Genomic DNA, 45,248 nt, shown 5'->3' on the forward strand with positions numbered 1-45,248 from the left:
ATGAAGCCGGCCCTGAAGGGTACGAACCCGGTGCCATCAAGGGTCATCTGACGCCAGATGACCCCGCCCCACGAGCTCACAATCATCACCCGACGGATGATCCGCCGCTCTCGCATCGACTAAATCAACAATATCGGCGCATAGGCGACAGCCATTCTCGATCGCCGTATCTTTAAAGACGAAGGCTTGGTGACCGTCTTCACTGAAGCGGTTTCCGAAGGCACCTTCCGAATACGCCCATCAACACCGGCTCATGAAAACAATGCCTCTTAAAGAATCCGATGGCGTCTCGAAAACAGTCCCCATTTATTGGTCGTCGACCAAGACGGCAGCGGGAGATACCTGTTGACGCGGACAGAACGCTGGACAGGATCACTTACCATTGGGGACGGATGGGCAAGCCTTGAGGGCGTCACCGGCGGAAATGCGCCGCATGCACACCTCGCGCATCAGATGACGGCGGCAATCGACCGTTCCCTCGAAGTCGAATGCGCTGGCAAGGTACACCTGGTTCCGTCCGGCCAGTATGCCATCATCCCTTCCGGCCTCGCGCACTCGATCGGCCCCTCCGGAACACGTATCCGCAGTTTCTATTTCGACCTGGCAAGATTTGAAGTTGCAACGAAGGTAAGCACACGAAGCTTTGAAATTGCTGATCCGCACCTATCGGCCGCGCTAGACGTGTATGATGACACCGGTGTCTTTCCTGGCGAAATTCTCAGCCAATCCATACCTGATCGTCGACGGAATTTGCCGGGCCACGCTCTAGTGGAACTACTTGAGTCTGCCGCACCCGCGGTCACGCCACGGTGGGTAGCACAGTCCCTCGGCGTGTCTTCAAGCCGCCTGCGTCAAATATCACACTCTACCTTTGGGGTTCCGATCTCATACGTATTGCAATGGCGTCAATTGCAGTGCGCAGCCCGCGCACTATCAGAATCGGCAAGTCTGGCTGATGCTGCAGACGCCGGTGGATTTTCCGACCAGGCGCATTTCACCCGCCGTATGCGCCGCTGGTTCGGCGTTGCTCCGGGCGCTGGCCTGTCAGGCCTCGATATCCGGGTCTCTTCATCTGCATCCGGCTGCTGAATCGTTCAAGACGGCGTCGATGCGCGGGGTTACCGATCCATTCGCGAGGCTGTCTGCCCTCACGCGCCGGATGATTGGAGGCCCGATGAACGCGCTTAAATGGATTACCCGCTGGACCTACGCACCTCTGATCCTGGTGGGCTTCAACGCCGCCGCGATGATGATTGTCATATCGGATGTCCCGAAGTGGACGCTCGGTTGGTTGTTGGCCGCAGCGATCGGCGTTTCGTTTCTGATTGAAGGTTTCATTCCATATCAGAAAGACTGGAACCGTCCGCAGGGTGACAGGTCTAGAGATCTCATGCACTTCCTGGTCAATGAAGCGTCCATCGCTGGATCCGTAATGCTGATACCGGTTGCTGCTGTCTTGATGCCATTTCCCCGGCTATGGCCCGATGCCTTGCCGCTGTGGGCGCAACTCATCCTAGCCATCCTTGTGGCCGATGCCGGCATCACGCTTGCCCACTGGGCGAGCCACCGGAACAATATCCTCTGGCGCTTTCACGCCGTCCACCACAGCGTCCGTCGGATGTACGGATTCAACGGTTTGATGAAACATCCGCTCCATCAGGCGATCGAACTCACGGCCGGGACCGCCCCACTTGTCCTCGCGGGTATGCCGCTGGAGGTGGCCCTTCTGCTCGCTTTCGCGGTGGCAGTGCAGCTGCTCCTTCAACATTCGAACGCCGATATGCGGATTGGGCCCCTGCGCTATGTCCTCGCTCTTGCGCCCGTGCACCGCTTTCATCATCTGAAGTCAGCCGAAGAGGGCGACGTGAATTTCGGTCTTTTCACAACGCTCTGGGATCGGTTACTTGGAACGGCCGCGTTTGACCCGGATAAAAGGTTCACTTCCGCCGATCTCGGCATTGGCGATATGCCAGACTATCCGCGCACGTATCTGCGCCAGCTGATCCAACCGTTTCGCCAATAGACCCACGCCATGCTCGTCGCGCCGCTACAGTTTGCAACTCGCCAATATCGAACGGCGCCAAACTTTCCAAGTACCCGTGGCTCTTTTTTCTGCCGTCGTTCAAATTAGACGGCTGACAGTACGCTGTTCCTCACAAGCTTGTGTTTTGGATTATATGAAAAGCGTAAGCCAGCCGTAGCAAGCTCTTACATGATCGCTTGGGCACTCATTTGCGATCCGGCCCTTGACAATCTCATGCCGTGGACGATCGCGTAGATCGCCGGGATCACGACGAGGGTGAGGATGGTGGAGGACACCATGCCGCCGATCATCGGCACGGCGATGCGCTGCATCACCTCGGCGCCGGTGCCGGTGGCCCAGAGGATCGGCAAGAGGCCCGCCATGATGGTGATGACGGTCATCATTTTCGGCCGCACGCGCCCGACGGCGCCCTCCATGATGGCGCCGTTGAGGTCGGCGCGGGTGAAGGCACGGCCCTCGGCCGTGGCGAGCGCCTTCGCGTCGCGAAGCGCGTGGTCGAGATAGAGCAGCATCACGACGCCGGTTTCGGCCGCGACGCCCGCCAGTGCGATGAAGCCGACGGTGGCCGCGACGCTCATGTTGAAATCGAGCGCCGCCATCAGCCAGAGCCCGCCGACCAGCGCGAAAGGCAGCGACAGCATCACGATGAAGGTTTCGGTGAGGCCCTTGAAGTTGAGATAGAGCAGCAGGAAAATCACCAGGAGCGTCACCGGGATGACGACAGCCATTCGCTGCTGCGCGCGCGCCAGATATTCGAACTGGCCGCTCCAGGCGACCGTGTAGCCGGGCGGCAGCGCGACTTCACCGGCGACCACGCGCCGCGCCTCGCCGACATAGCCGCCGAGATCGCGGTCGCGGATATCGACAAAGACATAGACGACCGGCTGGCCGCTTTCGGTGCGCACCATGGTGGGGCCGCGTGCCCGCGTGATGTCGGCGATCTCGCCGAGCGGAACGGCGGCGCCGGCCGGCGTCGTAACGAAAACTTCGCGCGCGATCGCCTCCGGATCGGCGCGGGAGGCCTGCGGATAGCGCATCACCACGTCATAGCGCTCGCGCCCCTCGACCGTGGCGGTGAGGGCTTTGGCGCCGAGCGCCATCGCAATCGTCTCCTGCACCGTCTCCATCGAGAGGCCGTGCCGGGCGATGCGGTCGCGGTCGGGCTTGATGTCGAGAAAATAGCCGCCATTGACGCGTTCGGCATAGGCCGACGAGGTGCCGGGAACGGCGCGCAAGGCGGTTTCGACCTCGCGGGCGATCCGTTCGAGCTCGACCAGATCGGGGCCGAATATCTTGACGCCGACCGGTGTGCGGATGCCGGTCGAGAGCATGTCGATGCGAGCCTTGATGGGCATCGTCCAGGCATTGGAGACGCCGGGGAACTGCAGCGCGGCGTCCATTTCGGCAATCAGCTTGTCGAGGTTCATGCCCCGCCGCCAGTCGCTTTCGGGTTTCAGGTTGATGACGGTCTCGAACATTTCCATCGGCGCGGGATCGGTCGCGCTGTCGGCGCGGCCGGCCTTGCCCCAGACAGAGGCGACCTCGGGAAAGCCGACGATGATCCGGTTCTGCGTCTGCAGAAGTTCGGCCGCCTTCGTCACCGAAAGGCCCGGCAGCGTGGTCGGCATATAGAAGAGCGTCCCCTCGTTGAGGTTCGGCATGAATTCCGAGCCGATGCGGCTGAGGGGCGCCACCGTGACGGCGAGCACGATGACGGCTGCGAGGATGGTGGCGCCCCGGGCGCGCAGCACCAGCGCAATGACGGGCCGGTAGAGCCAGATCAGCGCCCTGTTGAGCGGATTTTTCGCCTCCGGCACGATCCGGCCGCGAATGAAGATCGTCATCAGCACCGGCACCAGCGTGATCGAAAGAAGGGCGGCGGCGGCCATCGCAAAGGTCTTGGTGGCGGCAAGCGGCTTGAAGAGGCGGCCTTCCTGCGCTTCCAGCGTGAAAATCGGCAGGAAGGAGACGGTGATGATCAGCAGGCTGAAAAAGAGCGCCGGGCCCACTTCCTGCGCCGCTTCGATGACGACGGCGCTGCGCGAGGCGCCGGGCGGCGCATGCTCGAGCCGCTTGTGGGCGTTTTCGATCATCACGATCGCCGCATCGACCATGGCGCCGATCGCGATCGCGATGCCGCCAAGGCTCATGATGTTGGAAGGGATGCCGAGTGCATGGGTGGCGGCCAACGCCATCAGAATACCGACCGGCAGCGTGACGACGGCGACAAGCGCGCTGCGCGCATGCCAAAGAAAGAGGAAACAGACCAGCGCCACAACGATGCTTTCCTCGACGAGCGTGCGCACCAGCGTGTCGATGGCGCGGCGGATGAGCTCGGAGCGGTCATAGACCTCGACGATTTCGGTGTTGCCCGGCAGGCTCGGTGCGACCGCCGCAAGCTCGCGCTTGACGTTTTCGATGACGTCGAGCGCATTGGCGCCATGGCGCTGCAGGGCGATGCCGGAGACCGCCTCGCCCTCGCCGCCCAGTTCGGCGACGCCGCGCCGTTCGTCGGGCGCGAGCTCGACACGCGCCACATCGCGCAGCAGCAGCGGCGTGCCGCCCTCGGCGCGAAGCACGATCCTTTCGATGTCCTCGATGCCGGCGAGATAACCGCGGCCGCGGATCATGAATTCGGTTTCGGCAAGTTCGATGGTGCGACCGCCGACATCCATGTTGCTGGCGCGCACCGCACCGGCGATATCGGCAAGCGAGAGCCCCGTGCTTTTCAGCAGGAGCGGATCGACGATGATCGCATATTGCCGGACGAAGCCGCCCACCGTCGCGACTTCAGCGACGCCCTCGGCTCGCGAAACGGCGAAGCGGACCTGCCAGTCCTGCAGCGAGCGCAGTTCGGCGAGGTTCAGCTCCGAGGATTTCAGCGCATATTGATAGACCCAGCCGACACCGGTCGCGTCCGGCCCGAGCGAGGGCGTCACGCCGTCGGGCAGGCGGTCGGCACCCGCGCTCAGATATTCGAGGACGCGGCTTCGCGCCCAGTAGAGGTCGGTACCGTCCTCGAAGACGACATAGACGAAGGAAACGCCGAAGAAGGAAAAGCCGCGCACGACGCGGGAGCGCGGCACGTTGAGCATCGCTGTCGTGAGCGGAAAGGTCACCTGATCCTCGACGACCTGCGGCGCCTGTCCCGGAAAGTCGGTGACGATGATGACCTGCGTGTCCGACAGGTCCGGTATCGCGTCGAGCGGAATGCGCGCGACCGAATAGATGCCGGCGACGATCGCAAAGAGCGCGCCGATCAGTACCAGAACGCTGTTGCGCGCCGACCAGCCGATGATGCCCGCGATCATGGCGCCACCGGTTCGGCGGTGAAGGCCGAAAGCGCCGTCTGGAGATTGCTCTCGGCGTCGATCAGGAAGATGCCGGAGGTGACAATCTCCTCGCCGGCGGTCAGGCCCTCCCTGATCTCGACATCGGCGCCGGCGCGGGCGCCGAGGCGAACGTCGCGCGGTTCGAAAAGCCCCTCGCCGCGCGCAACGAAGACGATCTGGCGCGCGCCGTCGTCGATGACCGAAGCGGCCGGCACAGCGAGCGCCGGTCTGTCGCCGACCGGCGCGGCGATATCGACGCGCACAAAATGACCGAGCTTGAGGCGCCCGTCTTCGTTCGGCACGACGAGCCGGACCCGGCCCGAGCGGGTCGTCCTGTCGAGATCGGGATAGACGAAATCGACAATGGCTTCGCGCGTTTCGCCGGGCATGGCCGGCATCGACAATTGCGCGGTCTGGCCGGGCCTGACGAGCGCGAGATCCTGTTCAGCGATTTCGGCCATCACCCAGAGCGCCGAGAGATCGGCGATCTTGAAGAGCGTGTCGCCGGCCGCAAAGCGCATGCCGTCGAGCGAGGGCTTTTCGATGACGGTGCCGCCAAGCGGCGCCTCGAAAGTCACCACGCGTGCCGGCGCGCGCGTGCGCGCCATTTCGGCGATGGTGGCGTTCGAAATGCCGAAGAGGCGGAGGTTCTGCGCGGCGCGTTCGACATCGCGGCCGCCGCGCGCGAGTGCCGAGAGATAGTCAGCCTGTTTGCGCAACAGCGTGTCGCTCTCGATCCAGGCCGTCATCAGCGGCGCGCCGGCCGCCACCATGCCGCCGGTCGTACGGACATCGAGACGTTCGACAAAGCCGTCGAAGCGCGCCGTCACCAGCGCGACGCGGGCCTCGTCCGCCGTCACGGTGCCGGCACCGCGGACCGAGCGGACGAGATCGCGGCGTTCGACCGCCACGGTCCGAACACCGGCGCGCTGCGTCTTTTCCGGGCTGATACGGACGGTCCCCCCGGGGCCTGCCAGCTCGTCCTCATAGACGGGGATGTAGTCCATCCCCATCGAGTCCTTTTTCGGCACCGGCGATATATCGGGCAGACCCATCGGGTTGCGGTAGTAGCGTATCTTGCGCTCCCCTGCCGCTGGCGCGGCAGGGGTTGCATCGGCTTTTTTCTCGACGGCTGTGTAGATGACGACGCCCTTGACGGGCTCCGGCACGCCGTCGATTTCCGCTTCGATCGTGAGCGCCCATCGACCCGCCATCACGATCTTCGTTTCGAAAGCGATGACATCCGGCGCGTCGGCCGGGACCGGCGTCAGCGGTGTGTCCATCATCGCCATGCCGTCGGGGCCCATGTCGAGCCGCGTCGAGACGATGTCGATATTCCCCGCCGGCACAGGCGTGCCGCTCGGGTCAAGCAGCCGGACCTCGATCCGGACGCTCTCGCCGACCGGTATTTCATCCGATACGGCGTCGAATTTGTAGGTCTGAGGTTGGGCGCCGGCGATGCTCCATATGCCGGCTATCGCCATGACGGCGACAAGCACAGCAATCGCGGACACTCTGGGCAAGCGAACCATAGGACTCTCCTGAAACTGATGTGACGGTTGGCGCGCAACGGGAATGCCGCGCGCCGGTGCGTCACACCGCTCTGGGAGGCCGTCGCAAGGGAGAGGGAGAAAGGTCGGCCCGGCCAATGTCCGGCGCGCGAACCGCTTTGATGGCGCGTTCGGCCAGGGCAAATCCGGGCGCAACAGCAAGCTGAAGCGGCAGCTTGCCGCAGGCGGTCATGCAGAGGGCCGAGCTGTCGCAGGTTGCCGTGTCAGCGTGGTCGCAATCGTCGCAGCAGGGCCCCGCCATCTCGCCCGCGCCATGTGCCATATGCGTCGTGGCGCCCTCATCGGCCATCGCGTAAGCCGAGGCCATCATATCGAGACCGGTCACCGGCGCCGCAACCGTTGTCAGAAGAAACGCAACCGCCAGCGCCGCCGCAAGCCAGTGACGACGGCGTTTTATGCTTCGGCACCTGATGGACGTCCTCTTCATGACAGCAGGCTAACACAGACATCTATACGGAGAGCTACACAAAAAAGTCATCGAAAACGCCCCTCCCAACCTCCGTCGGACGACGGGGGAAGTTACACGGGCGTTCCACCACATCGGCGTGTCGAAGCCGACGATTCAAAGTCTTCTTTTGGTTCGGAAGCAGATTCCAAGACATCGAATATAGCCAACCTACGATCTCATCACCGTTCAGTTTGATGGCATTTTCAAAGCAACTGGTGTGCCGGGCGAAAACAAGTCAACTACATCGACGAAGAAGCATCAGCGTTTCTTCATCCGCCTCCCCAGCCACCAGAAAATCAATCCCGGCAAAACAATCCACTGGGCGACCGGCGAAAGGCCGGCGTCGAGGATGGGGATGACCGGCATCAGGTCGCGATAGGCCCAGGAGGCGCGGATGACGATGTTGAGCCATTCGCTGAAGAGGGTATAGGCGAGGCCGATCGCGATGGTGGCGGCGGCGACGCGGCCGTAAGCCTGCGCCGGCCAGTGGCCGTTGCCGAAAAGGAGGAGCGCCGCCATCAGGGCGGCCAGCGCGATCAGGATGTCGCCGCCGGTGCAATGGAGCGCGGCGAAGACAATCTCGCCTCGCGTTCCGGTCTCCCAGAGTGTGTAGAGCGGCATATGCGCGAATTCCCAGGCAAGATTGCCGAGCGCCATCAGGGCGATGTAGCGCCGCAGGAAAGGGAGCCAGTCGTTGCGGCCGTTGTTCAACATCGGCATTCCCTCACAGCGTGAAGACCTGGTCCTGGCGCGGAACGGCGACGTTCCAGCCGAGCTCGCGGTCGATGCGGACGCGCAGGGCTTCCGAGGCATCGGGTTCGCCATGAACGACAAAAGCCTGTTGCGGCGGGCGGCGGAGGGCCGAGAGCCAGCGCATGATCTCGTCGCCATCGGCATGGGCCGAGAGCATCGGCAGATCGGCGATCTCGGCGCGGACCGGCACCCACTGGCCATGAATCTTCGTTTCGCGCGCACCCTGCAGCATGGCGCGGCCGCGCGTGCCGGCGGCCTGAAAACCGGAAAAGAGGATCGTGTGCTTGCGGTCCGTCGCGAAGGACTTCATGTGATGCAGGACGCGGCCGCCGGTCGCCATGCCGCTCGCCGAAATGACGATCTTCGGGTAGGCGTTGGCGGTGACCTCCTTCGAGTCGTCGACCTCGCGCACATAGGTCGCGATATCGCAGACCTGCTTGCAAACAGGCGGCGTCAGGCGGTGATCGTCGCGATGGGCGCAGAGGAGTTCGCTCGCATTGATCGCCATCGGGCTGTCGAGATAGACCGGCACGTCGCGGAGGCGCCCGGCCTGTTTCAGCGCCCAGATGTAATAAAGAAGCGACTGGGCGCGGCCGACCGCAAAGGCCGGGATCACCACCGTGCCGCCGCGCGCCACCGTGTTCTCGATGACGGCGCCGAGCTGTTCGACCGGATCGGATTCGTTATGGCTGCGATTTCCATAGGTCGATTCAACGACGACATAATCGGCCTCCGGCACCGGCTCGGGATCGACCATCACCGGGTCGCCATAGCGGCCGAGATCGCCGGAGAAGAGGATCTTCTTCCCACCCCAGCCGATTTCGACCGTGGCGGCGCCGAGAATGTGGCCGGCATGGCGGAAGGTCAGCGTGGCGCCGCCGGGCAGCGAAACGGATTTGTGATACGGAACGGCGGTGAAGGCCTCGATTGCGCGCTCGGCATCGCGGATGCCGTAGAGCGGCAGCGCCGGCTTGTGCTTCGAATAAGCCTTGCGGTTGGCGTATTCGGCGTCCTTCTCCTGAATATGGCCGCTGTCCTTCAGAATGAGGGATGCCACTTCGCGCGTCGCGTCGGTCGCAAAGATGCGGCCGCGAAAGCCGTCGCGCACGATCTTCGGCAGATAGCCCGAATGATCGAGATGGGCGTGGGTGAGCACGATGGCGTCGATCGAGCCGGGATCGACCGGGAACGGCGCCCAGTTGAGCTCGCGCAGGTTCTTCAGCCCCTGGAAGAGGCCGCAATCGACGAGGATGCGGTGGCCGTCCAGCGTCAGCAGATGCTTGGAACCGGTGACGGTGCCCGCGCCGCCCAGCGAAGTCAGAGTGAACATGTGACGCCTTCTCTTGTTGGCGGCAGGCCCGAATGCCGGCCGCGTTTCCCTGTCCGGCTTGCGCCGGCATTCTCGCGTTCCCTACGCACCGTCTTCAACGGATGACGCGCTCGGCAACCGCCGTGCCCTCTTCCACCCGGTCGCTCGGATGCAGCACAACCCGGTCGCCGGCTTCGAGGCCGCTCCGCACCTCGGCGACGCGATTGTTCCGCCGGCCGATGTCGACGGGCGTCAGGCGCGCACGGCCGTCGCGGACCGCGTAGACCGCCCAGTTGTCGCCCTTGCGAAAGAGCGCCGCGACCGGAACGGTGACGGCCTCTTCGGCGCTCCATGCCGTCACGTGAACGACGACGTGGAAGTCGTGCCCGAGCCGCGACCAGGCTTCCGGCGGATCGACAAAGTCGATGACCGTGCGGACCCGCTGTTCCTCGATGCCCAGCGTCGAAATCTTGGTGAAGCCCGCAGGGTCGATGCGCGCCACCCTGCCCCGAACCGGCGTGCCGCCCCAGCCGTCGATGCGCACCGCGGCGCCCGGTTCGATCTGCACGGCATCGGTGGAGAGAAGGTCCGCCACCACTTCAAGATCGGCCGGGTCGCCGATCTCGATCAGGGGCGTGCCGGCCTGGACGACCGCCTCGCTTTCCTGAACGATCCGCAAGACGCGGCCACTAACCGGCGCGCGCAATTCGATGCGCCAATCGGAGTCATCCGACGCCGCGACCGCCAACGGGTCGCCCAAGCGCACCATCACGCTTGTCCGCTCGCTGCGTCTCACATCGAGTTGCGCCTTTGCGCTGGAGAGCGCGGCATTGCCGGTCTCGGCATCGAAGCGGGCCTTGTCCAGAGTCTTGGCCGAGATCACGCCCCTGCGCGCCAGTTCCTCGGCGCGGCGAAGCTCGTTTTGAGCGAAATCATGTGCAGCCTCGATACGGTGGATTTCGTGTTCGGCGAGCTCGATGGCGGCCTCCGCGGCGACAAGCGCGGCCTGAAGCTCGTCACGCGTGCGCGCATCGAGGAAGGCCGGCGCCATGGGCTGCATCGCCGCCACGATCGTTTCATCGGCCGCGACTTCGTCCCCGACATAACGCGGCGTCCGCAAGACCTTGCCGGCGATGGGTGCCGAAACGGTGTAGACGTGGCGCACGCGGGTGCGGCCGGTGTCCTCGACCGTGACCTCCATGGGCCCCCGGACAATTTCCGCCATGTCGACTGCGACCGGTTGCGGCCAGGCGAACCAGATGAGGAATGCGAAGGCCACCGCGACCGCAAGACCCGCCATTATTCTCTTCAGCCCAATCGTCTGCATGATTCAATCCCGCGTTTTGAGAACGGCCACAAGGTCCAGCCTGTCGATCCGGCGGCGCATGGCCAGCGCCGAGAGCGTGGCCGCGGCGAGCACGACCAGACTGGCAAAAACATAAGTCGTATTTTCGATGTTCAGCGGCGTGCGCATCAGCTCGCCAGCCATGTTGGCATTGAGGAGCCGGGCGAGGCCGTAGCCGATCGCCCATCCCGGCGGCTGGGCGATGAGAACGATCAGCGCCAGTTCAAGCAGCAGAAAGCGCAAGGCCTCGGCGCGCGAAAAGCCCAGGACGCGAAGACTGGCGAGTTCGCGGGCCCGCTCCGAAAGCGATATCCGGGCGCTGTTGTAGACGACGCCGAAGGCGATGACGGCCGCGAGCCCGGTGTAGATCGCCGCCATGGTCGTCACGATGGTGACCATGGCCTGGCGGAAATTCGCCAGCGACACGCGCTGCAGGGCGACGCCGCTGACGGCCGGCATGATCTTCAGCGCATCGTAGAGCGTGCCGAGCATGGTTGCGTCGAGGCTCAGATGGACACCGTTCACCGTCGGCGCCTCGCGCATCAGGCGCGACAGCGCATCGGCGTCCATCATGCCGCTGATGCCGAAATAATCCTCGACCCGCGCCGCGACCGGCAGCGAGACGGTTCGGCGCTGCCCTTCCAGAATGTCGATCTCGACAAAATCGCCGACACCGACACCGAGGACGGTGGCCAGCCAGTCCGAAATCGCCAACCCCGTTTCGGGCAGAACGACCGGGCGCAGATCGACGTCGATGATGCGGCTCAGATCGGCGCTGCGCGTGCGGCCGCCGATCATCACGCGGCGTTCGATGCTGCCGTTGCGGATGCGCACGGGGACGCCGCGATAGGGCTCGGCATCGAGAACGCCCGGCAGGCGTGCCATCTGGAGGACGGCGTTGCGGGGCCGTTTCTCGACGAAGCTGACCGTTGCGTCCTGCCGGTCGGCCATGAAATAGGTGACGTCGATCAACTCATCCATGGCGTCGTTGATGAAGAGCGAGACGATGAGGATGCCGGTGCTGAACGCCATGCCGAGCACCGTCAGCGCGGCGCGCACCGGATGCCGGGTCACGTTGCGCAGCATCATCACGGAGGGTTGCGAGAGGACACCGCGAAAGGGAACGCCTTGCGGCAGCAGACGCCGGAAGCGCGGCGGCGACGGCGGCTGCATCGCGACCGCGGGCGCCAACCCGACAATGTCGCGGAGCGAGCGGGCGGCGCCGATGGTCGCAGCGGCGATGCTCAGCGCCGCGCCCCCCACATAGATGTCCGGGCTCTTGATGAAGACCAGAAAGGGGAAGCGGTAATATTCGGCAAGGAGGCTCGTGATGTGGCCGCCGAGCCAGGTGCCGGCGACGCTGCCGATGGCGATGCCCGTCACGGCGATGGCAAGAACCAGCTTCAGATAATGGATGGCGACGGCCGCGTTTCCATAGCCGACCGCCTTCAGGAGGCCGATCTGCTCGCGTTCGAGCGCGACCAGCCGGCCGAGCGTGAGATTGACCAGGAAGGCGGTGAGGAGAAGGAAGATCGGCGGCAGCGTGCGGCTCATATTGCCGAGCATGTCGAGCGAGTGATCGAGAAAGGCGTGCGAGGTCTGGTTCTTGCGGCCATAGGCCGCCGCGCCGCCATAACGGTCGAGCAAGGCATCGAGCTGCTGGATGACTTCGCGCTCGGAAGCGTCTTGCGAGAGCTTGAGGCTGACGGCGGAAAAGGCGCCTTCGAGATCGTAAATGCCGGCAAGCGCCTTTTTCGACATCCAGACAATGCCGAAACGGCGGTCGTCGGGCATGCGGTCGCCCGGCCCGATCGCGTAGACGAATTCCGGCGAGAGCGCGATGCCGACCACGGTCACCTCGCGCTTGCGGCCGTTCAGGATCGCCGAGAAGCGCGCGCCGGGCGTGAAGGCATGGGCCTTGGCGAAGGACTCGTTGACGACGACCTCGTCGGCCCGGGCCGGGTCCGGCATCCGACCGAGGCGCAGATAGAGGCGGTTGAGGACCGGCTCGCCGCTTTCGGGCAGGGAGATGAACTGGCCGGTGGCCGGCTCGCGCACGCCCGCAATGTCGAGCAGGGCGAGACTGGCGATCCGCGTCTCGACCGCGACGACGCCGGGGATCTCCGCGATGCGCGCGGCGAGCGTATCCGGCGCGCGGCGGACCGTGGCGAAGACATCGGCAAAGCGATAGCGCTCGTAATAGGCAAGCCGCGTTTCGTCGAGCGAACGGTAGGAGCCGACGGCAAGGATGATCGTGGCGACGCCGCCGGCGACGACCAGCGCAATCGCCAGCACCTGCGCCCGGAGGCGGATCAGGTCACGAAACAGCTTGATGTCGAGAATGCGCATGGCTCACCAGGTGATCTCGCCGGCCGACTGCCGCCGTTCGTTCGCGACGGTTCCCGAGACCCGGCCATCGGCAAAGGAGATCACCCGATGGGCGAGCTTCTGAATGGCCGCATTGTGCGTGATGATGAGGGTCGTGGTCCCGAGCTGCTCGTTGACGCCGAGCAGCGCTTCGATGACGCGCATGCCGGTCACGGAATCCAGCGCACCGGTCGGCTCGTCGCAGAGCAGCACCTCCGGCCGCTTCGCGATCGCGCGCGCCACGGCGACGCGCTGCTGCTCGCCGCCGGAAAGCTGCGCCGGGAAATGGTCCATGCGCTGCTCGAGCCCGACCAGCGCCAGCGCGTCTTCCGGCGACATCGGGTCCTCGGTGATTTCCGTCACCAGCGCGACGTTCTCGCGCGCCGTCAGACTCGGGATCAGATTGTAGAACTGGAAGACGAAGCCGATATGCCGCCGGCGATAGGCGGTGAGGCCGCGGTCGTCGAGCGCGGTGATGTCGGTGTCCTTGAAAAACAGCCGGCCGCTTGTCGCGTGATCGAGGCCGCCAGCGATGTTCAGCAAGGTCGACTTGCCGCTTCCCGACGGGCCCAGCAGCACGACCACCTCGCCGGTCCAGATGTCGAGGTCGACACCGCGCAGCGCGTGAACCTCCACCTCGCCCTGCACGTAGGTTTTCGTCAGCCCCTCGGCGGCGAAAAGTTTCTGCGGCGTCACGGCTCTTTCCCTCCCGTCCAGCGATCCATGCCGGATTACCCTTTCCACCACCGCCACAGGAGCGCCGTTGCGGCAACCACCGCCAACAGAAAGAGCGGCACGACAAACCAGAGAAAATCCGAGCCGATGACGATGTTGCTGATCGCGAAGCGGCCGGTTGCCAATAACAGACCCAGCGCCGTGCCGGCGAGAAGCCAGGCCCTCGCGCCGCCGGCCAGATAAATGCCGATGCCGGAAAGGACAATGCCAAAACCGGCCGTGAAACCGCCCCAGGTTGCGAAAACAATGCCCAGCCATTCGACGAATGCCGGCGGAAGGAGCGCAAGGTCAATGCCGGTGTGGCGCATATCCTCCGGCAGCAGCGGTGGCCGGAGAAACATGAAATAGATGCCCGTTCCCACAATCAGGATGCCGAGCACCAGCACAAGGCAACCGGCGATGCGATCGTTGCGTGCGGTCATTTTTTCTCCAGCCCCGATGCGCCGGTTCGGCGCCCGGCGTTATTCGATCTGTCGGACCAGACCCGGATGGCGGTTGAAGGCGAGCTTCTGGACCAGCGAACCGTCGACGGTGACGATTTCGGCCGTGACGCTGCCATCGGCCGCTTTCGCGATCTTGCCGATCTTCAGGCGCGGATTGGCGTGCCATTCGAGCCGTTTTTCGAGAAAGGCGCGGACGCTTTCGGGTGTCATCTCTTCCGTCGCGCCGTGCGGCATGCCGTAGAGGAGACCCGGACCGCCCATCATGCCCTGCATGTCGGCGCCGGCACGCATGCCCATCATCATCTGCATCGAGGGGCACATCATCATGGCGTTTTCCATGTTCATGCCGCCCTCGCCTTTGGGCCCGCCCATCATGCCCTGCATCATCTTCATCATCTCGGGCGTCATCATGCCTTTCATGTCCGCCATGCCATCCGGGCCGGCGGCCGTTCCGGCTTCGGGCGCGGCGGGCGCGGCTTCGGCCGGATGATGGGCGTCATGCTCTTCGGGATCGGCGGTCTGGGCGGCGGCGGCGGCGCCGGCCCCGAAAATCAGCAGCGCGGCGAGCGCGGCCGCGCGCAACGAATATGTTCGCATGGGAGGTCTCCTCATGGGTCTCGTGCTCCTCGTTTGGTGTTGCCGGGCGTCCGGCGCGGCGCGGCTCACGACGCGCCTTCGCCGGACAGACCGGAGAGGCGGGGGATGAAGGCCGGCACGCGCGCGGCGTAGCGGCGGTAGGTCTCGCCGAATTCAGCTTCCATCTCGCGTTCCTCGTGGCTCGCGAGACGCCAGTACATGACGAGCAGGACCGGCAGCATCAGGCCGGTGAGCAAGGTCGGCCATTGCAGGAAGAAGCCGATCATGATGAGGGCGAAGCCGGCATATTGCGGGTGACGCAGGCGGGCGTAAGGCCCCGCCACAGCGAGTTTTCCTTCGCCTTGCGCCTCGTGGAGCCGGCGCCAGGCGGCCGCGATCAGCACGAAGCCGCCGCCGATCAGCACGAAGCTCAGCAGATGGAACGGGCTCCAATGCGGGTTCATGGACCAGCCGAAAAGCGCCGGCCAGAGATGTCCCGCATCGTGGGAGAAGGGATCGAGGGCGGGGAATTGATTACCAGCCCAGCCCGCCAGCAGATAAAGCGTCAGCGGAAAGCCGTACATTTCCGCAAACAGCGCGACGACAAAGGCCGAGAAAGCGCCCAGCGAGCGCCAGTCGCGCGGTGTTTTCGGTTTGAAAAAGCTGAAGGCGAAGAGGATGAAGACCGCCGCATTGACGGCGGCCAGAAACCAGAGGCCATAGGCCGGCGCGTCACCGTTCATCGCCCGGTCCTCCGTCGCGGTCGCGGCGGCCATGACCGCCATGGGAGCCGTGGCCGCCGTGACCGCGATGCATGAAGAAATGCATGCCGCCGCACAGCAGCAGGAACAGGAGCGGCCATGCGCCCAGAAGATGCGCGCCGTGTTCAAGCACCAGAAAGAGCCCCGCGACCACGAGGAAGACGCCGAGCGTCAATCCCGCGGGCGAGCGCCAGAAGACATTCCTGTCATCGCGTCGGATGGTCATGAGATGAGTTCCTTTTCATACAGCGCGATCATTTGTCGAGCCCGAGCTTCGCGCGTTTCAGCAACAGCGAATTGCCGATAACTGAAAGCGAACTGGCCGTCATCGCGACGACGCCGATCATCGGATGCAGCAGACCGAGGGCGGCAATCGGGATCGCCGCGACATTGTAGAACCAGGCCCAGAAGAGGTTTTCGACGATCTTGCGGAAGGTCGCCTTCGACAAGCGGATCGCTTCGACGACCTTCGTCAACTCGCCACCGACCAGCGTTACATCGGCGGCCTCGATGGCGACATCGGCGCCGGCGCCGATGGCGATGCCGACATTGGCCTGTTTCAGCGCCGGCGCGTCGTTGATGCCGTCGCCGACCATCGCGACCTTGTCGCCATATTTTTCCTGAAGCGCCCGAATGGCGTCGACCTTGCCCTCGGGCAGGACGGCCGCCATCACCTCCTCGATGCCAACCTGGCGGGCGACGTAACGCGCAGTGCGCTCATTGTCGCCGGTGATCATCACCACATGGATGCCCATTTGCAGCAGGGTGGAAATGGCGGCGGCCGAGTCCTCCTTGACGGTGTCGGCCACCGCGACGATTCCAGCCGCGCGATCGCCGATGGCCACCAGCACGGCGCTCTTGCCGGTGGTTTCAAGTTCGGCCAGCTGCGTTTCGAGCGCCGCAATGTCGATTCCGGCTTCGCCGAGATAGCGGCGGTTGCCGACGCGCACGTGCCTGCCGCCGACGCGGCCCTCGACGCCGCGTGCGACATGCGCCGTGAAGCCCTCGACCTTCGGAACATCGATGCCCCGGTCGCGCGCACCGGTAACCATGGCCTGACCCAGCGGATGTTCGGAGCCCGCCTCCACAGAGGCCGCGGCGGAAAGCACCTCATCTTCGACGAAACCGTCGGCCGCCACGACATCGGTCAGCGCGGGCTGGCCGCGGGTGATGGTGCCGGTCTTGTCGAGCACAACCGCCCTGATGTCCTTCAGGGTCTGGATCGCCTCGCCGGAACGGATCAGCACGCCGCGCTCGGCGCCGAGCCCCGAACCCACCATGATCGCCGTCGGCGTCGCCAGGCCCAGCGCACAGGGGCAGGCGATGACGAGGACCGCGACGGCGGAGAGAATGCCGACCATCAGCGGCGACAATTCGGGATTGACCCAGGGCAGGAAGGCAGCACCCCAGAAGAGGATCGGCCGCAGGCTCTCGCTGAAGAAGAGCCACATCGCGAGGCTGCCGAGGCTGATCAGGATGACCGCCGGGACGAAGCGCGCCGTCAGCCGGTCGGCGAATTCCTGGATCGGCACTTTCGAGCCCTGCGCCTCTTCGACCAGACGGATGACCTGCGACAGGAAGGTGTCGGCGCCGATCTTCGTGGCGCGGATCTTCAGCATGCCTTCCTTGTTGATGGTGGCGCCGATGACGGGATCGCCCGGCCCCTTCTCGACCGGCACGGACTCCCCCGTCGCAATCGACTCGTCGAGATGGCTTGCGCCTTCGACAATCTCGCCGTCGGTCGGGACCTTGGCGCCCGGCCGCACCACCATGATGTCGCCCGTCTGCAACTCGGCAACGGGCACCTCGATCTCGGCTTCATCGCGCAGTACCGTGGCGGTCTTGGCGCCCATGGTGATCAACCGCTTGATCGCCTGACTGGCGCGGCCCTTGGCGCGCGTCTCCAGATAGCGGCCCAGCATGTGAAAGGTCATGATGGTGGCCGCCATCTCGATGAAGGAAGTCATCGGATAGAAAAAACCGACAAGGCCGATCAGATAGGGCGGCAGGCTGCCCATCGAGATCAGCACGTCCATGTTGGCGGTGCGGTTGGTCAGCGAAAGCCAGGCCGAGCGATGGGTGGCGAAGCCGCCATAGAGAAACACCACCGGGAAGGCGAGAACGGCCACGATCGCCAGGTAGAACGGGATCGGCTGCCAGAACATGTGCGGCGCCATGATCAGCATGATTACCGATGTCGGGACGGCGGCGATCCAGAGCCGTTTCGAAGCCTGGGCAAGGTAGCGGTCCTCGACAGCGCCTTCGTCGGCTGCCGAGGCGGGTTTCGCCTCGTCAAGCGCCGCAACTTCGTAGCCGGCACGTTCGACGGCGGCGCGAAGGCTTGACGTGTCGGTTCGCGCCGGGTCGAAGCGGACCGTCACGCGGTGATTGGCGATGTTGGTGCCGACATCCGCAACGCCGTCGAGCCGCTTCAGCGAAGTGGAGACAAGCCCGGCACAATGATCGCTGCCCATGCCGGGGACGACGAGGCGGGCCGTGCGATTTGCCGCCGTTTGTTCCCTGTCGCCCGAAGAAGCGGCGGCTGTGCTGTCAGGCTTCGACATTTTCACGCATTCCCCGACTTGCGGCCGAAGCCGATGAAGAAATTATGGATCGGCGCGAAGACGACCGCGATGTACCAGCCGAAGACGAAGGCCCATACAAGGCCGATGAAGAAGCTCGGCCATGTGATCCAGGTGAAACCGGGCAACAGGTCGGACAGAAGCCGGTGCATGCCGGGATCCGACACCAGAAGACCGAAGAGCACGCACAGAATGTAGGTAACGACGAGGAACGTCCCGAGGGTCATCCCCAATGGAACGATGGCAATACGTCCTGTCTTGTCCATAGCCACTCTCCTTTTTGTCTCGACACCGTCGATATGGCGTCGGTCCCGAATGGATCTCGTTCAAGCCTGAAATCTCAGCTCACGACGATCCGGCCTTTCATGCCGACCTCGGAATGACCGATCAGGTTGCAGGAAAATTCGAAGGTTCCCGCCTTGGTGAAAGCCCAGACGAGCTCCTTCGTTTCGCCAGCATCGAGCGTGACAGTGTTGCCGGCCGCGGCGTGCATCGCCGCATGTTCCGGCGAGACCGGGTCCATTCCCATCTCGGTCATGTGCCTCATCATCTCGCGCGCCATTTCCTGATAGGCCGTGTCGCCGAGCGTGAACTCATGCGGCTGTTCGCCATTGTTGACGATCACGAAACGCACCGTCTCGCCGACATTGAACCTCAGCTCGGTTGTGCCGAACCTGATATCGGCAGCTTCGATCTCGACGGTCCTTGTGACTTGCGCGGGCTCACCCCGGTGGCCGAAGGCCGAGGTGTCGGCCATCTGCCGGTCCATCTCGCTCATCATGTCCGTCATGTCATGGGCCATGCCCGGCATCGATCCGTGGTCGTGACCCTTTTCCGAAGCGACCGCCGGGCCCGTCAACAGACCGAGGGCCGCCGCCATCAAAAACGATTTCCGGATTGTGCGTTTCATTGTTACAGCTCCTTGAGGGTTGATTGCGTGTTTCATTTTTACAGCTTCTTGAAGGTTGAACGATGCGTCGCCGCACCGATCCCGTTTCGCCGTCCTCGCGCCTTCAGAACCAGGCTCTCACACCGATGCGCAAGGTCGTGTCCTCGACATCGTCACCGGCGGCGCGGGTGATCGATGCCGTTTTGCCAAGATCGCGCTCCCAGACGAGATCGACATAGGGCGCGAATTTCCGAACAATTTCGTAGCGAAGCTGAAGACCCACCTCGATGCTGCTGAAGCCGGCGCCGACGCCCCGTTCGGGGACATCCTGCGCGAAGAGGTTCAGCTCGACATGCGGTTCGGCGATCAGTTTCTGCGTGATCGGAAGATCGAAGCTCTGTTCGAATCGCGCCGACAGATCGCCTTCCGTCGAAAGGAAAGCGGTCGCTTCCGTTTCGAAGAAGTAAGGCGCGAGGCCGACGACGCCGGCAGCGAGATATGTTTCACCGCGCGGCTCGAAATCCTGCCGGATGCCGACCAGCAGGTCCCAGAAGGGATGGACATTCCGGCCGTAGAAGAGCTGGGCTTCCGCTTTCTCGACATCGCCGTCGGCGATCTCGCCTTCGGCCCTGATCCAGAGACGCTCGACATCGCCGCCGATCCAGCCATCGAGATTGCCGTTCCAGAGGCCGCCATGCCTGTCGGCATAATCGACCTCCAGCTTGATCATGTTGAAAAGATCGGGGCCGTGATCGTCGTGTAGCACTGCCGGCTCTTCGGCGCGGGCGAAAGCGGGGATGGCGATGGCGAGGGTGAGCGCGAGCGTGGGGACAAGAATGTTCTTCATCACATGCTCCCATGGCCAGCATGCGACCCGTGCGCCGTGCCGTCTTTCGTGACGCCGATCGGCACGACCGCGCCATCCGGCGTGATTGCGTTATCGGCTGTCTCCGGCGGCTCGACGATGAAGGTCGTCATCATGCCCGAGACCATGTGGTAGAGCAGATGGCAGTGCAGCGGCCAGCCGCCGACCTCGCGCGCCGTCAACACAACCGAGACCGACTGACCCGGTGGCACGATGACGGTGTCCTTCAAGGGCCGGCGATCCTTGCTGCCGGTTTCGAGCTCGAAGAACATGCCGTGCAGATGCATCGGATGCGCCATCATCGTTTCATTGACGAAGGTGAGACGAACGCGCTCGCCATAGCGCACCCGGACCGGCCGCGCCTCGGCGAGGCGTGCATCGTCGAGCGTCCAGACATAACGCTCCATGTTGCCCGTGAGGCGCATTTCGATGGTGCGGGTCGGCTCGCTGTTGTCGACGTTGGGGCGAAGCGCGCGCAAGTCGCTGTAAGCCAGCACTTTCGCGTCCGGCGGAAAGCCCGAAGCCCAGCCGACCGGCCCGGTTTCGGGCGCGTCCGTTTCCGCGACGTTGCTTGCGGAGGCATGCCCCATGGCGCTGTGATCCATGGTGCTGTGGTCCATGGCGCCGGCGTTCGTGGTGCCGGAGTCGGTCGAACCGGAATCCATTGCTCCCATGTCGTGCCCCTCATGCGCCATACCCATATCGGCCATACTGAGGAGCGCGCGGGGACGCCGCTCGGGGATCGGCCCCGCCTCACCTTCCGACGTCGCGAGCGTCGCGCGCGCGTAACCCGCGCGGTCGATCGACTCCGCGAATAGCGTGTAAGGCATATCCTCCTTCGGCTCGACGATGACGTCGTAACGCTCGGCGACGCCGATCCTGAGTTCGTCGACCGGCACCGGGTTCACATCATTGCCGTCCGCCGCGACGACGGTCATTTTAAGGCCGGGAATCCGCACATCGAAGAACGTCATCGCTGCGCCGTTGATCAGGCGCAAGCGAATGCGCTCGCCCTTGCGAAAGAGAAAGGTCTCGTTCCGTTCGGGCGCCTTGCCGTTGACGAGGAAAGAGTAACCCGTGACATCGGCGAGGTCGGTCGGATCCATCCGCATGGCGCCCCAGTCGAGACGGTCCTGGACGGTGGCGCCGACGCCCTCTCTGCCGACATCGGCGAAGAAGTCGAGGAGCGTGCGCTTGCTGTAGTTGTAGTAGCCCGGATCGGCCTTGAGATTGCGCAGGACCCGATCGGAATCCTCGGGCGTGGCGTCGCCGAGAAGGACGACGTAATCGCGGTCGGTGCTGAAGGGCGTGGGCTTTGCCGGTTCAATGACAATCGCGCCGAGCACCGTCTGGTCCTGCGTGCCCGAATGGCTGTGATACCAATAGGTGCCGCTCTGACGGATGGGAAAAGTGTAGGTATAGGATGCCCCAGGCGCGATCCCCATGAAGCCGTTGAAGCCCGGTGCGCCGTCCATGATGCCGGGCAGAAGAATGCCGTGCCAGTGTACCGAGGTTGCTTCATCGGTCTTGTTGGTGACGGTAATCGTCGCATCCTCGCCTTCGCGCAGGCGCAAGGTCGGGCCCGGAACGCCGCCGTTGATCGTCATCTTCTCGACCATCCGGCCGCCGATCTCGACATGCGCGGTCTCGACCGTGAGGTCATATTCACCGGCGACAGCCGGGCCGGCGCCGGGCAGCGCCCAGAGCAGGGCGGCGCCCAGGATGGAAATAGTCCGTCCACGCAGGAGACGCGCAGGGTCGGTAAAAATTTTCGGAAACATCGCGAAGCACTCCATCCAATGGCAAAGAGGACGCACAGGCGTCCCGTTCCAGAGAATGGCGGCTCTAGATCAGCAGTCGTCCGGTGCGGGCGAAGGCTTCGGCATAGCTGTGAAGGGAATGCGTTCGTCGGTCCGGCGGCCCGCGCGCGGTATAGACGCCCGAAGGTGCCGCGAAAGCCAGCGTTGCCACCGACGGCAATACGACGCTTTTCGACACCGGATCGGGCGCCGCCGCCAAAGCAGACAGCAGCGCCGGCGACGAGAACGCGATGGCGCAGGCGGTTTCGTCGTCAAGACAGCCTTCGGCGGAGATGCCATCCGGCTGCCCATGCGCCTTGTGTGCAACGGCTTCATCGTGGCTGTGAGAGGCGGACGCCGCCGGCGCCGGGGCGGCGTTGGCCGGGGACGCGGACCAGCAGTGACCGAGCGCGATGAAGACCACGCTCAGAATGTACAAAGCCGATATATGGGCCCGGAACCGTTTCATCTTTTTATAGTTAGACCTTCCGCCATGGGAAGGTCAAGCAGCAAATCGCACAAGGGCGGTTTGCCGCAGCGTCACGGACAAGAGACAGGTCCTACTACCCAAGATCATGTCTGTTACTGCACGGGCGCGCACACAACACATTCCAAGTCTTTGAAACAAAAGGCGACTCGCTCAAATCCTTCATAGGTTAGTGCGCTCGACCTGATCTTGCGGCCTGCTTCATATCAGAAGCTGCAATCGAGGGTCCGGCAGCAATAATGTAGCGTTAGCGCCAAGAGCGGACGTTCAATTTCGGCCTACGAACGATCGCCGTATGAACTATTTCGGTGCGGGAGCGAAATAACCGTCGTTCCCGCACCAGATTTACAGTTCTATCGATTCCGCGATCTTAAGCGCATCATCAACCTCGATACCCAAATATCGGACGGTGCTTTCCAACTTCGTGTGGCCCAGAAGCAGCTGAACTGCTCTCAAATTTCCTGTCTTGCGATAGATCTGTGCTGCCTTGGTCCTGCGCATCGAGTGCGTTCCGTACGCAGACGGGTCGAGGCCGACCGAAGCGATCCAAGTACCAACGATACGCGCATATTGGCGAGTTGAGAGGTGAAGCGCGCTGCGACTTCGAGATGGAAACAGAAATTCATTGGAAGACATAGGCAGATTCTGAAGCCAGGCCTCAAGTGAAGCGCGGGTAACATCTGTTATTTCAAACTAAACTGGTCGCCCGGTCTTTCGCTGGACCACTGTGGCACGTTGGCGCGCTTGTCCCCCAACGAAAATATCTTTCACCCTCAAAGTGACAAGGTCACACGCCCTAAGCTTGCTGTCGATTGCGAGATTGAAGAGGGCGAGCCCGCGTCGATCGTCAGCCATTTCGAGGCGAACCCTGATCGACCACACGTGCTTTGGGGCGAGCGGGCGCTTCTGTCCGACCAATCGACCTTTGTTCCATGGATGCGGTCTATTGGACGATGTATCGGCAGGTGAGGTGGACATAAGTCTTGCCTCCTGCCGCCCCGCCCAATCCGACTTCGGCCCTGCGCCGAGGCCCTGTTATACTGCCTTAACTGAAGAGACACTCTTGGCCCAGACCGTCGGGCCGGAATGAGCGAAACGCTCGACATCCCGGAACTCGCCTTTGAGACTTTCGATGGCCGACTACGTAACCTTGCCATCTTTGCTCTTCATCCATAGGATCACCGGATGACGCGCCGCCATTCCCCGCTGAAAGCCGCCTTGACGATGCTGTGCATCGTCTTGATGGCCACTTTTTCAGCGGCGTCCACCGTGCAGGCCTTGCACGAACTGGAGCATCAGCGGGACGCAGCGGGCGAGCACGATCATCATCCGGTCGATCAGCATACTGCTTCCTTTGCCGGAATTGACGCGGGCGGCGACAAGGCGGACCGCGATGGCACAGCAGGCCCCGGACATAATCACCATGGGGACGGACAACCAAATTTGCCCCTCTGGATCGACGCGGGCATTTGCATTGATCGGAACGAGGACGGGTTAGCGATAAGACCGGATCACGCCTTTTCCGATATGCCGAACCACGGTCCCGAACGCCCTCCGAAACATCTCCCGATCAGCGTTTGAACACCCGCGTCTCCGGACGCGGGCCGATTCATGTCTGTCTGTGAGATCATATCATGCCACTCCTCCGCGATGCGCGCCGTCTGGCGCTCTCCCGGCTTGTGTTACCGTTCGGTATTGCCTTTCTCGCCCTGTTCCCGGCGACCGACGTCAACGCACAGCCTCAAACGCTGACCTTGTCCGATGTTCTCGCACGGACGATCGACTTCGACCCGACGGCGAGAGCCGGTGCCGCACGTATACGGGCTGCCGAGGCACATCTCGACCAGGCGGGCACGCGACCCAATCCGGTTCTCGGTGTCGAAATGGAGGATTTTGGGGGATCGGGCAATTATTCGCGTTTCGATGAGACGTCGACCACGCTCTATTACGAGGAGCTGTGGGAACGTGGCGGCAAAAGAAAGGCCCGAACGGCTATCGCCGGGGCGGAACTGGCGCTGGCGGAAAGGCGAAGGATCGCCAATCTTCTCGATCTGGCAGCCGACGTGCAGGCCGCCTGGGTCGAAGCCCTTGCAGCGCAGGCAGCGGCGGCGCTTGCGGACGACCGTCTCGCGGCGGTCAAACAGTTGGAAGGCGAGTTTCGGCGCCGCGCCGAGCGGGCGCTCGATCCGCAGTTCGTGCATGAGCGCGTCCTTGCAACGCTCTCTCAGGCGCAGATCGACAGCGAACAGGCAGCCCGGAGCGCGCGGGCGGCCCGCGCGACGCTCGCCTCCTATTGGGGCGGGGACGGGGATTTCCGCCTCGATGAGACCGAGTTCACCCGGCTCGCGGCGCGCGAGGCGCGCGACGATGATTCTGCGGATCTTGCGCTTCTGGCGGCGGCGCGTGAGACGGCGGCCGCGCGTGTCCGTTTTGAGAGGGCCAATAGCGTCCAGGATGTTTCCCTGCGCGCGGGACTTCGTCACTTCTCGGCCGATGACGATGTTGCGGTTGTCTTCGGGGTTTCGATCCCTCTCGGTGTTTACGACACCAACCGGGGCAATATCGAGCGGGCCCAGGCCGAACAACTGGCGGCGGAGATCGATATCGCTGCGGCACGGAACAGGCGGCAGCGGGAGATCGATCGCCTGACCGTCGCGCGATCCGCCGGTGCCGATGAAATCGGACGGCTCGATGCCGAGGTCCTTCCCCGGCTCGAACGGGCGGTTGCGCTGGTCCGCGAAGGATTCAACCGGGGCGGCACCGCTTTCACGCTTCTCGAGGTAACGGAAGCCCACCGCGCCCTGACCGAAGCCCGGTCCCGCCGGATCGAACTGCTCCGCCGTTTTCATCTCGATGGCGCGCGCCTCGATCGCCTGAGCGACAGCCATGTTTCCCTCCTTTCCAATACAGAGCACAAGCAATGACTCATGCCCTTGTCGGCCGCCTGCTGGCGGCGTTCGCAACGCTCGCACTGATCGCGGGCTGCGACGATTCTCCTTCTGCCGGCCATGGCCACGACGAAATCTCGGCGGATCAGGAATATGAACGTGGTCCCCATCGCGGCCGGATGCTCCGCGACGATGATTTCGCGCTGGAGATCACCATTTACGAGGATGGCGCCGATCCGGAGTTCCGTGTCTACGCCTTCCGGGCGGACAAGCCGGTCGCCCCGGCCGATGTCGATCTCGGGATCGAACTGCACCGTCTCGGCGGGCGGGTCGACCGCTTCGAATTCGCGCCGCAGGAAGACTATTTGCGCGGCGACGGCGTCGTCGTCGAGCCGCATTCCTTCGATGTGCGCGTCCGTGCGGTCGAAGATGGCCGTGAATATGCGTGGTCCTACGATTCCTATGAGGGACGAACGATCATTCCGACGGAAGCCGCCCGCGCCGGCGGAATCGAAACCGAAATCGCCGGTCCCGCAACCGTAAGCCATCTCGTCGATCTTGCGGGACGGATCGAAATCGTGCCGGAAGGCCGGAACGAGATTCGCGCTCAATATCCCGGCCGCATCCTGGAAATGCGGGCCGAACTGGGGCAGGCGGTGCGCGCGGGACAGGTTCTCGCCCGCATCGAGGCCAGTCACAGCCTTCGGGCCTATGCGGTCCTCGCACCGATGAACGGCGTGGTCGTCGCGAAAACCGCCAATACCGGCGATCTGGCGGGCGACCGTCCAATGCTTGTCGTTGCCGATCCGACCCGGCTTCACGCCGAGCTTGTTGTCTATCCCCGTGATGCCGAAAGGATCCGGGTTGGTCAGACCGCTGACATTCGGGGTCTCTCGAACGAGGCCCGGACGACGGGCAAGGTCGAAGTCGTGCTGCCCGCCGCCGACGGCAACAGCCAGGCACTTGTTGCCCATGTCGCCCTGCCGCCGTCGGCGGCGGCGCATTTCCGTCCCGGCATGAGCGTGGAAGGCGCCGTCGCGGTGGCGTCGGAGGCGGTGCCGCTTGCCGTCCGCACCCGCGCGCTGCAGCGCTTCCGCGACTTCACCGTCGTCTATGCGAGGGTCGGCGACACCTACGAGGTGCGGATGCTTGAACTCGGGCGGCGCACACCCGAATGGACCGAGGTTCTGGGCGGGCTCGAACCCGGCACGGAATATGTGACGGACGGCGCATTCCTGATCCGCGCCGATATCGAGAAGTCGGGAGCCAGCCATGACCATTGATGCACACACCGGCCCGGAAGCGCCGCGCGCGCCGCTTCTCGAACGCATCATCGCCGGCTCCATACGCTTTCGCTGGGGGGTGCTGGCGCTTGTTCTGCTTTCCGCGGCCATCGGCGTCTGGAGCTTCCAGCATCTGCCGATCGACGCCACGCCCGACATCACCAACGTCCAGGTCCAGATCAATACCGAGGCGCCGGGCTTCACGCCGCTCGAAGCGGAGCAACGCATCACCTTTCCGGTCGAAACGGCCATTGCGGGCCTGCCCGGCCTGCACTACACGCGCTCGATTTCCCGCTACGGACTGAGCCAGGTCACGGCCGTCTTCGCCGACGGCACCGACATCTATTTCGCCCGCCAGCTCGTCAACGAACGGCTGCAAGGCGCGCGCAGCCAGTTGCCGGAAGGCATCAGCCCGGAAATGGGCCCCATCGCGACGGGTCTCGGCGAGATCTTCATGTACACGCTGGAGGCGGATCCCGACGCGCGCAAACCGGACGGCACCGCCTACACGCCCGAAGACTTGAGAACGTTGCAGGACTGGGTCATCCGCCCGCAACTCAGGAACACGCCGGGCGTCACCGAGGTCAACAGCATCGGCGGTTTCGTGCGCCAGTATCATGTGACGCCCCATCCGGACCGGTTGTCGGCCTATGGCCTGACGATGAGCGAGGTCGTCGCCGCGCTCGAGGCCAACAACGCCAATGTCGGCGCCGGCTATGTGGAACGCTACGGCGAGCAATATCTGATCCGCATTCCCGGCCAGGCATCGGCGATCGGGGATCTGCAGCAGATCGTCGTCGCCCATCGCGCCGGTGTGCCGATCCGCATCGCCGATATTGCCGGCGTCGATACGGGCGAGGAATTGCGAACGGGGGCGGCAACCGAGAACGGCCGCGAGGTGGTTCTCGGGACGGTCTTCATGCTGGCGGGCGAGAACAGCCGCGTCGTGGCGCGCGCCGCGGCCGCGCGTCTCGCGGAGGCGGCGAAAGCCCTGCCGCCCGGGGTCGCGGCTGTCGCGGTCTATGACCGCACCGACCTCGTCGAACGCACGATCCGGACGGTGGAGAAGAACCTTCTGGAGGGCGCGCTGCTGGTCATCGTGGTGCTCTTCCTGCTGCTCGGCAACATCCGCGCGGCCCTGATCACGGCCGCCGTCATTCCCTTCTCGATGCTGTTGACGGTCACCGGCATGGTCCAGTCGAAAGTTTCCGGCAATCTGATGAGCCTCGGCGCGCTCGATTTCGGGCTGATTGTCGACGGCGCGGTCATCATCGTCGAGAACTGCCTGCGCCGGCTGGGCGAAGCGCAGCGCCGCCTGGGGCGGCTGCTCGACCGCGACGAGCGGTTTGCGCTGACGGCATCCGCCGCCAGCGAGGTCATCCGGCCGTCGCTGTTCGGCGTGACGATCATCACCCTTGTCTATGTCCCGGTCTTCGCGCTCACCGGCGTCGAGGGAAAGATGTTCCATCCGATGGCGATCACCGTCGTCATGGCGTTGACGGCCGCGCTGCTGCTGTCGCTGACCTTCGTCCCGGCGGCCATTGCCATGTTCGTGACCGGAAAGGTCGAGGAAAAGGACAGCCGGTTGATGGGCTGGGCGCGGCGGCTCTACGCCCCGGTCCTCGATGCGGCCCTGAAATTCCGTCTCTCGATGATCGCCGGCGCTGTCGTCCTGGTGGTCCTGTCGGCGCTGGCGGCGAGCCGGATGGGCTCGGAATTCATCCCCAATCTCGACGAGGGCGATATCGCGCTCCATGCCTTGCGCATTCCGGGAACGAGCCTCAGCCAGGCGATCGCGATGCAGCAGGCGCTCGAGGCGCAACTCGCGCCCTTTCCGGAGGTTGAACGGATCGTGACCAAGATCGGCACCGCGGAAGTGGCGACCGATCCGATGCCGCCCTCGGTCGCCGACACCTTCATCATGCTGAAGGATCGCAGCGAATGGCCGGACCCGCGAAAGCCGCGCGCGCAGCTCGTGGCGGAAATGCAGGCGGCCGCCGAGGCCGTGCCGGGCAACAATTACGAATTCACCCAGCCGATCCAGATGCGCTTCAACGAGCTTCTGTCCGGCGTCCGGGCGGATGTCGCGGTCAAGATATTCGGCGACGATCTCGATGAATTGCTGCGTCTCGGCGAGGCCGCCGAGGGCGTGGTGAGCGGCATCCCCGGCGCCGCCGATATCGGCATCGAGCAGATCACAGGCTTGCCGGTGTTGCAGATCACGCCCGATCGCGCGGCGCTGGCGCGCTACGGTCTCAATGTCGGCGATCTTCAGGACGTCGTTTCGATATCGCTCGGCGGCCGGACCGCCGGACAGATATTCGACGGCGACAGGCGGTTCGACATTGTCGTGCGCCTGCCCGAGGACCTGCGGCGCGATGTCGACCGGATCGGACGCTTGCGCGTGCCGCTGCCGCTGTCGGGGCAGGGCCCGCGCGAATTCGTGCCGCTCGAAAATCTGGCGGCCATCGAGATCGTGATCGGTCCCAACCAGATCAGCCGCGAGGACGGCAAGCGAAGGGTCGTCGTCACCGCCAATGTCCGCGGCCGCGATCTCGGCTCCTTCGTGAGCGAGTTGCGCGACCGCATGGAGGTGGAAGTCGAGATCCCGTCCGGCTACTGGGTCAGCTATGGCGGCACATTCGAACAGCTCATATCGGCCGCGCAGCGCTTGCAACTGGTCGTGCCGGCCGCCCTGCTGCTCATTCTCGGCTTGCTCTACGCCCTGTTCCGGTCATGGCGGGACGTCGCGATCGTCTTTTCCGGCGTGCCGCTGGCGCTGACCGGCGGCGTCGCGGCCTTGCTGTTGCGCGGCCTGCCGCTCTCGATCTCGGCGGGCGTCGGCTTCATCGCCCTGTCGGGCGTTGCCGTGCTCAACGGTCTGGTGATGCTCAGTTTCATCCGCCAGCTTCGCGCCGACGGCGTCGGTCTCGACGCCGCAATCCGCGACGGCGCGCTGACACGCTTGCGGCCGGTGCTGATGACCGCGCTCGTTGCCAGTCTCGGCTTTGTGCCGATGGCCTTCAATGTCGGCGCTGGCGCCGAGGTCCAGCGGCCGCTCGCGACCGTCGTCATCGGGGGCATCTTGTCCTCGACGATACTGACGCTGCTGGTGCTGCCCGCGCTCTACCGGCTTGTGCACGGGAGGGAAGAGCGACGGACCGGCGCGCCATGATCGGGCCCGCATGAAACCCGATGGGGACGTCCGTCCGATGAAAGAAGGAAGAACATCCTTGCCGGAACATATGAAATTTCCATTCGGATAGCGCCATGCTTGGAATACTTGGACAAAGAACCTACAGGCATCTGTTCGCCGCGCAGGCGCTCTCCCTGATCGGCACCGGCCTTGCAACCGTGGCGCTTGGCCTTCTTGCCTATGAGCTTGCCGGTGCCGAGGCAGGCGCCGTGCTCGGGACTGCGCTCGCCATCAAGATGGCCGCCTATGTCGGGATTGCCCCAATCGCGACAGCCTTCGCGGCGCATGTGCCGCGACGCGCTCTGCTTGTATGCCTGGATCTGGTGCGCGCCGTGATTGTCCTGGGGCTCCCTTTCGTCACGGAGATCTGGCAGGTCTATGTGCTGATTTTCCTTCTGCAATCGGCATCGGCGGCTTTCACACCGACCTTTCAGGCGACCATCCCCGATGTGCTTCCGGACGAACGGGACTACACGCGAGCGCTTTCCCTGTCTCGCCTCGCCTATGATCTGGAGAGTCTTCTCAGCCCCATGGCCGCGGCGGCGCTTCTGACCGTCATCAGCTTTCATGGACTGTTTGCCGGAACGTCGTTGGGCTTTGTCGCTTCGGCGGTGCTGGTGGTGACCGTGGTCCTGCCGGGTCCGCAGCGGCCCGAATATCGCGGAATATATGAGAGGACCATGCTCGGTCTTCGCATCTATCTCGCCACGCCGCGTCTGCGCGGACTGCTCGCGTTGAACCTTGCAGTCGCCGCAGGCGGCGCCATGGTCATCGTCAATACCGTCGTGCTGGTTCAATCGGAATTCGGCCTTGCGCAACAATGGACAGCGCTCGCCCTTGCGGCATTCGGTGGCGGTTCGATGGTTGCTGCCCTGGTCCTGCCGCGCCTTCTGGACAAGGTCGCGGATCGGACCGTCATGCTCGCAGGCGCCGGTCTGCTCATTTTCGGCCTTCTGGGCGCGGTCTTCGTGCCGGGCTATGGCTGGCTGTTGCCGCTATGGGCCGGGCTCGGTCTCGGCTACGGCATTGCGCAGACCCCCGCCGGACGCTTGCTCCGGCGATCCGCCGCGCCGGAAGACCGGCCGGCCCTGTTCGCCGCGCAGTTCGCCCTCTCGCATGCCTGCTGGCTCATCACCTATCCGCTCGCGGGCTGGCTCGGCGCGGCAGCCGGGTTGCCCGCCACATCCGCCGTGCTCGCCCTGATCGCTGCGGGAGCGGCTGTTGCCGCGGCAGGCCTGTGGCCCCGGCACGACCCCGACACGATCGAGCATGAACATCGATCGCTCGATGACGGCGATCCGCATATCGCCGATGCTGCCCGCACCAGGCATGGCTTCCATCATGCGCATCCCTTTGTGATAGACAGCAACCATCGCAACTGGCCCCGGCCGGACTGAATTTGGCGGCGCGGAAGGAAGGCATTGTCGAATGCTCGATCTGGCCGCTTATGCGGGATTGTTCCTGAGCGCGTTCGTTGCGGCGACGCTCCTGCCGATGCAGTCGGAAGCCGTTCTTGTCGGCCTTCTGATGACGGAGACGTATCCGGTCTGGGCACTGGTCGCGGTCGCCAGCGCCGGAAACATTCTCGGCTCGGCGGTCAATTGGGGGCTTGGAAGAGCTTTCATGCATCTCGACGCCCGGCCGTGGTTTCCGGTCAGCGCGGCGAAGATCGAACAGGCAAGCGGCTGGTATCGCCGCTACGGGAGATGGTCGCTGCTCCTGAGCTGGATGCCGATCGTCGGCGATCCGCTGACGCTCGTCGCCGGCATCCTCCGGGAACCTTTTCCGACCTTCCTTGCGCTGGTCGCCATTGCCAAGACCTTGCGTTACATCGTCCTTGCCGCGACAGCCATCAATCTGGGGTGACCGGACTTGTTTCAGGAGATCGCTACCCTTCAGCAGGAGATATATCGCGTGCTCGCCGGCGAAATCCGGATCTTTGCAGGCGAGGGTGGCTGGCTTGCCTTTGCAGGCTTCGTCCCGCTCGGCATCGCCTTCGGCGCCGTTCATGCGCTGATGCCGGGACACAGCAAATCCGTTCTTGCGCTCTATCTTGCCGGATCGCCCGTCGACCTTGTGCGCGGCATCGCGACGGCGCTGGTTCTTTCCCTCACGCATGTCGCCATGTCCGTTCTGATCGTGCTCTTCGCCCTGCCGGTGGTTTCCGCCGTTCTCGGCAGTGCCGGCCGCGCGCCCTTGCTCGAGGATATCAGCCGCGGCTTTCTCGGGCTGATCGGGGTCTGGATGCTGTGGCGCGCCTTCCGGCCGCCGCGCCTGCGTCATCCCTCGTCCGAAGGCATGAGCGTCGGCGTGATCGCCGGCCTCGTTCCCTGTCCGCTGACGCTCTTCGTCATGACCTATGCCGTTTCGCGCGGCGCGCCCGAAGCGGGCCTCGCCTTCGCCGCCGTCATGATGATCGGCGTGGCGCTGACGCTTTGCGCCGTTGCCTGCGCAAGTATCTTTGCGCGGCAGGGCATAATGAAACTTGTCGCCGCGCGGCCTGTGCTGGTCGAGCGTGTGACGCGAGGGCTCGAGGGCGGCGTCGGCGGAGCGCTCGTCCTCATCGCCTTTTTTAAGCTCCTGTGAGCTTGCCCTGTGGAGATGGAGCAACGGGGTATCCCGCGGGCCGCGAGGGTCTCTCCCAAGGCCGTGACGACAGGTTCCGTTGTTGCCGGAAGACACGCAGAGAGACCGACGTCTTCGAGAAGCTCGTGCGTCTTATCGTTTCGGCCAACCATCCAAGTCCTGATGTGAAGCTTGGAATTGATGACCGCTTTGCGCAAAGCGGACATACTGTCTGCACCCATCGTTTCACTACCGCTCCTGCCCCAACAGCGTCATTCATGATCGTTCTCGCACGACTTCTTGTTGACTTGCATCCGCACAGGGCCTAGGGAGACATCCATGAAACGCACGATGATCATTGCCAAGCTTTGGTGGCTGGCCTGCTGACAGGGCGGCCGGACGTTTCTTTGCATTCCCGGGGCCGCCGTATTGGGCGGCCTTTTATTTTGATGATCCTTCCATGCGGCGTCCCCCTCATCTCAAGAGGATGATACCCCATGACCAAACCCGTAATACTGACTGGCGACCGCACCACCGGCCCGCTACACATCGGCCACTTTGCAGGGTCGTTGCGCAACCGCCTGCGGTTTCAGGACAGCCACGAACAATTCCTGCTTCTGGCCGATACGCAGGCCCTCACCGACAACGCCCATGACCCGGACAAAGTGCGGCGCAGCGTGATCGAAGTCGCGCTGGATTATCTCGCGATAGGGATAGATCCCGCGAAAACAACGATCTGCCTGCAATCGGGCCTTCCGGCCCTGGCCGAGCTTTCGATGCTCTACCTGAACTTCGTGACCGTCTCCCGGCTGGAACGGAATCCAACGATCAAGGATGAAATCCGGGCCCGCGGGTTCGGACGCGACATTCCGGCGGGTTTCCTGTGCTACCCGGCGGCGCAAGCCGGCGACATTACCGCCTTCAAGGCGACAGTGGTGCCGGTCGGTGAGGATCAGACCGCGCTAATCGAGCAGACCAACGAAATCGTGCGCCGCATCAATGCCACCGCCGGAAAGACGATCTTGCCGGAAGCGCAAGCTGTCATTCCGCAATTCGGTCGTCTGCCGGGAGTGGACGGGAAAGCGAAAATGTCGAAATCCAGCGGCAACGCGATCGCGCTGTCAGCCTCACCCGAGGCGATCTCGGCAGCGGTGAAAGCGATGTTTACCGACCTCACCCATCTGCGGATCGAAGACCCCGGACAAGTGGAGGGGAATGTTGTCTTTGCCTGCCTTGATGCTTTCGACGAAGACCCTGCCACTCTGGAAGAGATGAAGGCGCAGTATCAGCGTGGCGGATTGGGAGATGGCAGGATCAAGCGTCGTCTCGACGACATTTTGCAGGCACTCATTGGACCGATCCGAACACGGCGCGCCGAACTGGCCGAAGACCATGCCTACGTGCTCGACGTGATCCGCAGCGGGACTGAAAAGGCGCGCAGTCGAACCGAGGTTACGAAGCGGGAGGTTGTGGAAGGTCTTGGGCTGTTCGTGTTGTAGTCAGGCATCGCCTCCGGGCCGTCTATTTTCCGGACAGCCCGACAGATGTCATCCAAGGGCAGAAATCGGCGCAGTTCAGACACTCAGCCAGCAGCAACGATTGAGAGGTGTAACTCCTGCCGGCCCGAGCACTCTTGACCGGCTTCTCCTAGTGGAGCAGTGGCAGCATGGGAAATGCATCTTCTTGAGGCTGGCCGCTTTCGACTAATGCTTCGCCGTCTGGTGGCTACCACGCTTTGGTTTAGACAGGACTCCGAAAATGACCTCTGAGTTCACCCAATCGGCCGTTTGACAACATTGACGCTGGACAAGTCGCCAACCTCACGCCCGGCCCTACCGAACAAGCTTGTTTCCTGATCAAAGAAGCGAAACTTTTTCCGAGACCACACGCCACTCACAGCATCGTAGTCGCATCTTATGCCCCCAAATGGTCGATGCGGGTCGCACTTTTTGGTATCCAAAGTGCATGCAGTCGCATCTTTTAGCCGACTCGGGAGAGCTAGTTGCAGCTTTTGGGTGATTTTCCTCAGACAGTGCGACAGTCGCACTTTATGCGATCCGTCACACCCGGGAGGGAGCCCGGACGATTGGCTGGGGCGGGAGGGTTCGAACCTCCGAATGGCGGAATCAAAATCCGCTGCCTTACCACTTGGCTACGCCCCAGCAGGGCTCGGGGCCTTCGGGCGGCCTGCCTCGCGAAATGCGGCGGAACATACCGGCATCGCCGATGGGGCGCAACCGGCCCTCCCTTCCCGAAGAAGCGCGGAAAGCGCGAAATCCGCCTGCGTTCGCCCTTGCCCGCCCCCGATTTGGGAGCTATAACGCCGCCTCGAATTGGATACGGAGTGTGGCGCAGTCTGGTAGCGCACCTCGTTCGGGACGAGGGGGTCGGAGGTTCGAATCCTCTCACTCCGACCATTCGACTTTCCCCAAAAATCAGGGCCTGCCCGCCGGCGCGTTTTGCCGCCCGGTTTGACACGCTCCCTGCCCGTCCTATGATGCGCCCGCTCGATGGTTCCGCGCACCGTCCGTCATGGCGGTTCGTGGAGGCAAGAGGGAACAGGGTGAGGCGTCTTCCGCCGATGCCCTGGCTGCCCCCGCAACTGTAAGCGGCGAGGCTGCGTTCCAAACGTGTCACTGGTTGCCCCCGTCCTTTCGAGGGCAGGCAACCGGGAAGACGGAACGAGGCCGACGACCCGTGAGCCAGGAGACCTGCCACCGAGTTCGTCATCTGCCGTGGCCGGGGGTCTGCCAGGGGGACGGTGCGCCCGTGTGCCTGTCGCATCCGGGTTTTCCGTTTTTCTGTCTCTCTCCCTGCACCGGCGCCATGCGGCCGGGGCGGCCGCGCCAGAGAGACAGGACTTAACTCCATGAAGAAGACAGGCTGGGGGGCCTATGCTGCCCTTACCCTTTGGGCGTTCGCGGCGATACCCGCGCATGCCGGCGAAACGATCGACGTGCCGGAGCTGCTGATTTCGGCCGGCGTCGAACCCGTCCCGACGAAGGAAGTCGCGAGTTCCTATACGATCATCACCTCGGAAGAGATCGAGCGGCATCAGTACCGCACTCTGCCGGAAGCCCTGACGTCGGTGCCCGGCATTCATGTCGTGCAATCCGGCGGAGCGGGCGCGGTAACATCCGTATTCAGCCGCGGGACGAACTCCAACCAAACGCTGGTGCTGCTCAACGGCCATCCAATCGGCGATCCGTCCGCGCCCACAGGAGGCTTCAACTTCGCAGACGTGACACTGGACAATGTCGAGCGCATCGAGGTCGTTCGCGGCCCGCAAAGCGCGTTTTATGGCAGCCAGGCGATCGGAGGCGTCATCAATATCATCACAAAGACGGGCGCCGGCGGTGCAAGGACCACCGCACGTATTGAAGCGGGCACGCTGGGCACACTCAATACGAATGCCACCACGGGCGGCAGCTTCGGCGCTTCGGATTACTTCTTCTCCCTGTCGCGACAGGCAACCAATGGCAGCGACATCACGCCGTCGCATCTGCGAGCGCAACAAGGAGAACCCAAGGAGGAGGACAGCTACAGAAACGTGACAGTCGCCGGCAGCATGACCTCGAAACTGTCGGAATATGTCTCGTCCCAGATCAATGTCCAGTATATGGACGCACACATGGACTTCGATGAAGGCGGCAGCATCAATCTGGCGACACCGCCGTTCTTCGCCAGTGTCTATGAAGGTTACAACAATGAAGGGCGCAGCAAGGAGTTGTTTGCTTCCGGCAGCCTGACCGGCAACTTTGCCGATGGCCGCTGGCGTCCGAAACTCTCCGCAAGCTACACGCGCTATGACCGTAACATCGCCGACGATCCGGACGCGATCCAGCCGACCTACATCGAGGACATCGACAGCGAGAGCGAACGCCTGACGGTTGCCCTCGAAAATGCGTACGATCTCAGCACCTCGCAACGGTTGGCCTTCGGTGCGAGCTTTGCCTACGAGTCCTTCAAGGTGACAGGGTTTCAGGATTTTTCCGGCTTCGTCATCACCACGGATTCAGATGCCGATACGAACTCCGCCGCCATCTATGCCGCCGACCACCTTACCTTCGGCGAGCGTTGGTTCGCCACCGTCGCCGGCCGCTACGATATGCCGAAGGAATTCGACGACACGTTCACCTATACCCTCTCGGCAGGCTACTACCATCCGGAAACCGATACCCGGTTGACGGCGAGCCATGGAACGGGCTTCAAGACGCCCTCGCTCTACGACCGCTTCGGGTTTTCATCCAACAACTTCGGCGGGACCTTCACGGGCAACCCCAACCTGACACCTGAAAAGAGCAAGAGCTGGGAGCTTGGCATCGATCAGGGTTTGATGGATGGCAAAGTGACCGGCGGCATCACCGGGTTTCACAATACGATTGAGAACGCTGTCTTGCAGACGCTGACGACCGCCGTCAACCAGCCCGAATTCCGCACACATGGCGTCGAGACTTACATCGAGATCAACCCGTTCGAAAATCTCACCGCGCGGATCGACTACACATGGACGATCATCGATTCCGATTTTACAGGCGGGGTACTGACACGACGTCCCCGGCATGCCATCGGCTTCACGACGGCGTGGCAGATCGACGATCGCACGACGCTCTCGGGAGCCGTCAACTATATCGATCTCTATCGCGACATCGACCGGGAGACCGGCGCGTACATAAACCCCGGCAGCTACACCGTGGTCAGGATTGCCGGAGCGCACAAGTTGACGGAATGGCTTGAGCTGACGGCACGCGTCAACAACCTGCTCGACCGCCAATACGAGCCCGCGAACGGCTTCCAGGCCGCCGGCATCGAAGCACTCGCCGGTATCGCCGTCACCTTCTGACGCCGTCCAAACAAGACAAAGGCGCGGGAGCGATCTCCCGCGCCTTTCCTTTTGTCCCGCCTCACCTGCCGGTGAAATTCGCCGCGCGCTTCTCCACGAAATGCGCCACGCCTTCCTTGAAGTCGGCGCTGCCGAAGCTCTTCTGCATTTCGCTGTCGCCCACTTCCAGCGCGTCGTTGAAATTCTGGAACAGCGCCTTCCATATCTGCGCCTTCATCACCGCCATGGAACGCGGCGATACGGTTTCGGACAGCAACTTCGCGTAGTCCATGACGTTCGCCATGAAGTTTTCCTGCGGGAACACCTTGTTCACGAGGCCCATGCGCGCCGCCTCCTCCGCCATCACCTTGCGGCCGGACATCAGCAGGTCGAGCGAATGCGCGGGACCGACGAGCTGCGGCAGCAGCCATGAGATACCGTGCTCGGCGATCAGCCCGCGATTCGCGAAGGCCGTCGTGAATTTCGCCTCCGAGCCCGCGAAGCGCATGTCGGCGTAGAGCGCGAAGACGAGGCCGAGGCCCGCCGCCGGTCCGTTGATCGCGGCGATGATTGGCTTCCTCACCTGCATCAGATAGCCGAAGCGGCCGCCATAGTGCGGCGAAACATCGGGGCCCAGCCCGCTTGCGAAATCGTATGTCTCCTCGCGCGCGGCCGTCGCAAGTTCGCGGTCTTCCCATTTACCCGGCTTGATCGACTGCAGCAGGTTCATGTCGGCGCCCGCGCAGAAGCCGCGTCCCGCGCCGGTAATGACGATGACGCGCACATTATCGTCGGCGACAGCGGCGGCCATCGCCTGCTTCACGCTCTTCTCCATCGCCGCCGTCCAGGCATTGAGCTTGTCCGGCCGGTTGAGCGTCAGAATCGCGACGCGGTCCTTCACTCCGTATGTCAGGTCTTCATAATCGCTCATTTGCTCCTCCCTCGTTTCCCGGTGTCTTTCTTGTCGGTGCCGTTTGCGTCAGTATAAGCAGAAGCCCGCACCGTTTGAGAAGTGCCGGAGCGAAACGTCCGGGGAGGACCGACATGGCCGCCGATTTCCGCGAAATACTTTTCGAGACGCCCGAGCCGCATATCGCGAAAGTGACGCTCAATCGCCCGGCACAGATGAATGCCTATTCGACGCTGCTCTGCGAGGAGCTTGTGCGGGCGCTCGACATCTATCTGCGCGACGACGATCTCAGATGCCTCATTCTCACCGGCGCGGGCCGCGGTTTCTGCGCGGGCGGAGACATCAGCGGCGCGGATGCGGAGCACGAAGCGCTGATGAAGTCGCAGCTCTCGCATGCCCGCGAGATGCGCGACGGCATGCACCGCGTCATCCTCGCGCTGTCGCGTCTCGACAAGCCGACCATCGCCATGGTGAACGGTCCCGCCGTCGCGGGCGGGCTCACGCTCGCGCTTGCCTGCGACATGCGGATCGCAGCCGACACGGCGAAGCTCGGCGACACATCGGGCCGCTTCGGCCTGCTGCCCGACGAAGGCGGTGCCTGGCTCTTCCCGCGTTTCATGGGTCTCGACCTCGCTCTGAAGATGACGATGCTGGCCGAGGTCTACAGCGCCGACGAAGCGGAATATCTCGGGCTCGTCACCGAGGTCGTGCCCGCCTCGGAGCTCGAACCCCGTGTGATGGAGCTTGCACGCGGCCTTGCCGCCCGGGCGCCGCTCGCGGTCCGTCTCGCCAAGTCGATGATGATGCGGGGCCAGACGCTCTCGCTGGAGCAGTCGCTGGGCGACGCCGCCCTTTCCGTGATGATCGCCAATCCGAGCGCGGATGTGCGCGAAGGGGTGAAGGCCTTCTTCGACAAGCGGGAACCCAGATTCAAGGGCAAATAGGTTGCGCTGCGACAAGATGTGCACGGAACGGTCATGGCGCCCGGCCCTTCATCCGGCTAGGATTGTCGTTATGGGGTTGATTTCGACATACAGGCCAAGGGGCCAGTTCGCGCGTTTCGGCGCCGCGCCCATGCTCGCCTTTCTGGCGATCTTCCTCCATGTCGCCGCGCCGCTGGCCCTCCAGCTCGCGGGTCCGGCCACGCAGAGCCTCTTCAAAACGGTCATCTGCTCGGGCGGCGAGGCGAAGACCGTCTATCTCGACGCCGAGGGCAACCCCGTCGAGCCGGCCACGCCCGGCAAGGCGAGCCATGACTGCAAATCCTGCGTCCACCATTGTGCGGCCACACTCGCGTCGCATCTAATCCTCGCCGGTCCCGGCTGGGCCCTGCCCGCGCCGCTCGCGCTGATTTACACGGTTGCCGAACCGGCCTTTGCCTCCACGGCTCATCCCCGCGCTCCTCCTGCCTGACGGCTCGCTACCTCTTCGCATAGTCCGATAACGACGCCCGCAGCGCTTTGCCGCCAGCGGGCGCGAGCCATGCAGTCAGGGCAACATGAAAATTACCTTTTCGTTCCTTCGCGGGGCGGCGCTCGCGGCGCCATTCCTCGCCGCTCCCGCTTTCGCACAGACGGCCGGGGGCGATGCCGTCGTCCTCCCCACCCTCACCATCACCGCCGATCAGCCGGACGAGGACAATCCGCTCGCCGGCCTCGATCCCGCTTCCCACAAGCCCGGCACGCTCACCGTGCCCGGCGTCATCGAGGCGCAGCGGGAAATGTCGCGTATCCCGGGCGCCGTCAGCCTGGTGCCCACGTCGCGCTACGAAGACAGCTACGCCCACAATCTTGAAGACGTGATGGACTTCACGCCCGGCGTCTATGCGCGCAAGCGGTTCGGCGCGGAGGTCCGTCTCTCCATTCGCGGTTCCGGCCTCAGCCGCGGTTTTCACATGCGCGGGCTTGAACTCCTGCAAGACGGCGTGCCCTTCAACCTCGCCGACGGCGCCGCCGATTTTCAGGAAATCGACCCTCTGATCGCGCAGCACATCGAAGTCTACAAGGGCGGCAACGGATTGCGCTTCGGCTCGTCGACGCTCGGCGGCGCCATCAATTTCGTCACGCCGACCGGTCATACGGCGCAAGCCGCGAACCTCGTCCGCCTCGAAGGCGGCAGCTACGGCACGGCGCGCGTTCACGCCCAGGCCGCGCGTATCTATGGCGCGACCGACATCTTCGCCGCCATGAGCGGCAACCTTGTCGATGGTTACCGCGATCAGGAGAAGGAAGAGAGCGTCCGTTTCTCCGCCAATCTCGGTCACCGTTTCAACGAGCGGGCCGAAACGCGCTTCTATCTGCTGTCCAACACGGTCGATCAGGAACTGCCGGGTACGATCAGGCTCGACCAGGTCGAGAACAATCCCGAGATGGCCAATCCCGGCAATGTGACGCTCAACCAGCAGCGGAACGTCCGTTCCATCCGTTTCGCCAACAAGACGGCGATCAAACTGGACGATGGCGGGCTTTTCGAATTCGGCGGCTATGCGGGTTACAAGCGGCTTTACCATCCGATTTATCAGGTGATCGATCAAAGCGGGCCGCTCGCCGGTCTCTTTGCCCGCCACAGCACGGAAAGCCTCCTCGCCGGTCATCGCAATGTGTTCACGCTCGGCAGCGACGTCTCCTGGGGCGAGGTCGATGCGAAGCAATACACGAACCTTTCCGGCTCGCGCGGCGCTCTTCAGGCGAGCGGTACGCAGAGCTCCACCAACCTGAAGCTCTATGCCGAAAACCAATTCTACGTCGTGGAGACCGTCGCGCTCGTCGGCGGCATGCAGGCAATCCATTCCTACAGGAAGTTCACGAACGACCTCTTGCCCGCGCGCAGCGACTCCGTGGACTTCACCTCCGTGAGCCCCAAGGCGGGCATTCTCTGGGACGTCATGGAGGCGGTGCAGGTCTATACCAATGTAACGAGAAGCTACGAGCCGCCCACTTTCACCGAGCTCACCCAGGGCACGTCGCAATTCGTGCCGCTGGATCCGCAGCGCGCATGGACGGCGGAAATCGGCACGCGCGGCACATGGGAAACCGTCGCGTGGGACGTCGCGCTCTACCGCGCCGAGGTCAAGGGCGAGATGCTCGCCTTCACCGTTTCGCCCAGCATTCCGGCCGCCACCTTCAACGCAGACGAGACGATCCACCAGGGCGTCGAGGCTTCCCTCACGCTCGACGTCGGCGCCTACGGTCTCGACAGGTTGTTGCCGGCGGAAAGCCGGCTGCTGCTCGAACAGGCCTATATGTATAACGACTTCGCCTTCGATGGCGATCCGGTCTATGGCGACAACAAGCTTGCGGGTATGCCGCCCCATGTCTATGTCGCCGCGCTTCGCTACAAGGCGCCCGCGCCCGACGGTCTCGGCTGGGATGCCGCGCCGAAGGTGGAATGGGTACCGGATGGCGGCTATGTCGATTATGCCAACCGGCTGAAGGCGCCGGGCTACGCGACGCTCGGCTTCGAAGGCGGTATCGACATCACGCATGGCGTGCGTCTCTTCCTCGACGCGCGCAACCTCACCGACAAGCGTTACGTTTCCACCTACAGCACCATCACGGATGCCGCGGTCGTGGCGACGAACGTCTTCTATCCCGGCGAGGGCCGCAGCGTCTTCGCGGGCCTCAAGGTCGCCTTCTAAGGAGAATACCGATGAAGAATCTTTCCATCGCTCTCTGCGCCGCCGCGATTTTCGCGGCGGCCGCGCCCGCCTCCGCCCATGTCACGCTCGGCCAGGAGAGCGCCCCGGCGGGCAGTTACTACAAGGCCGTCTTCCGCGTGCCGCACGGCTGCGCGGGTTCGGCGACGACCTCCGTCTCGATCCGCGTTCCCGAAGGCGTGATCTCCGTGAAGCCGCAGCCGAAGCCCGGCTGGACCGTCGCGACCGAAAAGGCCGCCTACACGCAGACCTACGAAGTGCATGGCAAGCCGGTGTCCGAAGGCGTGGTGAAAGTGACGTGGCAGGGCGGCCCCTTGCCCGACGACCAGTTCGACGAATTCGCCTTCCTCGCGAAGCTGCCCTCCGACCCGGAAGCCATGATGCTCTTCTTCCCGGTCGAGCAGACCTGCGAGAAGGGCTCGATCGCCTGGGATGAGTTCGCCGCGCCGGGCGTCGATCCGCATTCGCTGGAGAAACCTGCCCCAGCCCTCATGCTGATCCATGGCGAGGGCCACGAGCATCATCATTGATGCCTCGTGCGCCCGATCTGCTAGTCTCCCTGTCAGCAACGACAGGAGGACCGTCATGGGAACGACGCTGCCGAAACAGGGCACGGACTGGAACAAGCTGAAGGCGGAAATGGAAGCCCGCGGCTCCCACGACGTCAAATGGCGCGAAGGCAAGACCGCCGTTTACGTCTTCAATGCCGGTCCCGAGGTCGCACAGGTCCAGAAAGAGGCCTATGCGATGTTCATGTCGGAAAACGGCCTCGGTCCCATGGCCTTTCCGAGCCTGAAGCAGATGGAAGACGAAGTCGTCGCCATGGGACTCGGCCTGCTGCACGGGCCGGAAGGGGCCGCGGGCAACATCACGTCGGGCGGCACGGATTCAATCACCATGGCGATCAAGACCGCCCGCGACTTCGCGCGGAAGGAGAAGGGTGTCACGGGTCCGTGCAACATCGTCGCGCCGTGGTCGGCGCATCCCGCCTTCGACAAGGCGGCGAAGATGATGGAAATCGAGATGCGGCGCGTGCCCTGCGCCGATCTTCTCGCCGATGTCGATGCGATGGAGAAAGCGGTCGATGCCAACACCATCATGCTGGTCGGCTCCGCGCCGTGCTTTCCCTATGGCCTGATCGATCCCATCGAGGCGCTGGGCCAGCTCGCGGAGAAGAAGAACGTCTGGCTTCATGTGGATGCCTGTGTCGGCGGCTACATCGCGCCTTTCGTGCGCATGAATGGCGGCGACATTCCGCCTTTCGATTTCGAGGTGCCCGCCGTTTCCTCCATGTCGGCGGACCTGCACAAATACGGCTATTGCGCCAAGGGTGCTTCCACCGTTCTCTTCCGCTCGGAAGAGTTGCGGGCGCACATGATCTTCGACTGCGCGGACTGGCCGGGCGGGCGCATGGTCACGCCGACGCTCGCGGGCACGCGGCCGGGCGGCGCCATCGCGGCCGCATGGGCTGTCATGAATTTCCTCGGCGAGGAAGGCTACCGCGCGAAGCACCGTCAGGTGACGGATGCGCGCGAGACGATCGAGGCGGGTGCGGTGAAGCTCGGCTTCCGGGTGCTCGGCCGTCCGCAGCTCGGCATCGTCGCTTTCACGCATGACGAGGAAGACCCCTTCGCCGTATGGGGCAAGCTTTTCGAGCGCGGCTGGTTCACCAGCCTGACGACGGAGCCGAAGGGCCTCCATCTCATGCTCTCCCCCTTCCACGCGCAGGTGACGGACACCTATCTCACCGACCTCGAATGGGCGCTCGGCGAGGTCAAGGCAGGCAATGAAGGCAAGAAGCGGGAAGCGCGGTACAGCTGAGCTTGACATGGCACCATATTGGTGCCAGTCTTGGGCTGACCGACCGGCATGGAAAAGCGAAAGCCGCACCACGACCTCGAAGCGTTCAAGGCTGCGGCAGCTTTGCCCGGCGGGTTGGCGATTACAACAACGGCGTTGAAAAGCGCAGCGGTTCTCGGCTTCGGAAGTGCGGAAGTTGTCGGCGCCTTGCAGATGCTGGAGCGGCATCATTTCTATAAGTCGATGACCGCTTATGCGAATAGCCACCAGTGGCAGGACGTCTATCATCTGCCCTGTGACGGTCTGGTACTTTACGTGAAGTTCACCGCCAATGCGGTTACCGACTTCACACTGCTTTCCTTCAAGGAGAAGGACGATGGCTGAAACGCGCGTTCATCCGGAAACGGGCGCTACTCTCCGGCGCGATATTCGTCCGTTCACGGTCGAATATCGCGGTCTTCAGCGCGTCGTTTCTCTCCCCGGCTGGTATCCGGCCGGCGATGGCGATGCGCTTCATATCGGAACGGATATGACCGCCGTGGATGCTGCGCTGGCGGAAATGAAGTCCGAATTCCGCAAGGAGCGAGCCGCGTATGTCGCAGCCGTTCGCAAAAAGCTCGGTCTCTCGCAACGTCAGGCTGGCGAGGTTATCGGCGGCGGCCCGCGTGCCTTTCAAAAATATGAATCCGGCGAAGTGGAACCCAGCGAAGCCATGTTGAATCTCTTGCGGCTGCTCGAGAACGATCCCTCGCGGTTGCATGAACTTCAGGTTGCCTGACCTCTCCCGCACGCAGGAAAAGAGCCCGCCTGGGGGACCGGCGGGCTCTTCCTTACTCATACGCAACTACATCGAGGATCAGTTACCCGTGGCGTCGTCGACCTTCTCGCCGGCGTCTTCCATCGGGCCGGAATTGTCGAAGGCATTGCCAATGTCCTCGGCGGCCTTGTCGAGCGCCTCGCCGGCTTCCTCTGCAGGGCCCTGGTCGTCGCAGGCGGCCAGACCGCCCGCCAGCGGCAGAAGAAGGGCGAACCCGATGAGTATCTTGCGCAACATGTAAGGTCTCCATTTGTGGTGACAGCAAACCGGCACCGGTGCGGCCCCGGGCAGAACGGGAATTCGGGACAAGAACGTCCCGGGTTCCATCGGGTTCCATGAGCGGCGGCAGGAAAAATATCGCCGGTGGCGGTGACGCGACGGAAAGCCGGCCGCTTCAGCCCAACAAGGGCACCGATAGGCGGTTTTCCCGGCCTTCGCGGCTGCTAGTATTCCCCCAACAACAAACGTCTTCTGGGAGGAAGCAGCAATGGGCGCAGCGGCGGTCAGGTCCGGCACGCGGGTGGCGGAAATATCGGCTCTGACGGAGCGGGCGGCGCGGGCCGCGAGCGGCTTCGCGAGCCTCGGCATCGGCGCCGGCGACGTCGTCGCCGTCTATCTCCGGAACGATTTCCCGTTCTTCGAGGCGTCCGCGGCGGCGGGTCTCGTCGGCGCTTATTCGACGCCGGTCAACTGGCATAATTCGCCGGACGAGGCGCGCTACATCTTCGAAAATTCGGGCGCGAAGGCGATCGTCATCCATGCCGATCTCTGGCGCGGCATCGAAAAGGCGATCCCGAAAGACGTTCCCGTCTTCGTGGTCGAGACGCCGCCCGAAATCGTCACGGCCTACGGTCTGTCGGCCGAGGCGGCGAAGCTCCCGGCCGGTACGCAGGACTGGGGCCAATGGCTCGCGCAGTTTCCGCCGATCCAGGCCGGCCCGGCCGAGCCTCCCGGTTCGATGATCTACACCTCCGGCACCACCGGCCATCCGAAGGGCGTGCGCCGC

39 protein-coding genes, 2 tRNA genes, 1 pseudogene and 1 riboswitch are annotated in these 45,248 nt (G+C 63.7%); of the genes and pseudogenes, 20 read left to right on the forward strand and 22 right to left on the reverse strand.

What is annotated here, in order from left to right; all coding sequences use genetic code 11:
• Positions 1 to 345 precede the first annotated feature (345 nt).
• Positions 346 to 1,089 (forward strand): AraC family transcriptional regulator, encoded by a 744-nt coding sequence (locus Q8S60_RS13380; RefSeq protein ID WP_297773882.1) that lies wholly within the window; start codon positions 346 to 348, stop codon positions 1,087 to 1,089.
• Between the two features lie 85 nt (positions 1,090 to 1,174).
• Positions 1,175 to 2,023 carry a sterol desaturase family protein gene (locus tag Q8S60_RS13385; protein ID WP_297773879.1) on the forward strand — a complete coding sequence of 283 codons (849 nt, stop codon included), beginning with the start codon at positions 1,175 to 1,177 and terminating at the stop codon, positions 2,021 to 2,023.
• Positions 2,024 to 2,208: 185 nt separating this feature from the next.
• On the opposite strand, the gene Q8S60_RS13390 is transcribed toward Q8S60_RS13385, so the two are convergent.
• The 19 genes and pseudogenes from Q8S60_RS13390 to Q8S60_RS13480 form a co-directional block, all read right to left on the reverse strand.
• Positions 2,209 to 5,355 carry an efflux RND transporter permease subunit gene (locus Q8S60_RS13390; protein ID WP_305278586.1) on the reverse strand — a complete coding sequence of 1,049 codons (3,147 nt, stop codon included), beginning with the start codon at positions 5,353 to 5,355 and terminating at the stop codon, positions 2,209 to 2,211.
• Entirely contained in the window at positions 5,352 to 6,890 is a 1,539-nt protein-coding gene (locus tag Q8S60_RS13395) for an efflux RND transporter periplasmic adaptor subunit (protein WP_297774303.1), read from the reverse strand. Before Q8S60_RS13395 ends, Q8S60_RS13390 begins: the two co-directional genes overlap by 4 nt.
• Before the next feature lie 79 nt (positions 6,891 to 6,969).
• Entirely contained in the window at positions 6,970 to 7,272 is a 303-nt protein-coding gene (locus Q8S60_RS13400; protein WP_305278589.1) for a hypothetical protein, read from the reverse strand.
• A 381-nt stretch (positions 7,273 to 7,653) separates the two neighbouring features.
• Positions 7,654 to 8,109: a hypothetical protein gene (locus Q8S60_RS13405; protein ID WP_297773871.1), complete on the reverse strand. Its 456-nt coding sequence runs from the start codon at positions 8,107 to 8,109 to the stop codon at positions 7,654 to 7,656.
• A gap of 10 nt (positions 8,110 to 8,119) precedes the next feature.
• Entirely contained in the window at positions 8,120 to 9,478 is a 1,359-nt protein-coding gene (locus Q8S60_RS13410; RefSeq protein ID WP_297773869.1) for an MBL fold metallo-hydrolase, read from the reverse strand.
• 94 nt (positions 9,479 to 9,572) lie between these two features.
• A complete protein-coding gene (locus Q8S60_RS13415) occupies positions 9,573 to 10,784 on the reverse strand; it encodes an efflux RND transporter periplasmic adaptor subunit (RefSeq protein ID WP_305278593.1) in 1,212 nt (403 codons plus the stop codon).
• Positions 10,785 to 10,787: 3 nt separating this feature from the next.
• Positions 10,788 to 13,151, reverse strand: coding sequence for an ABC transporter permease (locus Q8S60_RS13420; protein ID WP_305278594.1), 2,364 nt, complete (start codon positions 13,149 to 13,151; stop codon positions 10,788 to 10,790).
• 3 nt (positions 13,152 to 13,154) lie between these two features.
• Complete coding sequence (locus Q8S60_RS13425; RefSeq protein WP_297773860.1) at positions 13,155 to 13,865, reverse strand: ABC transporter ATP-binding protein; 711 nt, start codon at positions 13,863 to 13,865, stop codon at positions 13,155 to 13,157.
• A 35-nt stretch (positions 13,866 to 13,900) separates the two neighbouring features.
• Positions 13,901 to 14,326, reverse strand: coding sequence for a hypothetical protein (locus tag Q8S60_RS13430; RefSeq protein WP_297773858.1), 426 nt, complete (start codon positions 14,324 to 14,326; stop codon positions 13,901 to 13,903).
• 39 nt (positions 14,327 to 14,365) lie between these two features.
• Entirely contained in the window at positions 14,366 to 14,944 is a 579-nt protein-coding gene (locus Q8S60_RS13435; protein WP_297773855.1) for a hypothetical protein, read from the reverse strand.
• A gap of 65 nt (positions 14,945 to 15,009) precedes the next feature.
• A complete protein-coding gene (locus Q8S60_RS13440) occupies positions 15,010 to 15,666 on the reverse strand; it encodes an isoprenylcysteine carboxylmethyltransferase family protein (protein ID WP_297773852.1) in 657 nt (218 codons plus the stop codon).
• The gene (locus Q8S60_RS13445) at positions 15,656 to 15,910 is read right to left on the reverse strand and encodes a DUF2933 domain-containing protein (protein ID WP_297773850.1); all 255 of its coding nucleotides are present in this window, start codon (positions 15,908 to 15,910) and stop codon (positions 15,656 to 15,658) included. Before Q8S60_RS13445 ends, Q8S60_RS13440 begins: the two co-directional genes overlap by 11 nt.
• 28 nt (positions 15,911 to 15,938) lie before the next feature.
• A complete protein-coding gene (locus tag Q8S60_RS13450; protein WP_297773847.1) occupies positions 15,939 to 18,248 on the reverse strand; it encodes a cation-translocating P-type ATPase in 2,310 nt (769 codons plus the stop codon).
• Between the two features lie 2 nt (positions 18,249 to 18,250).
• Positions 18,251 to 18,532 (reverse strand): DUF5676 family membrane protein, encoded by a 282-nt coding sequence (locus Q8S60_RS13455; RefSeq protein ID WP_297773845.1) that lies wholly within the window; start codon positions 18,530 to 18,532, stop codon positions 18,251 to 18,253.
• A 74-nt stretch (positions 18,533 to 18,606) separates the two neighbouring features.
• A complete protein-coding gene (locus Q8S60_RS13460) occupies positions 18,607 to 19,176 on the reverse strand; it encodes a plastocyanin/azurin family copper-binding protein (protein ID WP_297773842.1) in 570 nt (189 codons plus the stop codon).
• Positions 19,177 to 19,279: 103 nt separating this feature from the next.
• Positions 19,280 to 20,002 (reverse strand): copper resistance protein B, encoded by a 723-nt coding sequence (locus Q8S60_RS13465; RefSeq protein WP_297773839.1) that lies wholly within the window; start codon positions 20,000 to 20,002, stop codon positions 19,280 to 19,282.
• Positions 20,002 to 21,801, reverse strand: a complete 1,800-nt coding sequence (locus Q8S60_RS13470) for a copper resistance system multicopper oxidase (RefSeq protein WP_297773837.1) — start codon at positions 21,799 to 21,801, stop codon at positions 20,002 to 20,004. The genes Q8S60_RS13465 and Q8S60_RS13470 overlap by 1 nt, the downstream gene beginning before the upstream one ends.
• A gap of 64 nt (positions 21,802 to 21,865) precedes the next feature.
• Positions 21,866 to 22,258, reverse strand: a complete 393-nt coding sequence (locus Q8S60_RS13475) for a hypothetical protein (RefSeq protein WP_297773835.1) — start codon at positions 22,256 to 22,258, stop codon at positions 21,866 to 21,868.
• Positions 22,259 to 22,651: 393 nt separating this feature from the next.
• Positions 22,652 to 23,284, reverse strand: a pseudogene (locus tag Q8S60_RS13480) (tyrosine-type recombinase/integrase).
• A gap of 207 nt (positions 23,285 to 23,491) precedes the next feature.
• Between Q8S60_RS13480 and Q8S60_RS13485 the strand changes: the two are divergent.
• From Q8S60_RS13485 to trpS, 8 genes are all read left to right on the forward strand, one after another.
• On the forward strand, positions 23,492 to 23,887 hold the full coding sequence (locus Q8S60_RS13485) for a hypothetical protein (RefSeq protein WP_297773828.1): 396 nt from the start codon (positions 23,492 to 23,494) through the stop codon (positions 23,885 to 23,887).
• Between the two features lie 53 nt (positions 23,888 to 23,940).
• A complete protein-coding gene (locus Q8S60_RS13490) occupies positions 23,941 to 25,230 on the forward strand; it encodes a TolC family protein (RefSeq protein ID WP_297773825.1) in 1,290 nt (429 codons plus the stop codon).
• Positions 25,227 to 26,477: an efflux RND transporter periplasmic adaptor subunit gene (locus tag Q8S60_RS13495; RefSeq protein WP_305276393.1), complete on the forward strand. Its 1,251-nt coding sequence runs from the start codon at positions 25,227 to 25,229 to the stop codon at positions 26,475 to 26,477. Before Q8S60_RS13490 ends, Q8S60_RS13495 begins: the two co-directional genes overlap by 4 nt.
• Positions 26,467 to 29,652 carry an efflux RND transporter permease subunit gene (locus tag Q8S60_RS13500; protein WP_297773818.1) on the forward strand — a complete coding sequence of 1,062 codons (3,186 nt, stop codon included), beginning with the start codon at positions 26,467 to 26,469 and terminating at the stop codon, positions 29,650 to 29,652. The genes Q8S60_RS13495 and Q8S60_RS13500 overlap by 11 nt, the downstream gene beginning before the upstream one ends.
• Before the next feature lie 95 nt (positions 29,653 to 29,747).
• The gene (locus Q8S60_RS13505; RefSeq protein ID WP_297773814.1) at positions 29,748 to 31,070 is read left to right on the forward strand and encodes an MFS transporter; all 1,323 of its coding nucleotides are present in this window, start codon (positions 29,748 to 29,750) and stop codon (positions 31,068 to 31,070) included.
• Positions 31,071 to 31,101: 31 nt separating this feature from the next.
• Complete coding sequence (locus Q8S60_RS13510) at positions 31,102 to 31,539, forward strand: YqaA family protein (protein ID WP_297773811.1); 438 nt, start codon at positions 31,102 to 31,104, stop codon at positions 31,537 to 31,539.
• A gap of 48 nt (positions 31,540 to 31,587) precedes the next feature.
• Entirely contained in the window at positions 31,588 to 32,259 is a 672-nt protein-coding gene (locus tag Q8S60_RS13515) for a sulfite exporter TauE/SafE family protein (RefSeq protein WP_297773809.1), read from the forward strand.
• A 476-nt stretch (positions 32,260 to 32,735) separates the two neighbouring features.
• Positions 32,736 to 33,737 carry a tryptophan--tRNA ligase gene (gene trpS / locus Q8S60_RS13520; protein WP_305276388.1) on the forward strand — a complete coding sequence of 334 codons (1,002 nt, stop codon included), beginning with the start codon at positions 32,736 to 32,738 and terminating at the stop codon, positions 33,735 to 33,737.
• A 588-nt stretch (positions 33,738 to 34,325) separates the two neighbouring features.
• Here the strand turns inward: trpS and Q8S60_RS13525 are convergent.
• A tRNA-Gln gene (locus tag Q8S60_RS13525) sits at positions 34,326 to 34,400 on the reverse strand.
• A 178-nt stretch (positions 34,401 to 34,578) separates the two neighbouring features.
• Here Q8S60_RS13525 and Q8S60_RS13530 point away from each other — a divergent pair.
• Together Q8S60_RS13530 and Q8S60_RS13535 are read left to right on the forward strand one after the other, a co-directional pair.
• Positions 34,579 to 34,655 (forward strand) — tRNA-Pro (locus Q8S60_RS13530).
• A 77-nt stretch (positions 34,656 to 34,732) separates the two neighbouring features.
• Positions 34,733 to 34,972: riboswitch (cobalamin riboswitch) on the forward strand.
• Between the two features lie 135 nt (positions 34,973 to 35,107).
• Positions 35,108 to 37,081: a TonB-dependent siderophore receptor gene (locus Q8S60_RS13535; RefSeq protein ID WP_305276387.1), complete on the forward strand. Its 1,974-nt coding sequence runs from the start codon at positions 35,108 to 35,110 to the stop codon at positions 37,079 to 37,081.
• A gap of 61 nt (positions 37,082 to 37,142) precedes the next feature.
• Here the strand turns inward: Q8S60_RS13535 and Q8S60_RS13540 are convergent, their stop codons facing one another.
• Positions 37,143 to 37,991: an enoyl-CoA hydratase gene (locus Q8S60_RS13540; RefSeq protein ID WP_305276386.1), complete on the reverse strand. Its 849-nt coding sequence runs from the start codon at positions 37,989 to 37,991 to the stop codon at positions 37,143 to 37,145.
• Between the two features lie 113 nt (positions 37,992 to 38,104).
• Here Q8S60_RS13540 and Q8S60_RS13545 point away from each other — a divergent pair, with 113 nt between their 5' ends.
• From Q8S60_RS13545 to Q8S60_RS13575, 7 genes are all read left to right on the forward strand, one after another.
• Entirely contained in the window at positions 38,105 to 38,914 is an 810-nt protein-coding gene (locus Q8S60_RS13545) for an enoyl-CoA hydratase/isomerase family protein (RefSeq protein WP_305276385.1), read from the forward strand.
• A gap of 70 nt (positions 38,915 to 38,984) precedes the next feature.
• Entirely contained in the window at positions 38,985 to 39,383 is a 399-nt protein-coding gene (locus Q8S60_RS13550; protein ID WP_305276383.1) for a DUF2946 family protein, read from the forward strand.
• A gap of 85 nt (positions 39,384 to 39,468) precedes the next feature.
• A complete protein-coding gene (locus tag Q8S60_RS13555; protein WP_305276382.1) occupies positions 39,469 to 41,607 on the forward strand; it encodes a TonB-dependent receptor domain-containing protein in 2,139 nt (712 codons plus the stop codon).
• A gap of 11 nt (positions 41,608 to 41,618) precedes the next feature.
• Positions 41,619 to 42,155 carry a YcnI family protein gene (locus Q8S60_RS13560; RefSeq protein WP_305276381.1) on the forward strand — a complete coding sequence of 179 codons (537 nt, stop codon included), beginning with the start codon at positions 41,619 to 41,621 and terminating at the stop codon, positions 42,153 to 42,155.
• Between the two features lie 55 nt (positions 42,156 to 42,210).
• Positions 42,211 to 43,446 (forward strand): aspartate aminotransferase family protein, encoded by a 1,236-nt coding sequence (locus Q8S60_RS13565; RefSeq protein ID WP_305276380.1) that lies wholly within the window; start codon positions 42,211 to 42,213, stop codon positions 43,444 to 43,446.
• A gap of 48 nt (positions 43,447 to 43,494) precedes the next feature.
• Entirely contained in the window at positions 43,495 to 43,809 is a 315-nt protein-coding gene (locus Q8S60_RS13570; RefSeq protein WP_305276379.1) for a type II toxin-antitoxin system MqsR family toxin, read from the forward strand.
• Entirely contained in the window at positions 43,802 to 44,203 is a 402-nt protein-coding gene (locus tag Q8S60_RS13575; RefSeq protein WP_305276378.1) for a type II toxin-antitoxin system MqsA family antitoxin, read from the forward strand. Before Q8S60_RS13570 ends, Q8S60_RS13575 begins: the two co-directional genes overlap by 8 nt.
• 78 nt (positions 44,204 to 44,281) lie before the next feature.
• On the opposite strand, the gene Q8S60_RS13580 is transcribed toward Q8S60_RS13575, so the two are convergent.
• Positions 44,282 to 44,479, reverse strand: a complete 198-nt coding sequence (locus Q8S60_RS13580) for a hypothetical protein (protein ID WP_305276377.1) — start codon at positions 44,477 to 44,479, stop codon at positions 44,282 to 44,284.
• A 250-nt stretch (positions 44,480 to 44,729) separates the two neighbouring features.
• Here Q8S60_RS13580 and Q8S60_RS13585 point away from each other — a divergent pair.
• Positions 44,730 to 45,248: AMP-binding protein (locus Q8S60_RS13585; RefSeq protein WP_305668620.1), on the forward strand; the 519-nt coding region annotated here is incomplete at its 3' end.

This window comes from Parvibaculum sp., assembly GCF_030694575.1.
Classification (GTDB): domain Bacteria; phylum Pseudomonadota; class Alphaproteobacteria; order Parvibaculales; family Parvibaculaceae; genus Parvibaculum.

Excerpts from the sequence above, each read along its gene's own strand:
- Q8S60_RS13540 (WP_305276386.1), bottom strand. The coding sequence starts at position 37,991 with ATGAGCGATTATGAAGACCTGACATACGGAGTGAAGGACCGCGTCGCG.
- Q8S60_RS13440 (WP_297773852.1), bottom strand. The coding sequence starts at position 15,666 with ATGAACGGTGACGCGCCGGCCTATGGCCTCTGGTTTCTGGCCGCCGTC.
- Q8S60_RS13500 (WP_297773818.1), top strand. The coding sequence starts at position 26,467 with ATGACCATTGATGCACACACCGGCCCGGAAGCGCCGCGCGCGCCGCTT.
- Q8S60_RS13505 (WP_297773814.1), top strand. The coding sequence starts at position 29,748 with ATGCTTGGAATACTTGGACAAAGAACCTACAGGCATCTGTTCGCCGCG.
- Q8S60_RS13450 (WP_297773847.1), bottom strand. The coding sequence starts at position 18,248 with ATGTCGAAGCCTGACAGCACAGCCGCCGCTTCTTCGGGCGACAGGGAA.
- Q8S60_RS13420 (WP_305278594.1), bottom strand. The coding sequence starts at position 13,151 with ATGCGCATTCTCGACATCAAGCTGTTTCGTGACCTGATCCGCCTCCGG.
- Q8S60_RS13390 (WP_305278586.1), bottom strand. The coding sequence starts at position 5,355 with ATGATCGCGGGCATCATCGGCTGGTCGGCGCGCAACAGCGTTCTGGTA.
- Q8S60_RS13545 (WP_305276385.1), top strand. The coding sequence starts at position 38,105 with ATGGCCGCCGATTTCCGCGAAATACTTTTCGAGACGCCCGAGCCGCAT.
- Q8S60_RS13570 (WP_305276379.1), top strand. The coding sequence starts at position 43,495 with ATGGAAAAGCGAAAGCCGCACCACGACCTCGAAGCGTTCAAGGCTGCG.
- Q8S60_RS13485 (WP_297773828.1), top strand. The coding sequence starts at position 23,492 with ATGACGCGCCGCCATTCCCCGCTGAAAGCCGCCTTGACGATGCTGTGC.
- Q8S60_RS13575 (WP_305276378.1), top strand. The coding sequence starts at position 43,802 with ATGGCTGAAACGCGCGTTCATCCGGAAACGGGCGCTACTCTCCGGCGC.
- trpS (WP_305276388.1), top strand. The coding sequence starts at position 32,736 with ATGACCAAACCCGTAATACTGACTGGCGACCGCACCACCGGCCCGCTA.
- Q8S60_RS13435 (WP_297773855.1), bottom strand. The coding sequence starts at position 14,944 with ATGCGAACATATTCGTTGCGCGCGGCCGCGCTCGCCGCGCTGCTGATT.
- Q8S60_RS13460 (WP_297773842.1), bottom strand. The coding sequence starts at position 19,176 with ATGAAACGCACAATCCGGAAATCGTTTTTGATGGCGGCGGCCCTCGGT.
- Q8S60_RS13405 (WP_297773871.1), bottom strand. The coding sequence starts at position 8,109 with ATGTTGAACAACGGCCGCAACGACTGGCTCCCTTTCCTGCGGCGCTAC.
- Q8S60_RS13415 (WP_305278593.1), bottom strand. The coding sequence starts at position 10,784 with ATGCAGACGATTGGGCTGAAGAGAATAATGGCGGGTCTTGCGGTCGCG.
- Q8S60_RS13385 (WP_297773879.1), top strand. The coding sequence starts at position 1,175 with ATGAACGCGCTTAAATGGATTACCCGCTGGACCTACGCACCTCTGATC.
- Q8S60_RS13565 (WP_305276380.1), top strand. The coding sequence starts at position 42,211 with ATGGGAACGACGCTGCCGAAACAGGGCACGGACTGGAACAAGCTGAAG.
- Q8S60_RS13535 (WP_305276387.1), top strand. The coding sequence starts at position 35,108 with ATGAAGAAGACAGGCTGGGGGGCCTATGCTGCCCTTACCCTTTGGGCG.
- Q8S60_RS13410 (WP_297773869.1), bottom strand. The coding sequence starts at position 9,478 with ATGTTCACTCTGACTTCGCTGGGCGGCGCGGGCACCGTCACCGGTTCC.
- Q8S60_RS13555 (WP_305276382.1), top strand. The coding sequence starts at position 39,469 with ATGAAAATTACCTTTTCGTTCCTTCGCGGGGCGGCGCTCGCGGCGCCA.
- Q8S60_RS13495 (WP_305276393.1), top strand. The coding sequence starts at position 25,227 with ATGACTCATGCCCTTGTCGGCCGCCTGCTGGCGGCGTTCGCAACGCTC.
- Q8S60_RS13550 (WP_305276383.1), top strand. The coding sequence starts at position 38,985 with ATGGGGTTGATTTCGACATACAGGCCAAGGGGCCAGTTCGCGCGTTTC.
- Q8S60_RS13560 (WP_305276381.1), top strand. The coding sequence starts at position 41,619 with ATGAAGAATCTTTCCATCGCTCTCTGCGCCGCCGCGATTTTCGCGGCG.
- Q8S60_RS13430 (WP_297773858.1), bottom strand. The coding sequence starts at position 14,326 with ATGACCGCACGCAACGATCGCATCGCCGGTTGCCTTGTGCTGGTGCTC.
- Q8S60_RS13470 (WP_297773837.1), bottom strand. The coding sequence starts at position 21,801 with ATGTTTCCGAAAATTTTTACCGACCCTGCGCGTCTCCTGCGTGGACGG.
- Q8S60_RS13490 (WP_297773825.1), top strand. The coding sequence starts at position 23,941 with ATGCCACTCCTCCGCGATGCGCGCCGTCTGGCGCTCTCCCGGCTTGTG.
- Q8S60_RS13455 (WP_297773845.1), bottom strand. The coding sequence starts at position 18,532 with ATGGACAAGACAGGACGTATTGCCATCGTTCCATTGGGGATGACCCTC.
- Q8S60_RS13445 (WP_297773850.1), bottom strand. The coding sequence starts at position 15,910 with ATGACCATCCGACGCGATGACAGGAATGTCTTCTGGCGCTCGCCCGCG.
- Q8S60_RS13580 (WP_305276377.1), bottom strand. The coding sequence starts at position 44,479 with ATGTTGCGCAAGATACTCATCGGGTTCGCCCTTCTTCTGCCGCTGGCG.
- Q8S60_RS13465 (WP_297773839.1), bottom strand. The coding sequence starts at position 20,002 with ATGAAGAACATTCTTGTCCCCACGCTCGCGCTCACCCTCGCCATCGCC.
- Q8S60_RS13510 (WP_297773811.1), top strand. The coding sequence starts at position 31,102 with ATGCTCGATCTGGCCGCTTATGCGGGATTGTTCCTGAGCGCGTTCGTT.